We start from the raw sequence: 48911 nt of genomic DNA, 5'->3' as shown, positions 1-48911 counted from the left end.
AATGCTTCGTGTTCTTCCGTCCACGGAAGTGATTTTTTAGGTGAATTTTCTGGCATAATACTATTAGTGATTTCTCAAGGAGCCACCACGATCGCAAAATCTTCTGGTGGCTTTTTGGTTTTTTAGTGGTGGTTTTTAAGCTTTAGGGTTGCCGCTATCTCTTTTATCCGATCTACTAGCGTTGGGTTTTGCTGGAATACTTTCGGCAAGTCGCTCAACAGGTATGCTGTTAATACGATCGCTTGGTCGTGTTCTAGTTCTGGGTCAACGGTGCGGACATAGTTGATAAACCGGTCTAACTCGTAAATAGCTAGACCCCTGGCTCGAACTACTTTTGATGAGATTTTTGATTTAGCCATTGGTCATAAGTTATTAGTCATTAGTCATTAGTCATTAGTCGTTTGCGATCGCACTTGTAGAGGTTGAGTGCGATCGCACTTGGTTATCGCCTGTCGCGCTCTAGGTCATAGATAACTTTCTCTAAATACCAGTTATCTGACTGTCCTGGGTTATTTCGCCTCTGCTGCGCCAAAAGTCTTTTGGCGGATGCCACGTCACCTTTGAGCAGGATGAGTAAATCACTTTGCAGGTATCTGTTTCTGGGGTCGTTGCGGTATGAGTGGGATTTGTTGCCTTGTGGCTGGCTGAATTTAGATACAAGGATTTGCCACTGGTGGCGAACCTGCTGCAACGCTGCTATCAAGGCGATTATGCCGTAATAGAGAATGCAAAGGTTGAGCAGAAGGCTGATTAGAATGTACACGGGGATTGAAAGTAGATGTTCAGTTCCACGATGCGGGAAATAACCTGATTGAGACATCGGGAAATCCCGCATTTGTAAACTTCACGCCCTCCTCACAAAATAAAACCGTCCATACCTTTGCAGGCAGGACGGTTTTATTCAGGTTCTTCAGTATTATCTGATTCGTCTTTAGTTTGCTGGATAGTAAGTGCTTTTCTAAGCCTTAGTTCAAGCCCTTCAGCGTTAGCTAAAAATTTCTGTTCTTGTTTCTTGCTTTCGTCGAGCCTTGCCTCTAGCCTGCCTTGATGTGATTTCACATAGTCGAGAAATTGCTGTTTTAGAAGCAAAACCTCCTCTAAGATTTTCCCAGCATCGCTGCGTCCATCCCAGGTGACGCTTGTCCTAATGATATTTTCTCCTGAGCTATCAGCCGAAGTAGCTCCGATCTGTTTAGTCCCATTGACTGAGCTATCTTGTCCATATTCTCCCAGTCGCCCTGACTCATCCTCACGTTTACTGTTTTTGCGTCGTCCGCCAACGTCTTGGGTCGTGCCATTGCTTGCTTTCATAGAATTATCTCCATTTTATCTTTACAAAACTTTTTTGTATAGACATAACGTTGACACGTTATGTCTTTGCGTAATAGTATGTTATTGCAAAGACAAAACTTTTGCAACACAAATCGCTCCCCCACGCCACCTTGCGTGTTCGCCGGAGCAAGCACCCGCGCCACTGCGTAAGCCCCGGCGCGGAAACAACCTTAATCACCAGAGAAGCGATCGCGGTAACGAGTTTACCGAGCGGTGATAGTTTCATGTCTGCAACACACACTTACTCTAGAAACAACATGACAACCACAGTTTTAGAACTGCTTGAAAACCTGAAGCACTACCCTGGTGCGACAAAGCTAAACGTTAGGGATGTTGACGATGAGGAATTTGCGATCGTTGATTTCCAGTCTGGAGACGACGGCGTGACTATAGTCATCGGCGAAAAAGTAGAGTCTGAGCCAGATGAGGAGGAAATCTAATTATTGAAAAGGCGACCGATACCGTCTTATGGAGCGATCGCCAAACAACAAATAATTCGTAATAGCAATCTTACCAATGAGCAAGCCAATAGGATTTTTCACCAGCTACACCATAAACGACGGCTCTTTACTGGAATCACTCCAAGAGGAGTACGGTAGTACTTTTGAACAGATGAGCAGACGCGAGAAGCTGTTTTTAATTTCGGCTCTTGCCATTCAACTTTGCGATCAATCTCCAGGAAGCTGCCGCAATGAAATATATATAGTCGGGCATCAAGCTAATAGCTCCTTACCCGTGGGCGATCGAGAGGGATTAATCGAAGCGCTGATTAATCAAGTCCGCTGGGGCCGCAGCCTTTTAGATACGGAGGCATCGCCTATGGATCAAGCCCACTAGCTAACGCCCTGGATATATATGGTTGCACCAGCGCAGGCTGGAAAGCTTGTGCTGGTCTTTTTTGCACAATTAAGAATTAGGAATTTTGAATTTATGAATTACAGTGACGGACTTAGACCGTGGGCGATTTTCCAACATTTGCCCAGTGGTAGGAGTACTTGTGTTTATCGATTTCGCACCCAGTCTGACGCAGATGCTTACACGAGCATCCTGCGTCAGGGAGGGGGAATCTTTGAGGTAGTTTTCGATTTACCCCAGCACCAGGAAGTTAAAGCATAGCTCAAAATCAAATTGCGATCGCAGTACCGGGAGGAGTGCGATCGCAACTGAAAATCGATTCAAACAAGTAAAAAATATCACAAACTTCATGCGAATTAAAACCATTTCTTACAAACGGGTACTCAATCTCGGAAATTACGAAAACAAACATCTAGAACTGTTTGCCGAAGTTGAGGAAGGAGAAGACCCAGAAGTTGCTATCTTGCGACTTGCGGACACAGTAGAGCGCACAATCCGAGAATCAGTAACCAAGGAATACAGCAGGCAAATGTTGCAAGCTGAAGCGCAGAAAGAAAAATTGCTTGATGAGATTGCCGAACTCAAGTATGAACTTAAACAGCTTGGAAAAATTAAGGATGAACCACCAAAAGAGGACAATCCCGATATCCCTTTTGACCAAACGCCTCAAGCCCAAAAAAACGATCCTAACGAGAATTTTTAATCAGTAATTAAGAAAATGGAGCAAACCAATTCAGACCAAATACAAATAACTGAAGTTCACAACGTCGTAACTGTTTATGGCTTAGAACAAGACGGTTCTATTTCCGAAACAGGATTTATGGCATTTGCGCGTCCTCAAGATTGGGGAAATAAAGACCGCTGGCATTATGAATTCTTCAAGCTGGAATGGATCTATAAAGGCACAAAATACATCAATAATTGCCACTGCTGGACTGACTTAAAAGACCCTGAGCAAGGATATCCCCCACTATTCGCTCAAGGTATCGCAATGATATTAATGCCTGGTAAACCACCAGAATTATGCGGACGCGAATATTTGCATGGTGATGATTTTTGGCGCAAGTCCTGGGGCGAGATGCCTCCCTACTACGATCCAGATGAGGAGGATGAATTCTGGGATGAAGATGAGCAGAGGGCTAGATTTTCATGAAAGATTCAGACACCGCTAAAAGAATTCAGGCTCTAAAAAGAACAGTTGATATTTTGACAAGACACTTGCTATCCACTTGTAAAACTTTTGAGGAATTAGTAGATAGACTTCCAGATGGTGAATTATCCCCAGTTAAATTTGGAATCGCCAAAAATATTGAGTTACTTGAACAAGTCAAACGTTTAAGCAAGCAGTGATTATGAATGAGTTAAACGATATACCACAACCAGATCCAGCATGGGATTACTACATCACTTGGCACAAGCTTTTTAAAGCCAAATCTCATTTAGACAAACTAATTAAATATGTTGGTCAATTTGAGGAGGGGGAGTCAGCAATAGATGAACAAATTGAATCGGATTTAATTCTGGTTATTCGACATCTAGAAGATGTGCTGCCAAAAATTGAGACTGAGTAACCGCCTGATGAATCGTAATTGCGATCGCGCTCTCCCCAAGCGCGGGCTACCTGACACAGTAGCCGAAACGGTGGAATCAACCACCGTCGCGGGTTGTGTCCAAAGCACCCGCCCCACTGTTTCTAGGGAGTGGGGCGTTAGGCATGAATCGCACACCTAATTGGGGTGTTACTTCATTCAAGCGCACCTTCTCTAGAGCTACCGGGCTAAACCCAGCGTTAAGAGTGAATCGCGCCCCTCTTTTGGTGGGGTGTTAGGAGGATTCGAGCGTCAAAACTGGGTTTCAAAATTGATTCGTGTGCCACCACGAATACTAAAAAATCCCAATTCTCGGCAGAACCATGACAATTAAATTAGTTACATCCTTGGGAGTTGATGTTAGCAAGTCATCAGTCACTTGTCATATTTTAACCCAATACCCAGTAGGAGGTTTGAAAAACTATTGGCAGAAAACTAGAGTTAAAGCATCGAGTTTATTTCCTACTTTCTACTCTAATCCCAAACCAAAAAGTAATCAGAAATCAGTTTTTGATTTCGTTGATTATATCAAAGACAATAAGCCTGATATCGCGATTATCGAACCAACAGGCAATCATTACTCAAGGCTTTGGGCGCAAATTCTAGAAAGCTTAGGAATAAATATACTTTGGGTAGGTCATATCGAACTGCGGCGTTATCGTGGCGGGAAAAATCTGCCTAACAAATCTGACGCTGCTGATGCTTTGGCTATGGCTGCCTACGCTGTGGATCAAGAAAATTATCTAGAATCTGGCGAACTTAACCCCCAATCATTTCTAATGCACCGTCCCCAACCGATTAACCAATTGCGGGAACTGGTACAGCAACTCGAACACCTAAACCGCGTCCAGTCACCTATTATCAACTACACCCGTCAAGCGCTGGCGTGGCAATTCCCAGAAAAAGCACACAGTAAAACTGACAGTACCAAAGTGGGAAATGTACCGCCGCTATGGGGTTGGTTAGCTCAAAGGGAAACGGAAGTACACCCACAAAGCTACAAATCCATAACCAAAATATATCAACAATCAATAGCGGTACAACTTGGGCTAGAAATAGATCCGATTATCCGACTTCATGCTGATTGGTTATGCGACATTAACTTGGAGGAGCAACGCTTAGAAGCTTTGCTCAAGCCATTGGTCAACCACGAGCAATTCAAAACCTACAACCAGGTCTTTGACGGGTTTAATTTTGGACTGAGAATTCGGGCCCGGCTGCTTAGTCGAATTTATCCATTTGAAGCGTTTTTGACCAATGGTAAACAGTTAATTGAGCGAGAGGTCAGGGAAGTTAAGAAGAAAGAAGTCACTCGTGAAAATGGTAAATCTGTAGTGAAATTCTTACCTGGGGACATCAAACGGGTTAAACGTAACCGTTCGCGCGATGCTTTCAAGTTGAGGTTAGGCATGGGAACCGTCCTAGAGCAGTCCGGCGACAAGTTAGTTGAGAAAGGTAGTGGTAGTGCCTTGTGCCGAATGAACTTTTGGCAATATGTGATTACCAAAATCGAAATCAATGGTCGATTGCCCAATAATGCCATTGGTGAGGAGATTGCACTTTATAAAGAAGCCCTCAAAAGTAATGTTGATGCTTCCGGTAAGCAGCTGCTTAATGGCAAGCACTTGCAGGCTAAACTCAGTTCCAAGGTTGCCAATATGTTGTTTCGGGAGTTGTCGAGAGCGATCGCGCAGCCAACACCGGAGGTGAACACAAAATGAGCGATCAAGATTATGCAGTTTATGACCCTGACGACGATGACGAGTATGACAATCAAGGGAACTTAGATTTTTACGGTGAGTGCCCTAGATGTGCTGATGGTCAAATGTTTATAGACCCGGAGGATGCTGAAGAACTAATTGCTTTTTGCATTGAGTGCGGGTATGTGAAGGATTTGGAAGAAATTCATTAATTTGCTAAACCCCTACAGTAATGCAGGGGTTTTAAAATCCCTCAATAGTTTAGAGTGAATGAAGAGAGAATCTATCAGTCAAGTCAAACTAACTCTCCAAAACGCAATAGTGGATGTTACCGAATTAGTCAAAGTTTCAATTATTCTCTTGGTTCTGGCTACAGGAGTAGCTTTGCTATCCCGGCGGTTGGGAATCCCTTATGTTACGGGTTTAGTATTAGCAGGTTTGCCCATCACTGAGTTATTGTCTCGTCGGATTGGTTTAAGTCCAACCCTTGTTTTGGATCTTTTCCTGCCAATTCTGATCTTTGAAGCTGGTATTAATACAGATGTTAGCCGCCTACGCAGCACCTTTAAACCAATTGCCCTACTAGCTGGGCCAGGGGCTTTGGTTTCCAGTGCGATTATTGCCGTCCTGTTGAAATTTGGGCTAGGACTGAGTTGGATACCTGCGTTATTTGTCGGAGTAATTCTGGCAAACACTGATACTGTTTCCATGATTGCTGTATTTAAGGATATACCAGTACCCTCGCGGCTTTCCACCATCGTTGAAGGGGAAACTCTATTCAATGATGCCGCTGCCCTAGTTTCCTTCAACTTGATTGTGCAAGTATATTCAACAGGCTCACTCACATTTATAGAGGGAATCCAACAACTGCTATTTATCTCTCTAGGAGGCTGCGTTGTGGGGTTAGTCTTGGGCTACTTGAGTATACCTGTATTCGCCCGTTTAGATGATGCTCTTAGCAGTCTTTTGCTGACAGTCGCAGTTGCATTAGGAACTTTTCAGGTTGGGCAATTTCTCGGTGTATCAGGCCCTGTGGCCGTAGTTGTCGCTGGATTAATTTTCGGGAATTTTGGGCTTTCTCGCAATACTTCTGCTTCTAGCCGCATTACCTTGTTGAGTTTCTGGGAATATGCCAGTTTTACTGTCAACACCTTTATTTTTCTGTTGATTGGTGTAGAAATAAATTTGGTAACGCTCTGGAAAACTTTACCTGCAATTCTACTTGCAGTTTTGGCTTATCAAATCGGGCGAGTTCTTACGGTGTATCCACTGCTAGCAGGGATTCGTTGGATTGACCGCCCAATTCCGCTACGCTGGCAACATTTACTATTTTTAGGCAACATCAAAGGTTCACTCTCAATGGCTCTGGCATTGAGTTTACCTACAACACTGCCAGGGCGAGAAGTCTTGATAGCTATAGTCTTCGGCTGTGTGTTGGTTTCGTTAGTGGGACAGGGTTTAAGTTTGCCTTGGGTAGTAAAACGCTTAAAGTTATCTAAATTTTCTGAAGTTCAACAACAGGTTGAAGAGTTGCAAGCTCAGTTGATAACGGGTAAGGCAGCACAAGATGAATTAGATAGCTTATTGAAATCGGGGGTATTACCAAAAGCCGTTTATGAAGAGATGCGTTCAGCTTATCAGGTACGAATTGCCGGTGCAGAAAAGACACTGCGGGAATTATATAATCGTCGCCCTGATGAGGTGGAAGCTAGAAATGGCAAGAGCAGTAAACTGGAAGCTATTCGCCGACGTTTACTGCTGGCAGAAAAAGGAGCGCTCAATGAGGCAATGCGGAAGCGAATTCTTTCAGAAGAAATTGTGCGCGGGCGGATACAAACTCTCGATGAACAATTACTGAAATTAGAAGATGATTAAGAATATGGGGATTGGGCATGGGGCATAGTCTGGGCTTTATTAATGAACCTTTGAGCTTCGTTATTCTGAAGGGGTGACAAAGAAGGTGAAGCAGAGAGAATAGAGGATTGTGACCGTTTTCAGGTAAAAAAAAGACCGGTCAGAGTAAGAACTTTAGTCGTTACTTTCTAAGCACTAAAATTCTTACTACAAACCTCAAAACTAGCTTATACCAATTAAATTAATGATTGCAACACATCCTTGGGTAAAGACGCGATGAATCGCGTCTCTACAAAGGGTCTATTTGTTGTATTCTTTTTTCAAGTTGGTATTAACAAAGTGCTAGGTGATTACAGTTGGCTGTTCCCGTCCTGTCAGTTTGCGAATCTGGACTATCTCCTGAGCAATAGTGATTAAAGAAGCAAGTGCTTGCTGTGGATCGAGGTCATGTTTGGCGGGATCTGGCTCGTAGCTTTCTAGATAAACTCTTAGGGTTGCACCTTGAGTCCCCGTACCAGAAAGTCGCACCACAATGCGGGAGCCATCAGTAAAGCCAATGCGAACACCTTGTTGCTCGCTAATGCTACCATCAACAGGGTCGGTATAACTAAAGTCATCACTGTATTCAACTTGATAGTTACCGAATTGCTTACCTTTAAGGTTTGGCAATAAAGAACGCAGTCTTTCTATTAAAGTGTTGCCTTGCTCTGTCTGTATCTCTTCATAGTCATGGCGAGAGTAATAATTGCGTCCATAGGTTTGCCAATGTTCCCGGACAATCTGCTCAACAGATTGTTGCCGGGCTGCTAGGATATTCAGCCAAAACAGCACAGCCCATAGCCCATCTTTTTCGCGGATATGGTTAGAGCCGGTACCAAAACTTTCTTCACCGCAGAGAGTCGCTTTACCTGCGTCTAAGAGATTGCCGAAAAACTTCCAGCCTGTGGGTGTTTCATAAGATTCAATCCCAATCTGAGCAGCAACTCGATCTACTGCTTGGCTAGTAGGCATCGATCGCGCTACCCCGGCTAAACCTGCACTATAACCAGGGACTAGCTTGGCGTTTGCGGCTAACACTGCGAGGCTATCGCTAGGAGTGACAAAGAACTTACGCCCTAAGATCATATTGCGATCGCCATCTCCATCAAAAGCTGCCCCAAAGTCGGGCGCATTCTCTCCGTACAAAATATCCACCAAATCATGGGCATAAACCAGATTTGGGTCGGGGTGGCCGCCGCCAAAGTCTTCTAGGGGTGTACCATTTTGCACAGTTCCCACTGGTGCGCCTAAACGTTGCTCAAAAATAGCATGGGCATAAGGGCCAGCCACCGCATGTAAGGCATCGATACTGAACCGAAAATTTCCTTTTGTCAACAGTTGGTGAATCTGTTCAAAATCAAACAGGGACTCCATTAACTCTTGATAATCATGTACGGAGTCAATCACCTCAACTACCGTTTCTCCTAAATGTGACTCACCCAAAGTTTCTAAATCTACATCTGATGCTTCCAGAATTTGGTAGCTATCAATCACTTTACTGCGATCGTACATAGCCTCTGTCACCTTTTCCGGCGCTGGGCCACCGTTGTTAATGTTATATTTCACGCCAAAGTCACCATTTGGCCCGCCCGGATTATGGCTAGCAGACAAGATGATGCCACCAATAGCCTCGTACTTGCGAATAATCGCGGAAGTTGCAGGAGTAGACAAAATCCCCCGTTGGCCAACTTTAATCCGCCCAATTCCATTGGCCGCAGCCATTTTCAAAATGATTTGAATGGCTTGGCGATTGTAATAACGACCATCACCACCCAGGACTATGGTTTGTCCCTGCAAGTCCCCTACAGAATCGAAGATGGATTGGACAAAATTTTCCAGGTAGTGGGGCTGCTGAAAAACCTTAACTGCTTTCCGCAGCCCAGAAGTACCAGGCTTTTGGTCGCTGAAGGGAGTAGTAGAGACTTTATGGATGTTCATAGATTTAACAAGGCATTTTTCTTTTACAGCTTTACATAAGTTCGTTACAAAAAAAAATTGCTAAGTATTATCTATCTATTGGCTACTAACTCCCTTGTTCTCCAATTCCCGATCGCGCCCATACTGAGTGCTGAGTGATGAGTGCTGAGTGCTGAGTGCTGAGTGCTGAGTGATGAGTGATGAGTGCTGAATTCTGTTCGATAAATTAGCTTTTGAAAATTTCTATTTTAAAGGCGATCGCTTATCGTTATTTTGACTTTTAATTACTCTACCAGGACTGATAAAAGAAATTCCTTGTTGAAAGTCAGTACCAATCATGACTGCCTCCACTATCGGTTCGGATATTTCTGTTTGGGCTACCCACTCGACAATAAAGTTTGCGCCTAAACCTCCACTGGTGTCATTTCTATTGATAAAAAAATCTGTCGAAGCTAGGGCATCAAGTTGAATAGGGCGCTCCAAATACTGTTTAACTAGTTTCCCTTCTGAGTTGTAGTAGCGCACAGAAGTAATAATAATCGGATTGGTCAAATCTGTATTCCGAATACTAAGCGTAGCTGCTAACTCAAAAATCTCTTGGCGATTGTGATGATAGATATGAGAGTAGACTGGAACATAAAGAGTTTGACCGCTGGCTATCTTAAAATTCTGATCCAGCGTCACTGTTTTTTGCAATGGGGTTGCTGGAATGGCATTGGGTTGTGACTTGGGTGTTGATTCACAAGATGCAAGAATAATAACAGCGATCGCTAAATAAATATATCTATACAGCTTCATCAAAACTCACCAATTTTTTATATGTGTAGCCAACCCTACCTAATAAACAGTTTAGGTAGGAACTGCGCTCAACATCTTTGTTCAATAAAATCAATGACTTGATGTAAGCATCTTGGTTTAGTCACAATCAGCACAGTTGAATGAGGTTCCAGTATTGTACTGCCGTTAGGAATCATCAAATCTTCGTGGGGATGAGATTGATAGCCAATAATTAGCGAACCAGTGGGGAATTGGGGATCTTGAGCAATTTCGGCGACGCTACGACCGGCAACATAGCAATTGTTGGGGATGGAAAGTTTCAGAACTTCAATCTGTCCCTGCTCAAAATGCATCATTGATTCCACTTGTGGATACTCAATGGCGTTCACCATTGTTGAAACTGATAGTTCCACAGTACTGATAATATGGTTAGCTCCAGCTATCCGCAATGGTTCGGCAAAATCGGGGTGGCGCATTCGACTCAAAATATGGGGGGCACCGTAGTGTTTAGCAAGAGTTACCATTGCTAAGTTTAAGGCATCACTTCTCAGAACTGCTGCCAAGGAACCGGCTTTGCGAATCCCCGCTTCTAACAATACTTCTGTACTTACAGCACTGCCTTCAAAAGCCATTGCTCCTACTTGTTCGCGGGCGTAGCGGCAAGCGATAGGGTCAATGTCAATTACGGCAACAGTATGTCCTAGTTCTACCAGCTTTTGCGCTAAACTTAGCCCCACTAAGCCTGCTCCACCAATGAGTACGTACATGATTCCTGATATTCTTTGAATTTTTACTTCAGTTTACAGGTTAACAAATAGTCATTTGTCATTTGTCATTGGTCATTGGTCATTTGTCATTTGTCATTGGTCATTTGTCATTGGGCATTAGTTATTGGGCATTGGGCATTAATTCTACTTCTACGGCGATTGGAGGTTTTTTAATTGTAATTTTTGAATTGGTATTTTTCGAGTAACTCTTTAACTTGAGCGGACACTAAAGGATGTGGATCTTTTTGTAACTGGGGGAGGATTTGCAGGAGAACGCGATATGAAACCATATTTAAATATGCGATCGCAGCTTCTCTGACAAAGCCGGTGGGATGACGCAAACTCACTAATATCTCAGAACTGGTTAGTCGGGTGCGTGTAACTTGAGCATAATGAAAGCAGCAAGCTAGACACCAGTCAGAAAGGAAGTTACCCAACATCAGCAATCTGTGGAGGCGATCGCTAACTATCATGTTCTCATATTCTACGATCTTAGCTTCGACAAGATATTGTAATTTTTCTGTCTGTGGTCGGTTATCTAAAATATTCAGCAATAAAGACTTTGAAGACAAAGTTACGGTATGCTCTAAGATTTCTAACCCCCGCGCTAAGTTTACCACTGAGAGCGATCGCAGATTAAATGCTGCTGCCTGCATCTTTTCTGGCGAGTAAAGCAGTTTCAGTAATAGTAGCAGCCGCTCTTTAACATCCAATTCCAATTCTATAAGGGCGCGTTGCAGTAACTCAGAGACAATCACAATCCTCTCATTGGATTGATGATTTTCTTTTTGGTCTAGTGTTTGGAAGTCAATGTATGCGGCGTAAATTTCACCTAAAAACTTTAATTCCTGCTTAATTAAATTTTCTACCCGACTTTCATAAAATCGATCTACTAAACCCTTAATTCCTGGTTGTTTGTGGATTTTTAATAAGCTGCGGAGAATATGATCCCTAGTAGTACCCCAGGATATTTCCAAGTTTTCCCATAAACTCTCTAATGCTTCCTGAGTACCGACTTGAGCAATGGTACGCCAAGCATACATCCGCACTACTTCTGGTTTGTAAATATTGGTCGCCAACCGCAACAGCATTTCTAAAGCTTCATTTTCTAGTCGCACTAGGGCTGACATGGCTGTGCTGCGAGTTGATTTGTAATAAAGTGCTGCAATCAGTGCCGAATAGTACTCTTCTAAATGGGTGGCTGAAATCATTTCTAATACGGCACAGCGCACCCGTAACGACTCATCTTGTAATAAATTCGGGATATGAATCCGCAACGCCTGCAAATAAACTGCTTCTCTCAGCGCTCTAACTCCATTCACCCGTTCCCGTTCTTGCTTATGAGTCAGCATCCGGCGCATGGTTTGGGTAGCTACTACCTTTTGCATGGGCGTTCCCTGGCGTAAGACTAAAGCGGCGGCGGTGGCGCGGATGAGTGAGTTTTGCCGGGGGTTTAGGTATTCTTCTAGGAGGCTTAAATTGGGATTTGGTTCCGCCAGCCAAACGTAACGCAACGCTAAAGCAAAAACTTCGGGGTTAGTTTCTTGAGATTCTTCTAACAAAGGACGGATGGCGGGTAAATAAATCGGATTGACACCTCCCATCAGCATCACTTCCAAACTTTGGCGCTGCAAATCTGGGGTTAACTTCACTAGTAGCGGGGCTAAAACTTCCGCCGCGCCTTGGGAGTCAATTTGGGCTAAAAGTTCAATACAAGAGCGTTTATCAGCCTCACTGCCTTTTTCTGCTAAAGCTTTGACTACACCCTGTTTGAAAAATCGTAAGCCGACATTGGTTGCACTCAAGTGACCCCGCGCCACACTCAAGACTAACAGTTCCACATAGCGCGATCGCAATTCCCAAACTACTGTTAAACAAGTGCCAGTTATCAGCATGGTTTCTGCTACTAACACCCATTTTTGCAGTGGTTCGGGTACAAATCGCCCACAAAACAAGATAGTCACAAAAATTAGCGCTCCTGTCAAACCTGTAGCGATCGCTTCGGCGGTTCCACCAGATAAAGTCTGCATCCGGCTGCGAATTGCCTCTGGAATCGGTTGGTACAGGATGGGGCCACTACTCATGACAAAGGTGTAGCGCAGAAGTTCATCAAAGAATTTGACAATTATCAAACCCCAGAAAAAGCTTTGCGATTGCATGGCTGGAATTAAATGCAGTAATACCAGCACTCCTGGGAGTGAAAAGCCGACGGTAATTGGTAAAAGCGTGGCAGTGAAAAATACTCCCATTCGTTCGATGAGTCGGCTGGAAATAAACCACTGCAACAACAACTCACACAGTCCCAACATTCCACCAAAAAGACCCAAAAAGCTCGCAAGTTCTCGGTCGCTCAAATTGGATTGGAGTTCGCGCAGATACTGAAAATCTATTAACAATCCAATAACTTGCAACAGTCCCACAAAAGCAAACAACTGCCAGACATACCGCTTCAGCGGACTTTTAATGAAACGCTCTCGTGAAGCTTGTTGTTCGGGAACTAGTCTTTGTGGGGTTTCAGGGAAAGCGGCTCGATAGTGATGAGTTAAATAGAATAGAATCCCTGATCCTAATAAAATCACCATACAGGCGATGAGGATGATCTTATTCAGCGTGGTGTATTGCACTAGCCAAGGTAAACTAAAGCCACTGATCACATCTGCTACCAAAAGACCACTACTCACCAGTGGGTAAGTCCGTTTAATCTCCCGAATATTAAATATTTGGTTAGCGACGATGGAAGTATTCAGGTCATTGACCACATAAAGTGCATCTACCCACAGCCGCAGCAGAAATGCCGAAATCACTGCCAGGTAGGAAAATTGATATCCCCAACGTAATACAACTAATAAAATTAATGGCATCAACATGCAAGGTGCGATCGCCACAATTACCCGACGTAAGGGAAAAATCTTTTGCAGCCAAGAGTATAAAAAAACCAGTCCGGCACTCATTATCGCACTAGCAATATACATCCACGGCAGTAGATGAGTTCCATATTCATCCAAAAACAGCGCCACCGTACTGTCTTCCGCCCACCGCAATCCTACACATACAATTGTGTAAAAAAGAAACATTATCTGGGTTCGTTCGCTCTCCTCTGGTCGGAGATTCACCCACTGTAGTAGTCGTGGTAAAGCAACTTTATGTGCAGCCAACCAGTGATTTTTCAGTTCCATGCAGTTTTATTTTCTGGTAGTATCACCGATGGGGGAGGCAGGGGAGCAGGGGGGCAGAGGGGTAGGGGGGAAAGAAATATACCTTCTTGTCGCCTTGTCCTCCTAGCTCCCTTGTCTCTCCATGCCCTGGAAATAGCAAAAGTCCTGAGCAACTGAGTATTATGTTTCCCATTCAGCGTTCAGGACTATCGATTTTAGATAAAATTAAATGCTTTCGTAGGAGTGCATAGCTAACTGTGCGCTCAAAGCGTATATTGCATTCAAATGAAAGATGAAAAAATCCCCTGACTTCTAGCCAGAGGATTTTCAAACTTGGTCTATTAAACAGTTAGAGAATTATTTTTTAGGCGAAATGAGCATCATCATGTTTCGTCCTTCTTTTTTAGGCGCTTGTTGAAGCTCACCAAAAGGCTCCAAATCCGTTGCCATTCGCTTGAGCAAATCTTCTGCTAGGTCGCTGTGTTGAATTTCTCGACCCCGGAACATCACAGTCGCTTTGACTTTATCGCCATCTTTCAAAAAGCGCTCTGCTTGCTTAACACGCACGTTGTAGTCGTGTTCTTCTATTTTGTAGCGCATCTTAACTTCTTTGACATCAGCCGTGTGCTGTTTTTTCCGGGCTTCCCGCGCCTTTTTTTCCTGTTCAAACTTGTATTTCCCGTAGTCCATAATCCGACAAACCGGCGGGTCAGCTTTATCGCTGATTAGCACCAAATCTAGCTCTTTTTCTTCTGCTAGTTGTAGTGCTTCCTGTGGGGGCATAATTCCCAGTTGGGCACCGTCAGTGTCAATGACCCGAATTTTCGGGAAGCGAATTCGTTCGTTAATTTGGGGCAGATCGCGAGTTCTTTTCTTCTCAATCACAGCCATTATGATTAGTGGGAGCTCTTAAATGAAGGATTTGGTGTAGTCTAAATTGGTATGCCTCAGAGGCAAAATACAGAAGTAACTCAGGACTGAAAACATAGTTTCCAGTTCTAGGGTAACTAATCCATAAAATAGTTGCCTCGTTGTACTTGTCATTTTACTCAGTCTGAGAGAATTTCTCTGCAATAGTTAATCTAAATTAGACAACCTAGACTCATATTAAATATTATTACAATTATTTTGCAAGACTTTTTGCGATCGCGTAACCGCCCACCGTAGGCGATCGCATTGAGCAACATCATCAGGACTAGCCCTTTCAAGGTGTTGTGTGATGGACTGATTTGTAGTTTGGTAACTACAGCTGATAAGAAGCCGTCAAAGCCACTGCCAAAGCATCCGCAGCATCATCTGGCTTAGGAATTTCCTCTAAATCCAACTCCCGCGCCACCGCTTCTTGCACTTCTGACTTATCAGCATTGCCATAGCCTGTTAAAGCTTGTTTAATTTGAGCCGGAGTAAACTCTACATAAGGAAGACGACGCTGGCCTAACACTAAAATGACTATACCCCGCGCCTGTGCAACCAGGATAGTACTTGACATACGATAGAAGAATAGTTTCTCGATCGCCACTAAATCTGGTTGAAATTCCTCCATCACGGTGTGTAAATCATCAAACAAGGTACATAAGCGCTGTCCCATTTCTACATCTGCTGACGTTTTAATGACTCCAAAATCCAGCATATTTACTGTAGTCTCTGGTACTTTGTTGAGATTTTGTGTACAGCTAATTACCCCAAATCCTAAAATTGCCAGTCCTGGATCTAATCCTAAAATTCGTTTTTCCATTAAATTCACTTTTACCAAGCCAGGGTTATTGTTTAACTAGAAATACTGGCAATGTTCACGACTTGCTCTTAGTCTAATAGGATTGATAAATATAATAGTTTCACGCCTGGTCTTTTAAACCAAGCGGTGTAAATTTTCTGTTAATTATTGTTTGTAGCATTGCTCCAAATCAGGTATGTCAATTGGTTTTCTCAGACAAGCCCTCAACGCCCTGCAAAAGCAGTCGCGCTCTCGTACTTCCTATCGGGTTAACCAGTGGTTCAAATGGTTATCTCCTGGACTATCGGTAAAACGTTGGTTGTTAATTAGTGTTGGGGGTGTACTGCTGGCAAGTTTGGGGTTAGCCATTTGGATTAAGCTAACCCCAATTTTTTGGATGATTGAGTTGGTTAGAGGTTTCTTGGGAGTCATCGCCAACCTCTTACCGAACTATATCAGTGGGCCTTTGGTGCTGCTTGGCGGCTTGCTGTTAGTGCTTTGGGGGCAAACTCGCACCGTAGGCTCAATTACTAAGGTACTAAGAGCAGAAGGTGGAGAGGAACTCATTGATGTCTTGATGGCTCATCGTCGATTGTACCGAGGCCCAAAAATCGTGGTAATTGGTGGTGGTACGGGACTTTCTACGTTGTTGAGGGGACTGAAAACCTACAGCGCTAATATTACTGCAATTGTCACTGTCGCCGATGATGGTGGATCTTCTGGGCGTTTGCGTCAAGAGTTCGGAGTGCTACCACCAGGAGATATTCGCAATTGTTTGGCTGCACTAGCTGATGAAGAAAAGTTATTAACAGAATTGTTTCAATACCGTTTTCGGGCTGGAGATGGGTTAACTGGTCACAGTTTTGGCAATTTGTTTTTAACGGCAATGAGTGATATTACTGGAGATTTAGAACAAGCAGTTGCAGCTAGTTCTAAAGTTCTAGCGGTGCGAGGACAAGTACTACCAGCAACTCTCAGTGATGTTCGCCTCTGGGCAGAATTAGCCGATGGTCGTCGTATTGAGGGGGAGTCTAGTATTCCTAAAGCTGGCGGTAAAATTGTCAAAATTGGCTGCATTCCAGCTAATCCTCCGGCAGTGCCAGCAGCGATTAAGGCAATTAAAGAAGCTGATTACATTATTATTGGCCCAGGTAGCCTTTATACAAGCCTAATTCCTAATTTATTAGTACCAGAAATTGCCGATGCGATCGCTCAATCAGATGCCCCCCGTATTTATATCTGCAATATCATGACTCAACCAGGAGAAACTGAAGGCTACACTGTTGCCGATCACATCAGAGCAATTGATGCTGCTTGTGGACAAAGACGACTATTCGATGCTGTATTAATACATAAAAAATCTCCTTCGGAGCAATCACTTATCCGCTACGCTCAACAAAACTCCCATCCCGTTTTCCTCGATAGAGAAGCCGTAACTCAACTAGGGCGACGGATTGTTCTAGCTAATGTTTTGTATGAAGATGAAACAGGTTTTGTACGTCACAATCCGCAGAAACTAGCACAAGTGTTATTGCGGTGGTACGGTAGAAGTCAGTCCATTCTCCTGCGGAGACGCTATGCGAACGGGGAATTCAAAATTAAGGAAGATAAAAATTAGTCATTTGTCATTTGTTTAGACTAATCAGTAATACCCAATACCTCAATCATGAAAATTTTTCTTGCAGATACAGAAGCGACGCTGCGCTTAGGTATTACTCTTGGCGAATCCCTGACACTAGGGAGTGTAATTTTACTAGAAGGTGATTTAGGCGCTGGGAAAACGACTTTAGTTCAAGGCATTGGTAAAGGTTTAGGAATTACTGAACCCATTGTCAGTCCTACTTTCACGTTGATTAATGAGTATACGGAAGGGCGCTTTCCCCTTTACCATCTGGATTTATATCGTTTAGAACCGCAAGAAGTCGCAACCCTAAATTTAGAAAGTTACTGGGAAGGTATTGAAGTGATACCAGGAATTGTGGCAGTTGAATGGGCGGAACGATTGCCCTACAAACCAGATAGTTATCTGAGCGTGAGTTTGACTTATGGACATGAAGGCACTCGTCAAGTCGAACTCACACCATTCAATTGTGCCATTAGCAAAGTCATTGCCGCGATTTAAGCTTATATCCCGACTATAAGCATGAGGGATTTCAGTTTTTTGATCGCAACACTCAAAAATTCCTACAAATAATCAAGAGAGAACTTTACACTCTTCCTATCTGCCACTACCACGTTCGCCACTGTCAGTTCCTAACATTGTTATCTCAACCAAAACAAAAATATTTAATCAGCTTTTCTTCAATAGAAAACTGGTAGTCAGCTTTGCTGACACCTGCCCCTATAACTTTAGGAAAGTTCGCAATACACTAGCTTTCTTGAAAAGGGAGACTATTTTTTCCTTCACTCCCTTAAATCCAGGCGGGGTTATCTTATGCGAATAGTATTGAACCTAAAGTGATTCTTAACTAAACGGGATATACGAATCAAGCAAGTGTAAATAAACTGTTGTTGGGGTCAATGAGAGTTTTGAGAGAACTAATCAGCTTCGATTGAACCCGATTAGTTCCCTACTGTGGTTCAAAAAAGGAATCTAGATTATTTAGCAGCGAATGCTAGTAAAAAAAGTTAAGCAATCATCAGTTTATGTATAATTTTAACTTTTATTACACTTAGTATTCCCAAGTTAAGTTCACAATCTATACAAAAAAATAAACTATTTTATAAATTTACAAAATTAGTTTTAATAATTTTAACTAGCAATAAATTCTTATATTCACATCTGTAATTAGCACCGATCTCAAGAAAAAATTAACTAAAATCTCTCGTATTTATACATATTTAATCTAAAAAGACAAGATGTATTAAGTAAGTTGGCACGAAAAAACCAAACCATGCAAAAATACAGGGTTTTATCTGTGGAGTAACCTCTTTGTGACACCTATTACTTCAGAGTTAAGCAAAAATGCTTAATCTACAATTAAACACCGTAGATTAAGCATCTTTGCAATGGTAGAGTCTTTTGTCGAACAAGCGCAGACTCCTAGCTAGTCGAAGCTGCTTTCGTTACAAATCTTCATCAAAATTCTATTCCGATATATCGCGATATATTCCGATATATCGTATATTAGAGAAAGTTGATTTGAGATTCACTTATGTTTAGACATTTTCGGTCACGTTTTGGCGCACCTGCATGGGCAGGAGTTAGCGAAGAAGATTCATTGCTTGTCAAGTCTTGGTTTGGACATGGCAACCATCATGACAAGCATCATGGTAGACATCATGACAAACGCTTTGATAATGAAATGTTTGGTCGTGGTTGGGGAGATGAGCACCGGACTCGTCGGGGTGACATCAAGTTCATTCTGCTGGAATTGTTATCCGAGCATCCTAGTCATGGTTACGACCTGATTAAAGAGATGGAAACTCGCTATGGTGGTTTCCGTCGCCTCAGTCCTGGCTCAGTGTATCCAACACTCCAATTGTTGGAAGAAGGTGGTTATCTCAAGAGCGCACAGGAAGGGGGCAAGCGGATTTATACGATTACGGATGAGGGTAAACAATTATTGGCAGAACGTGCCCAACAAGAACCTTCAGACACTCCTTGGGATACCTTCAAAAGTTTTGTTACAGGTAAGCCCCAAGAGTTTATTGAGTTGCGGAATGCCGCCACAGAGTTAGCTGCTGCGGTGGTGCAGGTTGCTCGTAGTGGCAATATGGAGCGGATAAATCGGGTACGAGAGCTTTTAGAGCAAGTTAAACGGGAAATTTACGCGATTCTGGCTGAAAAATAAGTAGAGGCTCGTAGTAAGGACTTTAGTCCTTATTTTCTAAGCACCAAACTGCTTACTACAAACCCTCTAGTAGTTTGCTTTACGCTGTCGATCGCATTAGCGTTCGCTGTCCAACATTTGATGTTCATCATAACGAGTGCCTGCGATCGCAGAGGCGGGAATTGCTGCTTCAATGCGGGTTAAGTCTTCCCTGTCTACCTTGTCTCTTCTCCATTCCCCATGTCCTCAAAAATTAGAAGCGATCGCACTTAAATCTGGCTCGGTGAGTGAGTTTAGGAATGTCCACAACTGCAAATCAGTAAAGTCTGGAATTGCCATAAATGCACCGACTGACTGCAAAATTTGCGGATCGTGGGTGGAGGCGATGCCAATGGTGCGGATATCTGCGCCCACTGCTGAACGAATACCAGAGGGAGAGTCTTCTAAAGCGATCGCTTCTTCTGCTGTAATCCCCAATTTATTCAGGGCAACTTGGTAGGGCACAGGATCGGGTTTACCTGCAATACAATCATCCGCTAAAACAATTGTATGGAAAGCTTCTTTTATCCCCAAAACTTCTAGCATAAATTCTGCATTTAATCTAGGAGCATTAGTTACTAAGGCACGTTTTAATTGATGTGTTTCTGTCCATGCTAGTAGTTCAGAAAATCCATTTAGCGGTTTGAGATGTGGGGCGAGTTTGCGGAACATCGCCTCTTTTTCGTCTGCAAATTTTTGCCCTTCTGCTACTGATAATTGTGGCAGAATGTCTTTAACAATTTCTGGATTTAGCCTTCCACTAATTCGGGATTTATAAAATGTTTCGTCTATTTCTATGCTGTAATTTAACAGCATTTCCCGCCAAGCTCGGTAGTGTATGGGGTCAGTGTTGACAATAGTGCCGTCTAGGTCAAAGAGAATTGCAGCCAGCATGATTTTTTGGTAGAATGTAAATAATTGTTAACTTAATTTAAATAGTTTACATTGTTTTTTGTCTTTAGTGATTGTTCCTTTGTTAATACGGGGATTGAGGACTGGAGAAGAAAATTTCAAGAGTCACAAATTAATCTGCTAAATCCTAAAATCTATACTGGATAGGGCATATAAGGGCAGACAGGTAAAACCTCTGGGCAAACTGCCGTATAATTGATAACCTTCTTTGTAAGCAAATGGTAGCCGCCACAAACTTTTTTCGCGTTGATGATTTATTAGTGCAGATTTACAACTCTGAAGTCGAAATGGCCGAGGATGTTGCCGAAATCGTGCAAAAATATTTACAGCAAGTTCTTAATCTTCAGGATACAGCTGCTGTATTGTTAGCTACAGGTAACTCCCAACTCAAATTTCTTGATGCTTTGATTGCATTGGGTGGTGTAGATTGGTCACGAATTATTCTGTTCCATCTAGATGAATATTTGGGAATTAATGCTGACCATTCTGCTAGTTTTCGGCGTTATATGCGAGAACGTGTAGAGAAAAGGGTTAATCCTAAGAAATTTCACTATATAGAAGGTGATACATTACAACCACTGACAGAGTGCGATCGCTACACTAAATTATTGCAAGCACAACCGATTGACTTATGCTGTCTTGGTGTTGGCGAAAATGGACATTTAGCCTTTAACGATCCAGCTGTAGCAAATTTCCAAGATTCTTACAGCGTGAAACTGGTAAAACTGGATACTGTGAACCGTCACCAACAAGTAAGTACAGGTCACTTTCCGAATTTAGAAACTGTTCCACAGTATGCTTTTACTGTCACCATCCCAACAATTTGTTCAGCTAAGAAAATTATCTGTCTTGCTCCAGAAAAACGTAAAGCGAATGTTGTAAAAGAAATGTTGCAAAGCTATATCGGTACAGACTGTCCGGCTTCTATTCTCCGTCAACAACCCCAAGCGACGTTGTTTTTAGATGTTAATTCTGCTAGCAGACTAGAATAAACTTAAACTTATTAACACCTCAATCTTTCAAGCTAATTATTGCAGCGATCGCTATAATTGCATGAAGTAGTTGCAGTATACAATAACCCTAGAACTGTCGAGCGATATTCTATATCCAAATTCGCAAAATTTGATGTTTATAGAAGTAATAAACATCTCAAAGTAATGAAATAAAAGTTTCTAAATACGCCAGCCATCAAAATTTGATTTTATATTAAGTGACTGGCGAATCTAGCAAGCTTTAAAAGAAGGGTATAAATAACTTAATAGATACCCTTAACCATCCTCCAAAGTTCAAAAGTGCTAAATTCCAGCACCTGATTTTGCTTCAGCACCCATTGGCGAAACATAATCGCGGAAAAGAGTCATCTGCTGTTCAAACTCTAATCCTTGAATTTTGCCAAACAACGCTTTAGCTTCGGAAGGAAGTTGATAATCATCAGGTACAGGAATGATAGTACCATTATCCATCCCTTGAGATAATCGATACCAAAACAAGAGTTTTGTAGTATCACCCAAAGAGCCATACTCACGAGAAATTTGGGTATCTACTTTATTAATCAAATCACGTTGAACTTGTAATTGTTGTTCGTGAGATAATTCCTTAACTTGATTAAATAAACCTTCAGCTATTTCTGGAGAAACAGTACTGGCTCCAGGAGCTGCGGGAGTAATTGAACCCCCCATTTCTTTGTAGATAAACCAAAACAAAGCAAGTTGTTGATCTACATTTAAATTTTGCCAAGCTTGAACGTGTTCGCGAATAGTTGGATCGTTAGTTTGTGTGTATGTCATGATTAAGTCCGATTGCAATTACTTATTTATTCTTAAGCAATGTTATCAAATGTACATTTAGAGTTTTACCCTACTGAAGACAGATGTCTTAAAATCATAAAGAAGATCGTTCAAAGCCAAAATAATGCCTGACAAGTGCCAAATGAAAGAGTTAGCAAATTATAAGTCTATTGCTAAATTGAATGATTGTTAAAAAGTATTTCCCTGGATAGATGTTAGCTTAATTATAATAGTGGACAAAAAAGCACTACTTGTTAATCTTTGAAAGGACTAAATGTAGGACTTAGGCATTGACAGAAGCAACCAACTGTGGATTAAATCTCATTACAAGGCTTTGCATATAGGATTTTTCACAATGTCTTCCAATAATGGAAAATTTTATATCGATGATTATCAGCTTTATTGGTCAAATAATTAATTATTTTTCGTTGGAAACCTTGTTTATAATCCCTAGAGAATAGCCAAATAGGGGATTAAAGGGAATCGTTACTGTGAGCGTCAGAAAAAGAGTCTGTGATAGTTTTTTCTCAAGCACGTTTTTGCAATGATTCATATTCAAATTCAGCAACACCCAGTTGTTTTCTAAAGTAAGTACGGTAGAGTTCACAACGCGGTAGGATGCGATCGCTTTCATAAGCGATCAAACCCAAGCTTTCGAGCTTATGAGCGTCAATGGGATTGAGAGAAATACTTTGCTTTGCCGCTACAACGTCAACATACGCCTTTACTAAACTAGGATTTTCTTGTAAGATTGCCCAGTGTCGCCAGAGATGATAGCGATAGATACCGCCGTTAGCGATCGCATCTTGTATCAGTTCTTCTAAAGTCAGTCCTTGACAGCATAGATAATATAGAGCAATCCGAATCAGTGCTGGATGTCCCCCCACCAGAGACATCAGTTGATCGACTTCGTTATTAGAAGTCCAATCTAAACCATGTCGTAGGGCTAAGTATTTTACTTGGTATTCAGTAAATTCTGGCAAACGGATCGGTAGTCCAATATTAAATGGAGAACGGTTGATATCCAGTGATACATATACTTCTGTGGAGTAAACTACCACTAACCTTAGTTTCTGCAAGTTTTGATCTTGTCGTGCTTCTTCATACCAAGAGCGTAACAAACCAAAGAACTCTGGAGCAATTTCTGGATATTCAACAAAGCGGTCAACCTCATTTAACACTAAAACTACTGGACTTTTGCATTGCTTGAGCAAATAAGATTGCAAATATAAACTGCAACTCAACTTACAACCTATTTCCTCATCCCAGTTGTCATCTAGCTTAGGGTCAATATCTAATTCTGTTGCAATTTGCCAACAAAGAGAACGCAACAGTTTATTTAAGTTTGTCAGACAGCTTGAATCGATTTGGTTGCAATTCACGTTCACCGAGCGATAACTTTGCATTTTAGCAAAGGCTAACAGCCGCAGCACAAGAGAACTTTTTCCCATTTCTCTTGGTGCTCGAATCCGAATTACACAGCCTGGTTGAATTACTTCTCGATAAACTAGTTCCTCGATGGGGGGACGATCGACATAGAAGGGAGAATCTACAGGTACGGGGCCATCTGGGTATGACCAAAGATTTTCGAGTTGGTTATGGTGTTGAGTTGCCAGATAATCTAAGGATAAAGACGGAAAGAATTTTCTTTCTCCTGTGTCTAAACTCACTGAGACAGCTTGAGAGCCTTCAGTATGATTAGGCTCACTCAGGATTCCATAGTCTTCCCTGCATAATTCTAGGTTAAAGGCGCTAAAGCACAATTTCAAGGTTTTTTGATCCACGCCTGTATTCAACGACCATAATCGGTTTAGAGTTTTGGTAGATACCTTCATGCGATCGCCTAAATCTTCTAGAGTGAAGCGATGTCCATTGTTTTCTAACTTTTCTATAGCCAGAATCGCCCCTTGTAAACGCTTCAGCCCAGCGATCGTTAGAACAAGTCCCCGTCTTCGCGTGCTCTTAGATTGCTTCATATCACTAATTATCAATCTGCTTTCTTTATTTACTGTCTTAGCTATTTCCTCATTGTTTCACGTTTTAAAACAGTTATTCAACAGTTACTTACCCGTTCTCAAAATCCTATAAAACTTGTAAAAAAATATACATATATTATTTAGGATAGTTAGATAAATGGGTATAAACAAACACAACTATATTGATTGTCATTTTTTCTCCCCTCCAGAAAGACGCTGATGCTTCTGCATCAAGTATCTTTAACTACTTGTAAATAACAAATGACAAGCCTTAATAGTTGACTTTATTTCTACCAATTTACTCAGTATTACTGAAAAATATTTTTTATCTGGTATTAACATGAATTTTGCAGTGCAGACCCATCCAACAAGGAGTAAGCAATGTATGCGAAGGGCTGTGATGCTGGCGGCTGTAGTAGGATGCCCGTAGGGCTGTAGGGAAAATACCGCACTGGCTTCACTTAATTTCTTACCAAAGTTGGGTCTTTGGGCTTCTTTCGATTTTAATAGCGATCAAACAGACACAAAATTATAGCACGCAGTAAGGGTGGTACAGCTAGCTGTACCACCCCTATTAAAAACCTAATTACTTATTGCCAAGTCAAAATTGTAACACTTCAGCGTCGAACTAGTTAAGGATCTTTTTGCCAGTACGTGCTGCACTGTCCCCTACATCACCAGCAGTTTTTTGAGCACCTTCTACATATCCAGATCCAAATTGTTTAAAGGCTTCTGCTGACTCTTCTCCAATCTTTTTAAGTCGTTCACCAGGAGAACCTTCCGTTTCACGAGCTTCTTTATTCCACTCCCCGATTGTTCTCGGTCTTTGAGAATCATCTTGCTGTATCTGTTCGCGAACTCTTTCCTTTAAGCCTGTGTTATTTTGCCCAGGAGCAACATTCGTCGTCAGCACTAAAAAACCAACTATGACAACAGCCAAAAAACTTTTTATTTGAAGTCCTTTAAGCAGGGAACTGATGTGACTAATAGTCCTAGAAATCAAATTTATCATGCCAATGAGCTTGTTTTTTGGAGTACAAATAAAGACTAACTATAAAAAAATAATTATCCTTCTAACAAAAGGCATATCTCAGTTATGAAAAATCTGGGATGAGACTATACCAATCATCCGCAAGCAAATCAACTAAATCAAACCATTTATAGAAGTGAAAAAGAATGTAAAGATGTAGCAATGCTAGGTCTCTACAAGGGTTCTGGATAACGCATATTTGATTTCACTAGATATGTCTTAACTGCAATATTTAGTAAACTACGATTTTTTTCATATATTGCTTGATTTTGACATCACCTAAGCGGTATAAATTGGTGTACTCGCTTTTGCTTCTACACAAAATAAGAGCAAAGCACTCAAAATTGGTTTGTGCTTGGCTAGAGCAAAAGGTCGATAATTAGGCAAAAAAGCTGATTTTGTGTGGGAATAACACTTTGAAGACCATTGAGAACAATTGAAAATGTGAAAAAACGGTCGAGATTAGCATAAATTTCCAAAATTCATCCTAAAAAAGCATTTAAATGCCCAATAACAGCTTTCTTATAAGTCTTACTCTTTATTTATAAATCATGCTTGAGATTCCTTCGGCTGCCAAATGTAGCACTAAATACATTTTTAATGCTACATTTGGTTTTTAATACAGATAGAAGTAAAAAAAACATATATCTTTGGTTGTAGAAATTATCAACTTTAAAAGATAGATGCTTAATGGATAATTCCTAAATAGTTACTAATAACAATCAACAGTCACATGACTTTTAGGCTAGTACACTGTGGCGGAAGTTTGCCTACCTTTAGTAAGTTGCTTGAACAATTTGTCTAGTTAATTGAGATGGTAGCTGGATTTTGCTGCGCTGTACTAGAGGCATTGTTTATCTGACTGAGTAGATTTATATCGTAATCTTTAGATATTTGAAGGGTTTACAGACGAAAAACTACTCGACATTTTTCCTTAACACGAGAACTGCTTCAGGTGGAAAGCCAAAGGATGAAATACTGGATAACGAAATTAGCAGTCTGTATAGTATTACTGTATAGCTTGTTGCTATCAAATGATTATGCAGCAGCAAACCAACTTTCAAATACTTCTAATATTGATGTGCAGCAATTAAATGCACTGCCAGTAGTTGAAAATGTAGGAAGTGTTGACAAGAATATTGCTGAGATTAAAAAAGAAGATTTTTGCCGATTTAATGGAATTGTTAATCGGGTAGATAAACTAGAGGGACTCTTCACACTTTATTGCAGCGAGGATTCGGGAAAAGTTTTCTTAGAACTTAAGCCAGAGCAGCTAAATAAAGATTACCTAGCTATAGTGACGTTAGAATCAGGGGTTGGGGAAAGTGGGATTTATAGTGGATTACCTCTCTCTGATTTTATCTTTTACTTTCGACGAGTAAATAATAGATTGCTTTTTGTTGTGCGGAATGTAAAATTCCGTACAGAAAGTATACCAGAACAGCGATCGCTTGCTCGCTCATTTAGCGATTCAGTTCTTTATTCACTCGAAATAGCCACTATCGAACCAAAGAATAAAAATATTCTGATCGACCTGAATGGACTACTAATGCAGGATTTTCCTGGATTAACTCCTCTATTAAAATACTCTTTACAGGCTGATTACCGCTTAGATGCACGCAAGTCATATTTTGGTGATGTTAATAGTTTCCCAGAAAATATAGAGATTGATTCTATTTACGGTTTTTCATCACTAGAAGGCTCAAATTTAATCGCTGTACCCGATAGTAGGGCACTCACTCTGAAGGTACACTATAGCTTTTCTAAACTGAGAGAAAACAATGGTTATATTCCCAGACTTGCCGATGATAGAGTTGGATATTTTACTACTACTTTCCAAGATTTCTCTAACAATAATGCTCACGAATCATTTGTACGTTACATTAATCGCTGGCATCTAGAACCATCCGATCCTAACGCCCCCTTATCTCCACCCAAAAAACCAATTGTGTATTGGATTGAAAATGCTGTACCACTAGAATACCGCGATGCGATTCGTGAAGGCGTTTTGATGTGGAACAAAGCATTTGAAAAAGCCGGATTTCAAAATGCCATTGAAGTGCAGCAAATGCCAGATGATGCTAATTGGAAACCAGCAGATGTACATTACAACACTATTCGCTGGTTCAATTCTTTAGATGCAGGTTTTGCCAAAGGGCCGATGCGCGTCAACCCATTCACCGGGGAAATATTGGATGCAGATATCATTGTGGATGCCAATATGGTGCGTTTAGTTCAGCAAGAATATCACGCACTGATGGAGGCAAATTCATGTCAAGAAAATACGAAAGGACGTGAAGACGCGGGGAAATTCCTGGATAAATTTGCGTCATCTTCCTCTGCTCACTTTTTCTCCTCAGAGTCCTGCTATGATATGGAATCTTCAAATCAAGCAGCTATGGGGGCGCTGGCGTTGTCAATGTTGCCAGAGACTACACCTAGTAGTGAAACGATTAAGCAGTATGTGCATCAATATTTGCGTTCTCTCATCGCTCACGAAGTCGGACACACTCTGGGTTTGCGCCACAACTTTTATGGCAGCACCATGTTAGCGCCAGAAGAATTAAATAATACTGAAATCACTCACACCAAAGGTTTAGTGGGTTCGGTGATGGACTATGTACCTGTGAACATAGCACCACAGGGAGTACAGCAAGGTGACTATTTTCCAGGAGTTATTGGGCCTTATGACGAATGGGCAATTGAGTATGGTTATAAAAAATGTCCATCAACAACACTTGAGGTAACTATTCCAGAATCAGAAAAAAGTTTTTTAGACCAGATTGCCCTAGAGTCACCTCAACCAGAATTATCTTACGCAAGCGATGAAGATATCTGGGACATCAATCCTTTGGCAAATGTCTGGGATATGAGTAGTGATGTGTTACTTTATTCGCAGTGGCAAATGGATAATGCTCGTTTTATGTGGCAGCGTCTTGATAAGGGTTATCTATCGAAAGGAGAAAGCTATAGTAACCTGCGCCTAAAGTTTAATAAAGTACTTAAATATTATTTTCGGAACGCCACTTTGCTTTCTAAATACATTGGTGGACAATCGTTTCGGCGTCTCCATACCAGTAATAATACTGCTTGGGCATTTGTACCAGTTTCACTTTTAAAACAACGCCAAGCATTGACAAAGTTGCAAGAGTATGTGTTTGCAGATAATGCTTTCAGCTTTTCACCACAATTGCTCAATCAACTGGCACCATCGCGTTGGGAACACTGGGGCAATTCTGTACCTAATAACCGCCTTGATTATCCAATTCACGATCGCATTTCGAGTTTTCAAAGTACGATATTGCGATCGCTATTAGCCAGCGATCGCCTAAATCGGTTACAAGATATAGAATTAAAAACTCTGCCTGGAGAAGCGCTTTCCATGCCAGAACTGTTCGACACCCTGCAAACAGGCATCTGGACAGAAGTTTTCGCCCCAGGAGAACCAAAGCCAATTTCGAGCATCCGCCGTTCATTGCAACGGGAACATCTGAATATTTTGTTACAGATGATGTTGGGTACTACTAATACACCTGAAGATGGTCGGACATTGGCTTGGTATAAATTGCGCCAACTGCAAAAAGCCATTGATGTTAGGCTTAAACAACTTGGTGAAAGCCTTGATATTTACACCTTAGCTCACTTAGAAGCTTCTGGCGATCGCATCACTAAAGCATTAAACGCACAGTTACTTTCTAAATAGTCATTTGTCATTTGTCATTTGTCATTGGTCATTTGTCATTAGTTATTCTCCCCTGCCTCCCCTGCCTCCCCTGCCCCTCTGTTCCCCCACTCCCCACTTCCCCAAGATACCGCTGCAATAGACCAATGAAAACTTCTGGTATTTCCAAATGAGGTAATATTCCGGCATCTGCGATCGCATAAAAATCTTGAATTGCTGTTGGATTTAGATTTGCCAAACGTTGTCCTAATTTGATGTTGGTAAATTGTGCTTTTTCTCCCCAAAAAATGACAGTGGGAACTGTCAGTTGTTGAATATATAAACTCAAGTCAAAGTAAAGATCGCCCCGCAAAAATGCTAAAGCAGCAAACTTGGCATTAGGTTGTTGTGCCGAGGTTAAATAAGCTTCCACCATCTCTTGAGATACTCGTTGTGACTTAGCAAAGAGAAAACTTTGTAAAAAATTTCGGACTGCAATTTCATTTTCAGCACCAAGCATATAAATAAAATTGTCCAACAGAGGCGCATTGATTACCGAAAGCGGAAGTCTGCGTCCAGCACCCTGCCCAAAATCATCAAATCCAGAAGGGGAAACCAAAAACAATGCTTTGAATAAATTGGGTTGAACAATAGCTAGGCGAATAGCAAAAGCGGCTGTGAGAGATGAGGCTACCACTGTCACCGGCTGGCGACAAGTTTGGATGATAAACTCTGCGATCGTGCTGAGATAATCCCTAATTTTATAATCCCGCACTGGATGGGCCGATTCTCCCCAACCGATTAAATCGGGGGCTAAAATGCGGTAATTAGAAGCAAAAGCCGGATAAACTTTAGACCATTCATAAGCAGACGCTCCCCCACCAAAATTATGGAGAAATAGTAGTGGGGGTAAATCTTCAGTGTCAGCAATCGTCCAAGGTGCATTCGTTTGGGTATAGTAAACCATTGCTCCCAAGGATGTATGGATAACTTTATGTCCAAAGCCAGGAGGTTGAAACTGAAGCATAAAATTAAAAAGTTTAGTTTATTTGAATTTACATACAGTCAAACTAATTCAGGATTCAAAATACATCAGTCTGAATAGTTATACAGCAGAATTCAGAATTCAGAATTCAGGAGTCAGAATTCAGAAGTAAAACAGGCTTTCTAGATTCCTGATAAATTCTGACTCCTGACTCCTGGGTGCTGAATTCTTGCAATTCATAATTCATAATTTACCCTTGCTTTTTCTCGGCATCTCCTGTGATTTGAACAAGTTTATGAAGGTTATCACCACTAATATGATATGCTCCCCCAAACCCAACTACAAAACGACCTTCACTTGGAGTTAGCCGGAAAATGCGAAAGTCAGACAAGCCGCGTAAAACCTCGATAATTTCACCAAACCGTCTTTGAAATTGCTCAACAATTTGATTCCACTTATCAGTTTCACGCTCTATCAAAGTTGCCGTACAATCAAAACTCAAACGACGACGGGCAAAAATTAGATTACTTTTAGCTTCATCCTCAATAAACAAGACACTAACATGAGGATTGGCATAGAGATTTTTGGTATGAATCGAAAGACCACTGACGTAAATGTAGATATTCTTGGAATCATCGATTACGAAAGGAGCATAACTAGCATTGGGTATTGCCTGTGCGCTCACAGTGCTAATAATTACACTCTCCAATGCTTCAGGAAACTTTTCATACTCAGCTTGAATGTTTTCAAGTTGACTCATAAGTAGATTACCACGCTTATTAGGAACACCTAATTAAGTATCTTAACGTGATTGAGCGATGTCTACGATGGGCTACAGCTACGCATGGAATGCCCAAAAAATAAAAGCGATCGCTCCCTTTAACTCAAGAGCGATCGCTAATTTTAGGATTACAGAATCCAGCTTAAGCAGCAACAGGTTCCAACAATTTAATGTCAGAGAAGATAAATTCCTGAGTAGAAAATTGTCCTGCTGTTTCGGTGCGAATCTCCCGACGATTTAGGATGAAATAGTCACCAACTTTTTCATACTCATCAATAAATTCGCTTCTACCGCCTTTTTGTTCCCCAGTTTTGGGGTCATGGTACACAGAGTCATAGCTGTGGGACAAATAGCCTTCCCCAGTGTCGTGACTGCTGAAGGTGTCGATGGTCACGTAAGTACCGTGGATTAGACGGTGAACATGACATACTTCATTATTGCGGACTTTGTATTTATCACCCTCAGCCTTACCACCCATTAAAAGCTCAACCGCACCAGTTTCGTCAGTTTTACCATAACTAAACGTATTGGCGCTGTGGGTGTCTTCAAAGCTGCGGCGGACGCGGTGAATTGCTATCTCCCAGGCTTGACCATGAATTGCTTTCTGGGCTGACTCATCATCTACATCCAAAACTTCGGCTTTGAGATTGGCAGTGATGATAACTTTGCCTGTAAACACTTTATCATCATGCTTAAAGGTAATATTTGCGGTATAACCGGGAAAATTCTTGTCCCAAGTATAGCGGTTTTCATAAGCAGCCCGGAAAAGTTCCTGAGCAGAGAGTTGTGTAACTGTCATGTGCTTCTCCTAGTCGCTACTGTAATTAGCGTTTTAGTTTCCTTGGTATTAGCATAGAAGTAATTGTTGAGGCTTGGATAGTCCCCAACTGGGTACACTTATGGCTAATTCTCTACACGCTGTATTTCATGCGATCGCTAATGTCCAGAATGAGCAAGAGTTAAGACTCGCTCTCACGGATAAAATTAGCGAGCATTTTGGCGTGCAAAATTGGGGTATTTATCTCCTTGATGAGCAGCCAACCACTGAGATTAATGTTCCAGGCATTCCGGCAGTATGCTTAGAGAGCAATCCAGTGGGGCGCTACGTGGTTGAGCGTCATGCTCCCGCCCACGAACAGTTATTATTATCGCCAGGAGACTGGAAGCATTTTTGTTCGCGTTCTGACCACGAACACGTGATGACTGGGCCAATTGTTTGCGATGGTCGTCTTGTCGGAACCCTTAACTTGGCACGTGACAAGGGAAATCCTGCCTTTAATGGCAACGATTTAGCTGACTTGAGCGCTTTATGCATTCATTTGTCATCAAAAATGGCAACCCTACGGACAAAACCCAAAATATCCAATTCCCTGTTAGTTAGTCCTTTAACAGCGCGTGAGTTAGAAATTGCCGATTTGGTGGCGCAGGGGTTAACGAATGCCGAAATTGGAGAAAAACTTTGGATTACGCAAAATTCCGTCAAACAAGCTTTGAAAAGGATGTTTCGGAAATTGAAGGTTTCGGCGCGTGCAGAAATGGTGGCAAAGCTACAAGATATACAAGTTTCTTGAAGGGGCAGGGGGCAGGAGGCAGGAGGCAGGAGGCAGGAGGCAGGAGGCAGGAAGCAGTGTTTCGACTACGCTCAACAACCAGGGATGGGTTTTGGGCTTTCTGCGTAGATTTGGGAATGAGAACTATCAGCCGTACATGATATGAAAACTTTAATTCTGGGTATAAAACCCAGTTTTCAAACAAGAATTGTATTGAGTAGAGTGTAGCGAGATACAATTCTTCTTACTTTAATCTCATGCTTTTAAAGGTGGGTTACTCCTGCCTTCTGCCTCACTTCGACTACGCTCAGTGACCACCTGCCCCCTGCCTCCTGCCTCCTACCTTCTGTTATAAAGACTCTAACTGATGGTAATCTAAGATTGTAGAACGAAATCCAATAAAAACTTTTGTTTTTGACAGTTTTCTTTTTTGGACAATAGTAATATAAGTCGTAAATAAAGTCTTTGACAATTAAGACTTAGTTATCATTTAAGCAAGTTCTAGAGAACTTAGTTAGTTTTTTAACAGGAGAAGTAGGGTGCTTAACAACCTTCATCAGTTATTATCTCCCCGAAAGTGGGGAATTCCCCTCGCGGGCTTAGGCTTACTTCTCGGTTTGGGCTTTATAGCCAAGCAGACTCAAGTAATATCATTTACAGATTCTCGATTATCATCGGCTCGGATTCACAAAACCTCCGAAAACTCTCTTTTGTCGCAGCTAAGAAAAGTTCGAGATCAAAGAAGTCAACTTAATGCGGCTTCTGGAGGTGGAAACACAGTACCTACAATCACAGCGCTGGTTCCAGGCGATGGGGGAACTACAAAAAGCGCAGGAGTTTTACCAAAAGCAAGTTTTCCTGTCAAAGATGGGATTTACCTCTATGGTCAATCCCCAAAACCAAATCAGCTTGGTCAAGGTTATATCATATTTCAAAAGCAGCAGGACAAGGTAAGGGGTGCGTTGTATATGCCCCAATCAGAGTTGAATTGTTTTCAGGGTACAATCAACCCATCAGGAGAGTTGGCGATGACGGTTAATAGTTCGTCAAATGAAGCCAGTTCTGAACAATCGAATCAGGTAGCTACAAGCAATAGACTGCCCAAGGTTGGTGAGGATGAGTCCAATTCTTATGCTTACTCTCTGGCTCTGCAAGACTTTTATCGGTTAAATTCGATCGCAGCGAGCGATCGCCGCACGTTAGAAATGTGCAAGTAATCTCTAATGTCTTAAATTATGTCCTTTTGGACTAGACACACTCAAATAGCCCTGAGTGTGTTATTAAGGAATCCTCAAGTAGTTTTCTAGAGCTTTTTTGCCACCCGTTAAAATCGCTGACCTGTAGTCACTTCAAATCTAAGTTCTCCTCGATCGCTAATTCCTAAATCACCTCGAATCAGCCCAAAGGATGACTTGACGCGCAATCCTAAGCCGTAACCAAAGCCACTTCCGGGTTTATCTCGTAGCACTCCTGGTTCTCCTAGCACGGTTTCGCTAGACCCGAAATCTGAGGCGAAGTCAGTAAAAAGAACTCCTCCGATTGAGTAAGAAATTGGGAAACGATATTCCACAGAAGCTAAACCATAACTCCGACCACTGGCAACTTTTCCATAACCGTAACCTCTGACAGAATCTAGTCCACCAATATTAAAAGCATCAGCTGGTGGAAAGTTTCCAATAGTCGTACCAATTTGGAAATTAATCGCCAACATTTCTGGATTGTCAGTTGGTCTACCATTACCGATCCAACTGACTGGTAAATACTGAATATAATCTCCCTGTAGGCGGTTGCTAGAAATATTACCCAATCCAATCGGAATTGCTTGTTCTGTGCTGAGAGTCAGAATCGATCCTTGAGTCGGATTTTCTCGGCGATCGCGTTGATCTTTGGATACAGAAAATAATACTGTAAATAAGTCATCAATACCAGTACCGCTGACAGATAAAGGATTCCCTAAACTATCGACCTGTACAACTTTATAGTCGCGATCGCGTAGGCTAATTCTGGTATAGTTCAAACTTATAGCTGCATCCCACTCATCAAAAGATCGTAAAACTCCTACAGAACCGCCAAACCTTCCCTCGCGTACTTTGTCACCGTTAGACAATTTGATATCTTCGTTGAAGGTTCCTGATATATTACGATTACGAAAAGCTCTGATGCTGTAGCCTAAGCGGTTTGGTTCTTGAGGACGATAACGACTAGTAAACTGACCATTAAATTGGACATCTTTACCGCTGATTTGCACAGTTGTATCTAATTTATCGTTAAGACCGCTGATATTTTCATCTTTATAACCCACCCGACCAAATAATCCAACATCTTCGTTACTACCGCCTCCTAATATTAGAGAAGGGAAGTTACGCTCTTTAATTTCATAGATGAGATTAACGCTGTTGGCATCTTCTTGTCGATAAACATTGACTTCATTAAATGACTCTAATCTCCGCAATCGTTGCAAGTCTGCTTCTAGTAAATCTTGACGGAATACCTCACCAGGTTTGAGTTTCAGCAGACCAATGATAAACTCTTTTTGAGTGCGTCCTTTGATGGGCTGACCTTTGTCATCGATCAATTGATCTTTGTTATTAACAAAACGAATCTGGATATCTTTGACAATTCTCTGAGAAAACTCAGTAGACTGGTTATCTACTGGAGTTAATCCGATATAGTCACCATATTTTGCATATCCTCCTTCTATCTGTAATGTAGGTTTGGTTGTCACAATACTACTAGTGCTATCTTCAGTAGAAGATTGCGAGTCTGCAACGGCCTCTAGATTTTCTCCAGCTATTAAGATGACTGCGATCGCAACTACAGCTATTTGAATACGCATTTCGATTTATTCTTAGTTAAAAACAACCTCCAGCCAAAAACTTATTGAAACAGGTTTATACTAAAAGCAAAACTTTGCTAATTATCGGCAATATTTTAGTACATGCCTCTGCAAGTTTTGCTGCTTCAGGTAAGCTAGAAACAGTACCTTTTAAAATCTTCATGGCTGTTTTTGCAGCCTTTTGAAGCGCACCATCTTCAGGCTTTTGCCCTGCATCAGCTAAAGTTTTTACTTGCTCTAAAGCTTCTACTTTATCTTCGTCAGGTAAATCTGATTCGGCTTCAATAGCTGCTTGTAGTTCAGTTAACAACTCTTTGATGCCAACTTTGCCTGATTCAGAAGAGTCGGGTAATTGACTAATAGTATTGGTGACTGAGCCGCTAATTGCTCCAATTGCAACTCCTGTCATAGTTTGGTTTTCACCTGCTACTGCAACACCACTAACACTTCCTTGAACTCCGCTAATATTAACATTACCTTTACTTTCTGACATGATAAATTCTCCTTGATTTTGATAAGTCTCGACATAAAACTTGGGCTGATGAATGGCACTCTCTAGGAGTTTTTCTAAACTCCTAATTCTTTCATCTTTTTCTTGGACTCCTAACAAAAGTGCTTGTAAATCACTATAAGGCAAAGATTGAATTTCACTATATTTTTGAAAATATTCTTTGTATAATTCAGAGCGATTTGCATTACCAGCAACTTTAGCTTGGAGTCGAACTTTTTCTTGACCTCTACCTTCCAGCGCTACTATTTCTAACTCAGCTTCTGGGTGATTCTCTGCTAACTGTGTAATGGCAATAGCGGCAGCACTTGGATCAATCCCTTCATAGTGAAATAGGTCAAGAGTTTTGAACTTCTTGCCTATGTCGCGCAAATCAACATTTTGAGTTTGGTACAGGTCTAGAGTTTTAAGAATCGGGGCAATAAAATCAGCAAAGTCTCCTTCATTAAAGGTTTCCTGTCGATTATCAGGTTTACGACAAGGATCTGGGTCGTCCTTAGTCGGTAGTTGCATATAAATGTACTCGCACTTGACCCCATCTAGTTGAGTGTCAGTGGAAATACCCCAATTTTCAATATAGGCTCCAGTTAAACAAGCTTGCGTTAAGTTAGTATCATATAGCTGTGCTTGGGCAAGTTTTGCCCCTAATAAATTAGCATTCTGTAAAGTGGCTGCGCTGAGATCAGTACGTATTAAGCTAGCATCTTGTAGATTAGCATCTTTAAGGTTGAGTTCTCGCAAATCAAGGCGATCAAACTTTTGCTCTCGGCCATCTTTAGTGATTAGCAACTGTTGCACCTTTGGATGTTCCAAATATGTGCCTTCAACACGAGCTTGTTCTAGTTTTTGTACACCAAACCAACAGGTACGGGTAAGGGTAGCTTTTCTCAAGTCCACACTTTTGAGGGTAGCTTGGGTAAAGTCAGCATCTGTTAAATCTGCACCACGAAAATTGGTTCCTTTTTGAGCAACCATACCAATTGCCAGCACTCGAATTAGAGAATATTTTTTTTCTCCAGCTATGGCTTGCCAACCAATATAAATACCAGATGCGATCGCAGCTAAACCAATCAACCCCGCTGTAAGGTAAGCTGACTCCTGTGACCTAACTCCTAGTAAAACGCCAAGTACAGCACCAATAAAAGCCATTACTCCTGCTAAAGTTCTAGCTTTTGGTAAAGTCATTACTCTTGCTACAGCTACTGCTACAGCCATATTGCCAATTCCGGCAAGCACACCAGTTAAAGCTAGGGTAGTAAATACTGCGCCAATTACTAAATTTCTTCCCACTTCATTCTCTGGCAGAAAAGCCAGTGCTGCGATTAAGCAAGCAGCTACTACTTCAGCTAGTATTGTTAGTATTGCTCCTAATCCTTGCCAGAAAATAATAATCAAAAATATTGCTAAGGTAATTAAAGAGATAATCCCAAAAAATAAATTTTCATAAATATTATTACTTAATAAATCAGCGATAAAAGCACCAGCATAAGCTGAGATTAATCCTGCAAATAATGATAAAATTAGTGACAATGCAACTAAGCCAATCGCCCACAAAATTGGTAAACCTGCTTTGGTATTGCGGAAGTTAGCACCAATTAAAATAGCATCACGGAAGTCTGCACCTCGGATATCCGCGTGGCTAAAGTTCGCTGCTGCGAGGTTTTTTCCCCGGAAGTCTGCACCCTGTAAACTAGCACGGTGAAATTCATCTACCATTATTGTTTACCCGTTGCACTCTAGGGCATTTCCATTTGAATACAGTCTGTATTACTGGTATTCGGCACATTACAAGGGAGTTAGTCCTGTTATGCCTTTTTAGTGTTTGTGATATATCGTTAGGATTATCACAATTGTGGCATGAGCCATTATATCTATATGGATCTTGTTCGTAATTTTTTATAGCTATATTGATTTCTCTTATAGCTGTGTTAATCTTTCTTAGAGCATTAGAAGCCGCATAACTTACTATGGGACTTGTATCTTTGAGAGCAGTTTCCAAATCTGGAACACTATCTTTGGCTGCTATGCCAAATTTTCCTAGAGTTTGAGCAGCCTTGTAACGAACGGTCAAATTTTTACTTTTAAGAGCTTGAATAAGAGTAGGAATTGGGTCTTGACCAATTTGCCTCAGAGCATGGAGAGCAATGATCTGAACATCTATACTTGCATCTTCTAATAATTTGGTTAATATAGGTACAGATGGTGCTGCTTTCGTACCAATTTCACCGAGAGCAGTAATTGTAATAATCCGAAATTTTTCATCCTGATTTTCTAGGGCTTTGATAAGAGCGGGAACTGCTTTTGAGTTGCAAGCAACTAAGGCATTAAAATTAACATTAGTAGCATCAAATTCATTTAATTGCTGAATATACTGTTTAATGTCTGTTTCAGTACATAGAGGTTCCACTGATGGAGTTTGAGCGATCGCTTTTGTATTCGCTAACTGAGGTAAGTTTGTAGCTCCTAATGCAGCCAAAGCGATAATTACAGATGCTGTTCTAGATTTCCATTGCTTCTGAGTCAAGTATAACCTCCATCAACAAATAGTTTGAAGCAGAAATAAGTAGTAATTACAACTTAATTTATTCTAAGTGCGTAAGTATCGCTATAAAATTAAGCCTTATTACTACAGGTTATTTGCAAAACAAACTAATTGTCAAACAATATACACATTTACTAAATGTAATCAGTAAAAATACTTTTTTCTTCGGTAACTAACGTTAGACTAACCCATTCGCCTTTCTCGTTGTAGCTGCGAATCATCCGTTGGCGCAGGTTTGGCTGGATTAACCAACCCACTTCCAGAAAAAATGGTTGACGTAACTGCACTTTGAGAGGTGAAGTTGCAGAAGCACCATCTGGTAAAAATAATACTTGCACCTGCTTTTGTGGGTCTTGGTCAAAGAGAACAATGGGGCCTTTGATGGTAGCAGTTGAGGTAATTGTGCGTAGACGCGAAGCGGCTTGTCGCGAGACATCGCCAAAAGATGTATTTTGAATTAATCGCCCAGTATCATCTAGTTGTAATTTTAAGGTTGTAGAGTAAGTATCAGGCGATCGCAAATCTGGATACATTGTCACTGCTTGACCTTGCCATTCTCCCAACAAATCATTTATCTGTAAAGTTGAACGTTCTGTTGCTGGGGTTCCAGCTAGATGTTCTCGAATTAAAATTAATTCCTTTAGTTGACCAGTATTATCAAATAGTTGCACCAGACGCAAGCGGCGATTTTCATGAACCAAAGCGAGTTCTCCACCAAATTCGGAAAATGGCCCTAGCTGAATTAAACCTTCTGAAAAGGAACCATTTTCAAAAAATAGTAGACTCCGCCCCAGAGAACTATATTCTTTAACTAAATCATCTCGTCCAGAACGGCATAGAGTTAAACGCACTGTCTGGTTATTGTTCAAACCTTCTAAAGAAAGACGACTAGGAGTATGATTCAAAAGTGTTCCTTGGGGAGAAAAATTAGTAAATGAACCTTCCCAAATACCAAGATTCTGCAAAAAACATTCCCATTGTGATTTTGTCATTAGTCATTAGTCCTTTGTCATTAGTCATTAGTCCTTTGTCATTAGTCATTGGTCATTGGTTATTGGTCATTTGATTAGCCCTGATAAGTTGATATGTAGGTTTAATTTCATATTCGTTCAAGCAAAATTTCAGTTATTAGACCTCTTGCAAAAGTCCCTAACACCCCACCCCCAACTCCTCCCCGCTCTTCAGGAGGGGAGACAAAGCGTAGCTTTGGCGGGGTGGGGTTCTTTCTTATTTTTGATTTATGCAAGAGGTCTATTCTTTTAAAATTTTGAAAATTTCGAGTTCAGAGGTCAAAGTTCCGAGTTCAGAAGTCGAAGTTCAGAGGTCGAAGTTCCGAGTTCAGAGGTCAAAGTTCTGAGTTCAGAAGTCGAAGTTCCGAGTTCAGAGGTCGAAGTTCCAAGTTCAGAGGTCAAAGTTCCAAGCTCAGAGGTCAAATTTCCAATGACAAAGGACAAATGACCAATGACAAAGGACTAATGACTATCCTTTAGCAAAACTTCGGACAGCAAATAAGCTCCCCATTAATCCTACACCTGCACCGAAACTCAAAAGAATCAGGGGCAATAATAAAATTTCTGCTGGAGTGAGTTGCACTCTGTTGGTGATGACTTGGATAAACTCAGGTTGATTGACTAGCAACTTACCGAGAAACTGTTGAATCACAGAAATGAAACTCCAAGCGATCGCACCACCAACCAAACCAAAGGCAATTCCTTGTAAAATAAACGGCAGGTAAATCCAAACAGAAGTTGCTCCCACTAGTTGCATAATTTCAATTTCCTGGCGACGCGCCATGACAATCAGCCTAATTGTGGTGGTAGTCACTGCGATCGCTGTTAAAGTCAGAATCATCGTAATTGTTAAAGTAATCCAGTTCAGACCCCGATGCAACTGGGCAATGCGTTTAACGGCTTCATCGACATACTGCACCGTCTCAACTCCTCGTAATTTAGCCAACTGTGTTGCTAAGGTTGGTACAACTTGAGAATTACGTGCTTTTACCTTCATCTCATCAACCAGAGGATTCTCACCTAACTGCTGGGTAGCACCCTCAATATCAGAAATTCTCATTTCCTTAACTAACTTAGTCCAAGCTTGTTCTTTAGTAATGGTTTTTATCGCCGCCACCTCTGGCATTTTTGCGATTAGTGGCTCAATACTTTCGATTTGCGTATCTGGTTCGAGATAAACTGATACTTCTAGCTGGCTACCAAACTGATAGAGAAGTTTTTCAACTTGCCAAGAGGTTTGCAAACTCAAGCCGAATAAAAACAGTAACACCGTCACAGTACTGACAGCAGCCCAATTCATCCAACCTCCCCGCAGTAAACCGAGGAAAGTTTCTTTCAGCAGATAGTCAAGTTTCGTGAAAGATTTAAACACACATCACCTCAAAATTTGAACTTAACGCCAAAGCACTAAGTTCAGCTTTTGCGTCTTTGCATCAATAACACCACTATTTATAGTCAATGGTGCAAAGTTTGCCAATATATCAGCTTTTATCTATTGCTACTTTCTTCTTCTGTCCTTCTGCTGCCTTGACCATTTACTCGATCTTTATGCCATTTGCCATCTAACAGTTATTGATAATAATTGACTAGCTGTTCTGGTTTCTCAGCAATTCTACTGTTCTTTAAACTGACCTCAAAAAAGTGGGAAAATAGTTTGGTATTTATACGATGTTTTTCTCTGGAGATCGTAGTAATTTGATAGGGAGAAACAGATTGATTGAAGGAAAGTTAAACCATGAACTTCTTGAATAAAGCCAATTTGGACAATAGCTTATTAAACCAGATCCGCTATCAGCTTGAGTCCGTAGAAATACATAATTCTAATCTGGCCAGACTATTGTGCAAAATCATTCCTTCTAATTGCCCTTTTGAAAGAACTGTTAAAATTTTCGGTCGGACTCTGCTTCGCATTCCACCTTTATGTAAATTGAACCCTCTTTACGAACAGATAGTTACTCTTCGTTTTAAGTGTTTATTATATTTAGTCAATGAATGTGGTGAAGATGCTAGAAAATATTGTTAAACATAGGTTTACATCAACAAAGAATAGATTGATAAAATCTTTTTACTAAGAAAAATTGTAGAGAAATTATAGTTGCAATCAGATGTCAATCAGAAATAGACTGGTGAACGACTGACAATCAATTTCACCTTTAAAAGTACTGTTTAATGATGTCAGCCTCGATAAAAGGATCGCTCCAAGTATGGTGCAACGTGACTTCACAATAATTATTTTGGAGATTGGTACTACGTCTAAGGGGATGTTTAAAAAGTATTATTGCTAACAATACAACCTCGGAGAACTAACCCCCTAGCAAACCTTAATGACTATAAAATAAGGGTTTCACAGCCTCTCACTCTTGGCATCAGTCTGCCGTTAGGCAAGCAAAAAGAGGAATGGCAGATGGGTTTTTGGTATACTCCAGGACTTTTTAAACATCCTCTAACTGAGATTGATAGAATGAAAATAGTAGGAATTTTCACCATCTAGCCATCGAGACTCATGCCCTCTGAAATTGCTGTCGAGAAAAAAAAGTTAAAAAATCCACCTTTGGAACTTCATTATTTAGGCGATCGCGTGCTGCGTCAAGCTGCAAAGCGGATTTCTAAAGTTGATGACGAACTTCGCCAAATAGTGCGCGAAATGCTGCAAACTATGTACAGCAATGATGGCATTGGTTTGGCTGCGCCCCAAGTAGGAATTCACAAACAATTAATTGTCATCGACCTGGAACCAGAGAACGCAGCTAATCAGCCTTTGGTGTTGATTAACCCCACCATTAAACAAGTCAGCCGCGACCTCTCGGTTGCCCAAGAAGGATGCTTGAGCATTCCCAACGTATTCCTAGACGTGAAGCGCCCCGAAGTCGTAGAAATTGCCTATAAAGACGAGTACGGTCGTCCTCGGACATTAAAGGCTAATGACCTCCTGGGACGCTGCATTCAGCACGAGATGGATCACCTTAACGGCGTGGTATTTGTAGACCGTGTGGAAAACTCCTTGACTTTAGCCCAGGAGCTATCTAAGAATGGCTTCTCGTATCAAGCGGTGAAACCAATAGCATAGGGGGGGCAATAGTGTATTTAACTCCAAAAAGCAGTTTATTTCTGGGTGGTTCTTGTGTAAGTGCGATCGCCGCCGTTGGTTCGATTTTTGAACTCGGTTACGGACAACCAGATTTTGGTGTCACAGCCACGGCAATTATCCTGGTATTAAGCATTCCACTCACAGGATTATTTTTCTTTGCCGCAGTTAAGGACGCAAGGGCTAACATGAAATAAGCATCAGGTACATAAAAAAGGTAAAAGGATGAAGGAAAAAGGCAAAATTCATTCTTTTACCTTTTATTTTTGCTCTCCATTTTCCACTGCCCCTAAAGCTTTTAGCGTTACTAGCTGCGCTGCGGTTAATCCTGTAACCCCGGTAATATTCATTTTTTCATAGGGTCGTGGCGATCGCAGTGTTCTTACACACTCACCTGTCGATACATCCCAAAGCTTAATTGTCTCATCTTGGCTACCACAAATCAGGGTTTGACCATCGGGACTAAAGGCAACTGACTTTACCCAATTAGCCCCATGCAAGGTTTTCAGGCACTTGCCATTAGAGACATCCCATAATTTTATCGTTTGGTCTTCACTGGCACTAGCTAAAATTTGACCATCGGGACTAAAGGCAACTGACCAGATTCGATTAGTATGTTCTTGCAAAGTTGTGAAGCACTTGCCCATGAAAACATCCCATAACTTCACAGTTTGGTCATCACTACCACTAGCTAAAGTCTGACCATCTGGGCTGAAAGTAACTGACCTGATGCGATTGCTATGCCCCTCCAAAATTTGGAGACATTTTCCTGTATAAATATCCCATAACCTCACTCTTTGGTTTTCACTGCCACTAGCTAAAGTTTGGCCATCGGGACTAAAGGCAACCGATCTTACCCAACTGGTATGCCCTTTCAAGGTTTGGAGACACTTTCCGGTGTAGATATCCCATAATTTCACCGTTTGGTCGTCACTGCCGCTAGCTAAAATTTCACCATTTGGACTAAAAGCAACTGACCTAATTCGATTGGTATGTTCCTGCAATTTTTTCAGGCATTGCCCCGTCTGAACATCCCATAATTTAATTGTTTGCTTTTCACTGCCGCTAGCTAAAATTTGACCATCAGGACTGAAGGCAATTGACCGTACCCAACTGTTATGCCCTTCCAAAATTTTGAGAAACTTATCGTTACGGACATCCCATAATTTCACTGTTTGCTTTTCACTGCCACTAGCTAAAATTTGACCATCGGGACTGAAGGCAACTGACCTGACTCGATTGCTATGCCCCTGCAAGGTTGTCAAAGACTTACCATCCTGGACATTCCATAACTTCACTGTTTGGTTTTCACTACCACTAGCTAAAGTTTGACCATCGGGACTGAAAGCAACTGACCTGACCCGATTGGTATGCCCCTGGAAGGTTTTCAGACATTTACCATCACGAACATCCCATAATTTCACGGTTTGGTCGTCACCACCGCTAGCTAAAGTTTGACCATCGGGACTAAAGGCAACCGACCAAACCCGATTGGTATGTCCCTGGAAGGTTTTCAGACATTTACCATCACGAACATCCCATAATTTCACGGTTTGGTCGTCACTGCCAGTAGCTAAAATTTCACCATCGGGACTAAAAGCAACTGACCTTACCCAACTGCTATGTCCCTGCAAAATTTTCAGATATTTACCATCACGAACATCCCATAACTTCACTGTTTGCTTTTCACTGCAACTAGCTAAAGTTTCACCATCGGGACTGAAGGCAACTGACATAATTCGATTGGTATTTTCCTGCAAAGTTATCAGACATTTGCCGATGTGGACATTCCATAACTTGATTGTTTGGTCTTCACTGCCACTAGCTAAAGTTTGACCATCGGGACTAAAGGCAACTGACCTGACCCAATTGCTATGTCCGTGCAAGGTTTTCAGACATTTACCATCACGAAGATCCCATAATTTCACTGTTTGGTCATCACTGCCACTAGCTAAAGTTTGACCATCGGGACTGAAGGCAACTGATTTTACCCAACTGCTATGTCCAATACAGGTAAAAAGTAGCTTTCCATCGTCAACTTGCCACAAGTAAGTCTTACCATCAGCATCACCCGTAGCCAAAAGTTTTCCATCCGGGCTAAATGCAACTGACGAAATACTAACTAATGTTTCTGCAAAAACGCATTTAGCTAAATCGGTATTGGCAAAATTTACCCGATGCAAATTTACACTTTGTAAATATGCTTGCCAAATAGTCAGATTTGAAAAGTCATAGCCGCTAAAATCAGTTTGCAATTGACAAAGAATATTTAACAGATTTCCACCCGCATATCCTGCTGTTTGGGGAGTTTGTCGCAGGGATAATAAAATTTGATATAGATGATGTTCAATATTTTTAGCATATCTAAAAATAGTTGATAGCCTATCTATAATTGGTTTAATAATCAGGGTAATCTGAGTATTTCTAATATAATCTTTGGCCGTAGCTTCCATTAAAGCATGGCTGATAAATAGTCTAATATTAAGAGTGGTAATTTCGTGACAAACCTGTTCAATAAGTTGGTCGGTCATGTATTCCATCACCACAGACTGGAGGGTGAAAAGTGCTGTTCTTTGTTCAATTAGCGATCGCCTCCGTAGAGATTCTAGCGCTTCCATCACTTCCCTTTTGGTCAAGGGACGCACAATATCATTGAGCAATTCGTCTAGAGAAACTAACTCGCGCTTGATTGCTAGCCAATAAATTATTTCTTTTTCGATCTCTGACAAGCGCTCAAATTGCTGGTCTAGTAAATTTCGGGTATCACCAAAAATGATCTCTCCTTCAGCCAGAAAAGCAGCAATATTACCACCAAATAACTCCCGAATTGGCTCAGAAACCAGCTTTAAAGCCAAAGGATTACCTGAGTACTTCTCAACTAGCTTGGCCCATTCTTGTGGTGAACCAAATAATCCTTTATCTTGGAGAATTTTTTGCCCTTCAGTTTCTCCTAAGCCGATTAACGATAATGTTCTAACTGGTGATGCTTCTCCCTCTAAAGGAGCAAATTCTTTTGGTTTTTCGCGAGATGTCAGCACCAAACAGCTTTGATGCGGTTCTTCCCCTACTCGACTAAGTAGTTGACCATAATCTTCATATTCTTGTCTATAGTGTCCGGCGCGATCGCCTTCTTGTAAAATTGTCTCTGTGTTATCAAATACCACAAGACAACGATGCTCTCGTAAATAATTAATCAGCAGCGTTACTCTACCATCTACGCTTTCTGGCAAATCTGTTTCTCTCTGATCAGATAAAAACCCGATCAGGTTTGCCAACATCTCTGCAATCGGTGGCGCATTGCGGAGACTCCGCCAAATCAAATACTCAAAATTCTCCTGAACTTCCTTTGCCAATTTCACAGATAAAGCAGTTTTGCCGATTCCGCCCATTCCCAATATTGCCACTAATTGGCAGTTATCCTTAATGAGCCACTGCGTTAGCTGAGACAATTCTGCTATGCGTCCATGAAAAAAGCAGACACCAGGCGCTTCACCCCAATCTTGACGGTTTTGGGTAATGGATTTCTCATTGTGTGAAGATGCTTGATACTCAGATTCTATAACTTGCTGTAACTTAGTGAGCTTACCTGGGCCGCTACCAGTAACATTAAATTTCTTGTAAACTTCACTTAATCTTTTGCGTACTGCCTCGGCGCTGATTGACAATTTTTTAGCGATCGCATTTGGCGATTGTCCCTCAACAGCATATAAAAACACCTCGATCTCGCTGCTAGACAAGCACCGTTTTTCGGCAAAAGCCAAAAGAACGTTTTCGGGAATCACACTCATACTCACACAAAGACAAACTACAAACCAATGTTATCTCACATAGTGAGATAACATTACAGACATTTATTGCTCTGGGAATGCTTTCTTGGGCTTTATCGTTCTTTTTCTGACGAGGTACGCGATCGCGCCAATGAGTTTAGTGTACCTCACATAAACAGTGCTGAGTGCTGAGTTTAGGAGTTAGGAGTTAGGAGTTACTATTATTCCCCCTGCTCCCCTGCTCCCCTGCTCCCCTGCTCCCCTGCTCCCCTGCTCCCTCCCTTATCCCAACCATAATTAGCCGACCTACTTTGTTGGTGCAACTGGCTGCACGCGCAAACCCTCTGTCTCATCAACCGTAGGAGTGGCAATCAGCAATTCATTTCCTGTCAGACCTGATGTAATTTCTACTTCAGTACCATAATCTCGCCCAACAGCAACTTTTTGATAATGCACTGTTTTATCTTTGGTTACAGTTGCTACCTGCGTACCTCCGCCATTAACGACTAAAACACTATCTGGCACAACAAAGGGAGGGTTGGTGCGGTTAATGGCAAATCTGACATTGGCATACATCCCAGGCCGCAGCGTCGCGTCCGAATTATGTACTTCTAATTGTGTCAGTAAAGTGCGAGTAGTTGGATCTATGGCGTTGCTAGTACGCACTACTTTACCCGTAAACACTCGTTGGGGTAACTCTCTAACTGTAATTTGTGCTGTTTGTCCAGTTTGAAGTGACTGCGATAAACTCTGTGGAACACTCACGTTTACTTTTAGATTGTCATAAGCGGCAATAGTATAAAGGCTGCTATTGCTAGTGTTAGTGTTGCTGGTACTGGTGTTGCCATTACCTGCTGAAATTAAAACACCTGTATTGACATTACGTGCAGTAATTACTCCTGCGAAAGGAGCAGTGACTTTCTTATAAGACTGCAATACGGTATTACGCTGGAAGTTTGCTTGACTGGCGTAGGCGTTAGCTTGTGCTGCTTTGATGTTGGCAGAATCAGAATTAATAGTGTTTTGTGCTGCCTCAACGCTGGCAAGATTAGCTTGATATGTAGCATATTTTGTATCTGCATCTTGTTGAGGTACTGCACCTTCCTTGACAAGAACTTGCCAGCGCTGCCAACTCTGACGCGCTATCAACAGATTAGCGCGGGCTTGCTTCAAATCAGAAATACTTTTAGCTAAATTAGCACGAGTTTGAGATACATTGGCTTGTGCTTGCACTACCTCTGCCTTCGCTTGCAGAACTTGCTGATCGGTGTCTGGTGAATCAATCTCCGCCAACAACTGACCGGCTCGGACGCGATCGCCAATATCTGCATACCACCGCCGTAAATACCCAGTACTGCGAGCGTAGATGGTCGTTTGATTCAGGGCTACAACATTCCCAGGTAGTTCCACTTTCGTAGCACCAGTAGCGCGGCGGGGAACGATCACATTTACTGAGGGTACTGTGCTTGCTTCCTTGACTGCTGCTTGTAATTCTGACTTTTGGCCCAATCGGGGTAGAATGCCGATAGCCAGTAAGCTACCAAAAAAAACAACACCAATTACAGCCCAACCAATTCCACCGATGCCGCGTTTTTGTTTTCTAGAAGTCGTTTGTTGTTCAGAATCAGGAGATGGACGATGCTGAGAATCCATAAGTAAACTGTCCTGTATTATCTAAAAAAGCAGAAATTTAGCAGCTAGAGTCATTACCTTATTAGACTTCTTGCAGAAGTGGGATAAGGGGTAGGGAGTAAAGGGGAAAGCGGCTCAGAATAAAACCTTTCCCCTACGGTGTACACACAAGTTGTTGACCTGCACCTTAATTGCATTGACCTGCACCTTTGTTGCATTGACCTGCACCTTTGTTGCATTGACCTGCACCTTTGTTGCATCGACCTGCATCTTAATTGCATTGACCTGCATCTTAATTGCATCAACTTGCAAAAATGAATTTACCCTACGTTACGTAGTAACTTTAAAAGATTTATGTGTACACCGTAGCTCCTAAAATATATCTATGACTTGCCTTGAGATGATGACAACGAGTAGGCTGTCTTTGGATCTGAGAAATTTAAATCGTCATCATCTTCATCAATAGGACGAGGTGGTTGACGCCGCATAATGCTATATACAACAGGTACAAAGATCAGAGTCGCCACTGTTGCCGCTGACAAGCCACCGATTACAGCGCGACCCAAGGGCGCATTCTGTTCACCACCTTCACCAAGACCAAGAGACATTGGCACCATCCCAATCAGCATGGCTAAGGCAGTCATCAACACTGGACGCAACCTTGTATAGCCTGCCGCTAGGGCTGCTTTATAGGCATTTTCCCCTTCTACACGTTGCTCGTTAGCAAAAGTAATCATTAAAATACTGTTTGATGTCGCTACACCGATACTCATAATTGCACCCATTAACGAAGGGACGCTTAGAGTGGTGCGGGTGACAAACAGCATCCAAATGATCCCTGCTAAGGCACTTGGCAGCGCCATCATAATAATCAGGGGATCGAGCCAAGATTGGAAGTTCACTACCATTAAGCAGTAAACCAACACAATTGCAAACACAAGTCCTAAACCAAGTCCTAAAAAGGAAGAGTTCATCGTTTGCACTTGTCCTCGGATATTAATCTGACTTCCCTTAGGCAATTTTTTCTGATAATCAGCGATGATGCGATTGACATCGCCGGCAACTCCCCCCAGGTCGCGACCAGAGGAGTTAGCGTAGATATCGAAAACTGGCTGAATGTTGTAGTGATTCACAACTTGCATCACTGTGTCGCGTTTGACACTAGCCAAATTACCTAAAAGTTGCGGTGCAGTTTGACCGTTGCCAACTGGCGTATTTTTCAGGCTGTCAATAGAGTCAAGTTTATATTGGGGAACTTGTACAGCCAGGGTGTAACTCACGCCTTTTTTGGGATCGAGCCATTGGTTGATTGCAGCTTGACCGCTTGAACTTAAGGAA

45 protein-coding genes (1 of these 45 only partly in view) are annotated in these 48911 nt (G+C 41.6%); 21 read left to right on the top strand and 24 right to left on the bottom strand.

Annotated elements, in window-relative coordinates:
* Positions 1-122 precede the first annotated feature (122 nt).
* From V7K61_RS13765 to V7K61_RS13755, 3 genes are all read right to left on the bottom strand, one after another.
* On the bottom strand, positions 123-359 hold the full coding sequence (locus V7K61_RS13765) for a hypothetical protein (RefSeq protein WP_335053826.1): 237 nt from the start codon (positions 357-359) through the stop codon (positions 123-125).
* Between the two features lie 83 nt (positions 360-442).
* The gene (locus V7K61_RS13760) at positions 443-820 is read right to left on the bottom strand and encodes a hypothetical protein (protein ID WP_335053825.1); all 378 of its coding nucleotides are present in this window, start codon (positions 818-820) and stop codon (positions 443-445) included.
* Positions 821-897: 77 nt separating this feature from the next.
* Positions 898-1311, bottom strand: a complete 414-nt coding sequence (locus V7K61_RS13755) for a hypothetical protein (RefSeq protein ID WP_335053824.1) — start codon at positions 1309-1311, stop codon at positions 898-900.
* Positions 1312-1412: 101 nt separating this feature from the next.
* Here V7K61_RS13755 and V7K61_RS13750 point away from each other — a divergent pair, with 101 nt between their 5' ends.
* From V7K61_RS13750 to V7K61_RS13700, 11 genes are all read left to right on the top strand, one after another.
* Positions 1413-1772, top strand: coding sequence for a hypothetical protein (locus V7K61_RS13750; RefSeq protein ID WP_335053823.1), 360 nt, complete (start codon positions 1413-1415; stop codon positions 1770-1772).
* A gap of 76 nt (positions 1773-1848) precedes the next feature.
* Entirely contained in the window at positions 1849-2169 is a 321-nt protein-coding gene (locus V7K61_RS13745) for a hypothetical protein (RefSeq protein WP_335053822.1), read from the top strand.
* A 93-nt stretch (positions 2170-2262) separates the two neighbouring features.
* On the top strand, positions 2263-2448 hold the full coding sequence (locus V7K61_RS13740) for a hypothetical protein (RefSeq protein WP_335053821.1): 186 nt from the start codon (positions 2263-2265) through the stop codon (positions 2446-2448).
* A gap of 88 nt (positions 2449-2536) precedes the next feature.
* Positions 2537-2890, top strand: a complete 354-nt coding sequence (locus tag V7K61_RS13735; RefSeq protein ID WP_335053820.1) for a hypothetical protein — start codon at positions 2537-2539, stop codon at positions 2888-2890.
* A gap of 15 nt (positions 2891-2905) precedes the next feature.
* Positions 2906-3340, top strand: coding sequence for a hypothetical protein (locus V7K61_RS13730; protein ID WP_335053819.1), 435 nt, complete (start codon positions 2906-2908; stop codon positions 3338-3340).
* On the top strand, positions 3337-3537 hold the full coding sequence (locus V7K61_RS13725) for a hypothetical protein (protein ID WP_335053818.1): 201 nt from the start codon (positions 3337-3339) through the stop codon (positions 3535-3537). The genes V7K61_RS13730 and V7K61_RS13725 overlap by 4 nt, the downstream gene beginning before the upstream one ends.
* Before the next feature lie 2 nt (positions 3538-3539).
* Positions 3540-3758 carry a hypothetical protein gene (locus V7K61_RS13720; RefSeq protein ID WP_335053817.1) on the top strand — a complete coding sequence of 73 codons (219 nt, stop codon included), beginning with the start codon at positions 3540-3542 and terminating at the stop codon, positions 3756-3758.
* Positions 3759-3765: 7 nt separating this feature from the next.
* Positions 3766-3918 (top strand): hypothetical protein, encoded by a 153-nt coding sequence (locus tag V7K61_RS13715; protein WP_335053816.1) that lies wholly within the window; start codon positions 3766-3768, stop codon positions 3916-3918.
* Between the two features lie 181 nt (positions 3919-4099).
* Positions 4100-5497, top strand: coding sequence for an IS110 family transposase (locus V7K61_RS13710; protein WP_335053815.1), 1398 nt, complete (start codon positions 4100-4102; stop codon positions 5495-5497).
* On the top strand, positions 5494-5688 hold the full coding sequence (locus tag V7K61_RS13705; protein WP_335053814.1) for a hypothetical protein: 195 nt from the start codon (positions 5494-5496) through the stop codon (positions 5686-5688). Before V7K61_RS13710 ends, V7K61_RS13705 begins: the two co-directional genes overlap by 4 nt.
* Positions 5689-5797: 109 nt before the next feature.
* On the top strand, positions 5798-7351 hold the full coding sequence (locus tag V7K61_RS13700) for a cation:proton antiporter (protein ID WP_335053830.1): 1554 nt from the start codon (positions 5798-5800) through the stop codon (positions 7349-7351).
* Between the two features lie 321 nt (positions 7352-7672).
* Here the strand turns inward: V7K61_RS13700 and V7K61_RS13695 are convergent, their stop codons facing one another.
* The 6 genes from V7K61_RS13695 to ruvC form a co-directional block, all read right to left on the bottom strand.
* Positions 7673-9307 (bottom strand): alpha-D-glucose phosphate-specific phosphoglucomutase, encoded by a 1635-nt coding sequence (locus tag V7K61_RS13695; RefSeq protein ID WP_335053813.1) that lies wholly within the window; start codon positions 9305-9307, stop codon positions 7673-7675.
* Positions 9308-9529: 222 nt separating this feature from the next.
* The gene (locus tag V7K61_RS13690) at positions 9530-10084 is read right to left on the bottom strand and encodes a DUF3124 domain-containing protein (RefSeq protein WP_335053812.1); all 555 of its coding nucleotides are present in this window, start codon (positions 10082-10084) and stop codon (positions 9530-9532) included.
* A gap of 68 nt (positions 10085-10152) precedes the next feature.
* Complete coding sequence (locus tag V7K61_RS13685) at positions 10153-10830, bottom strand: potassium channel family protein (protein WP_335053811.1); 678 nt, start codon at positions 10828-10830, stop codon at positions 10153-10155.
* Positions 10831-11000: 170 nt separating this feature from the next.
* Positions 11001-14006, bottom strand: coding sequence for an MFS transporter (locus tag V7K61_RS13680; protein WP_335053810.1), 3006 nt, complete (start codon positions 14004-14006; stop codon positions 11001-11003).
* A 336-nt stretch (positions 14007-14342) separates the two neighbouring features.
* The gene (gene infC, locus V7K61_RS13675; protein ID WP_104908867.1) at positions 14343-14876 is read right to left on the bottom strand and encodes a translation initiation factor IF-3; all 534 of its coding nucleotides are present in this window, start codon (positions 14874-14876) and stop codon (positions 14343-14345) included.
* Positions 14877-15228: 352 nt separating this feature from the next.
* Positions 15229-15720: a crossover junction endodeoxyribonuclease RuvC gene (gene ruvC, locus V7K61_RS13670; protein ID WP_335053809.1), complete on the bottom strand. Its 492-nt coding sequence runs from the start codon at positions 15718-15720 to the stop codon at positions 15229-15231.
* Positions 15721-15895: 175 nt separating this feature from the next.
* Between ruvC and V7K61_RS13665 the strand changes: the two genes are divergently transcribed.
* From V7K61_RS13665 to V7K61_RS13655, 3 genes are all read left to right on the top strand, one after another.
* Positions 15896-17317 carry a gluconeogenesis factor YvcK family protein gene (locus V7K61_RS13665; RefSeq protein ID WP_335053808.1) on the top strand — a complete coding sequence of 474 codons (1422 nt, stop codon included), beginning with the start codon at positions 15896-15898 and terminating at the stop codon, positions 17315-17317.
* Between the two features lie 48 nt (positions 17318-17365).
* Positions 17366-17821, top strand: coding sequence for a tRNA (adenosine(37)-N6)-threonylcarbamoyltransferase complex ATPase subunit type 1 TsaE (gene tsaE / locus V7K61_RS13660; RefSeq protein WP_335053807.1), 456 nt, complete (start codon positions 17366-17368; stop codon positions 17819-17821).
* Positions 17822-18854: 1033 nt separating this feature from the next.
* Positions 18855-19493 (top strand): PadR family transcriptional regulator, encoded by a 639-nt coding sequence (locus V7K61_RS13655; protein WP_335053806.1) that lies wholly within the window; start codon positions 18855-18857, stop codon positions 19491-19493.
* Between the two features lie 225 nt (positions 19494-19718).
* Here V7K61_RS13655 and V7K61_RS13650 read toward each other — a convergent pair whose 3' ends face one another.
* The gene (locus tag V7K61_RS13650) at positions 19719-20405 is read right to left on the bottom strand and encodes an HAD family hydrolase (protein ID WP_335053805.1); all 687 of its coding nucleotides are present in this window, start codon (positions 20403-20405) and stop codon (positions 19719-19721) included.
* Positions 20406-20641: 236 nt separating this feature from the next.
* Between V7K61_RS13650 and V7K61_RS13645 the strand changes: the two genes are divergently transcribed.
* Positions 20642-21415 (top strand): glucosamine-6-phosphate deaminase, encoded by a 774-nt coding sequence (locus tag V7K61_RS13645; RefSeq protein ID WP_335053804.1) that lies wholly within the window; start codon positions 20642-20644, stop codon positions 21413-21415.
* A gap of 303 nt (positions 21416-21718) precedes the next feature.
* Here V7K61_RS13645 and V7K61_RS13640 read toward each other — a convergent pair whose 3' ends face one another.
* The 3 genes from V7K61_RS13640 to V7K61_RS13630 all read right to left on the bottom strand — a co-directional run bounded on the left by V7K61_RS13640 (position 21719) and on the right by V7K61_RS13630 (position 25198).
* Positions 21719-22210 (bottom strand): orange carotenoid protein N-terminal domain-containing protein, encoded by a 492-nt coding sequence (locus V7K61_RS13640; protein ID WP_335053803.1) that lies wholly within the window; start codon positions 22208-22210, stop codon positions 21719-21721.
* 527 nt (positions 22211-22737) lie between these two features.
* The gene (locus V7K61_RS13635; protein WP_335053802.1) at positions 22738-24186 is read right to left on the bottom strand and encodes an AAA-like domain-containing protein; all 1449 of its coding nucleotides are present in this window, start codon (positions 24184-24186) and stop codon (positions 22738-22740) included.
* Between the two features lie 628 nt (positions 24187-24814).
* Positions 24815-25198 (bottom strand): hypothetical protein, encoded by a 384-nt coding sequence (locus V7K61_RS13630; RefSeq protein ID WP_335053801.1) that lies wholly within the window; start codon positions 25196-25198, stop codon positions 24815-24817.
* A 988-nt stretch (positions 25199-26186) separates the two neighbouring features.
* Here V7K61_RS13630 and V7K61_RS13625 point away from each other — a divergent pair.
* Positions 26187-28919, top strand: a complete 2733-nt coding sequence (locus V7K61_RS13625) for a zinc-dependent metalloprotease (protein WP_335053800.1) — start codon at positions 26187-26189, stop codon at positions 28917-28919.
* A gap of 28 nt (positions 28920-28947) precedes the next feature.
* Here the strand turns inward: V7K61_RS13625 and V7K61_RS13620 are convergent, their stop codons facing one another.
* The 3 genes from V7K61_RS13620 to V7K61_RS13610 all read right to left on the bottom strand — a co-directional run bounded on the left by V7K61_RS13620 (position 28948) and on the right by V7K61_RS13610 (position 31442).
* Complete coding sequence (locus V7K61_RS13620) at positions 28948-29904, bottom strand: alpha/beta fold hydrolase (protein ID WP_335053799.1); 957 nt, start codon at positions 29902-29904, stop codon at positions 28948-28950.
* Between the two features lie 208 nt (positions 29905-30112).
* Entirely contained in the window at positions 30113-30622 is a 510-nt protein-coding gene (locus tag V7K61_RS13615; protein ID WP_335053798.1) for a HugZ family pyridoxamine 5'-phosphate oxidase, read from the bottom strand.
* A 163-nt stretch (positions 30623-30785) separates the two neighbouring features.
* Positions 30786-31442, bottom strand: a complete 657-nt coding sequence (locus V7K61_RS13610; RefSeq protein WP_335053797.1) for a DUF3386 domain-containing protein — start codon at positions 31440-31442, stop codon at positions 30786-30788.
* Positions 31443-31542: 100 nt separating this feature from the next.
* On the opposite strand from V7K61_RS13610, the gene V7K61_RS13605 reads away from it, so the two are divergent.
* Positions 31543-32214, top strand: coding sequence for a LuxR C-terminal-related transcriptional regulator (locus V7K61_RS13605; RefSeq protein ID WP_292817059.1), 672 nt, complete (start codon positions 31543-31545; stop codon positions 32212-32214).
* 518 nt (positions 32215-32732) lie between these two features.
* Positions 32733-33410: a hypothetical protein gene (locus V7K61_RS13600; RefSeq protein WP_335053796.1), complete on the top strand. Its 678-nt coding sequence runs from the start codon at positions 32733-32735 to the stop codon at positions 33408-33410.
* Between the two features lie 107 nt (positions 33411-33517).
* Here V7K61_RS13600 and V7K61_RS13595 read toward each other — a convergent pair whose 3' ends face one another.
* The 5 genes from V7K61_RS13595 to V7K61_RS13575 form a co-directional block, all read right to left on the bottom strand.
* Positions 33518-35029, bottom strand: coding sequence for a BamA/TamA family outer membrane protein (locus tag V7K61_RS13595; protein ID WP_335053795.1), 1512 nt, complete (start codon positions 35027-35029; stop codon positions 33518-33520).
* Between the two features lie 55 nt (positions 35030-35084).
* Complete coding sequence (locus V7K61_RS13590) at positions 35085-37253, bottom strand: pentapeptide repeat-containing protein (RefSeq protein WP_335053794.1); 2169 nt, start codon at positions 37251-37253, stop codon at positions 35085-35087.
* Positions 37243-38061, bottom strand: coding sequence for a HEAT repeat domain-containing protein (locus tag V7K61_RS13585; RefSeq protein ID WP_335053793.1), 819 nt, complete (start codon positions 38059-38061; stop codon positions 37243-37245). Before V7K61_RS13585 ends, V7K61_RS13590 begins: the two co-directional genes overlap by 11 nt.
* 152 nt (positions 38062-38213) lie before the next feature.
* On the bottom strand, positions 38214-39071 hold the full coding sequence (locus V7K61_RS13580; protein ID WP_335053792.1) for a DUF3598 family protein: 858 nt from the start codon (positions 39069-39071) through the stop codon (positions 38214-38216).
* 487 nt (positions 39072-39558) lie between these two features.
* On the bottom strand, positions 39559-40461 hold the full coding sequence (locus V7K61_RS13575) for a cell division protein FtsX (RefSeq protein WP_335053791.1): 903 nt from the start codon (positions 40459-40461) through the stop codon (positions 39559-39561).
* Positions 40462-40824: 363 nt separating this feature from the next.
* Between V7K61_RS13575 and V7K61_RS13570 the strand changes: the two genes are divergently transcribed.
* The 3 genes from V7K61_RS13570 to V7K61_RS13560 all read left to right on the top strand — a co-directional run bounded on the left by V7K61_RS13570 (position 40825) and on the right by V7K61_RS13560 (position 42371).
* Entirely contained in the window at positions 40825-41112 is a 288-nt protein-coding gene (locus tag V7K61_RS13570) for a Mo-dependent nitrogenase C-terminal domain-containing protein (protein ID WP_335053790.1), read from the top strand.
* A gap of 480 nt (positions 41113-41592) precedes the next feature.
* A complete protein-coding gene (gene def / locus V7K61_RS13565; protein ID WP_335053789.1) occupies positions 41593-42156 on the top strand; it encodes a peptide deformylase in 564 nt (187 codons plus the stop codon).
* Positions 42157-42167: 11 nt separating this feature from the next.
* Positions 42168-42371 (top strand): hypothetical protein, encoded by a 204-nt coding sequence (locus V7K61_RS13560; RefSeq protein ID WP_289798204.1) that lies wholly within the window; start codon positions 42168-42170, stop codon positions 42369-42371.
* 63 nt (positions 42372-42434) lie between these two features.
* On the opposite strand, the gene V7K61_RS13555 is transcribed toward V7K61_RS13560, so the two are convergent.
* The 3 genes from V7K61_RS13555 to V7K61_RS13545 all read right to left on the bottom strand — a co-directional run.
* Positions 42435-45962, bottom strand: a complete 3528-nt coding sequence (locus tag V7K61_RS13555; protein ID WP_335053788.1) for an NB-ARC domain-containing protein — start codon at positions 45960-45962, stop codon at positions 42435-42437.
* Positions 45963-46247: 285 nt separating this feature from the next.
* Entirely contained in the window at positions 46248-47594 is a 1347-nt protein-coding gene (locus tag V7K61_RS13550; RefSeq protein ID WP_335053787.1) for an efflux RND transporter periplasmic adaptor subunit, read from the bottom strand.
* A 362-nt stretch (positions 47595-47956) separates the two neighbouring features.
* Positions 47957-48911, bottom strand: partial view of an efflux RND transporter permease subunit gene (locus tag V7K61_RS13545; RefSeq protein WP_335053786.1) — the final stretch only. Its footprint extends 2456 nt past the window's final position; only the last 955 of its 3411 coding nucleotides appear in the window; the start codon falls outside the window, past its right edge — the gene reads right to left on this strand; its stop codon occupies positions 47957-47959.

It is taken from the genome of Nostoc sp. (assembly GCF_036918015.1).
Classification (GTDB): Bacteria; Cyanobacteriota; Cyanobacteriia; order Cyanobacteriales; family Nostocaceae; genus Nostoc.
Note: the sequence above shows the minus strand (reverse complement) of the source record. Positions and strands in the feature narration are given on the sequence as shown.

Bases quoted from the DNA above. Each gene is read 5' to 3' on its own strand.
- V7K61_RS13765 (WP_335053826.1), bottom strand. From the start codon at position 359: ATGGCTAAATCAAAAATCTCATCAAAAGTAGTTCGAGCCAGGGGTCTA.
- V7K61_RS13760 (WP_335053825.1), bottom strand. From the start codon at position 820: ATGTCTCAATCAGGTTATTTCCCGCATCGTGGAACTGAACATCTACTT.
- V7K61_RS13755 (WP_335053824.1), bottom strand. From the start codon at position 1,311: ATGAAAGCAAGCAATGGCACGACCCAAGACGTTGGCGGACGACGCAAA.
- V7K61_RS13745 (WP_335053822.1), top strand. From the start codon at position 1,849: ATGAGCAAGCCAATAGGATTTTTCACCAGCTACACCATAAACGACGGC.
- V7K61_RS13740 (WP_335053821.1), top strand. From the start codon at position 2,263: ATGAATTACAGTGACGGACTTAGACCGTGGGCGATTTTCCAACATTTG.
- V7K61_RS13735 (WP_335053820.1), top strand. From the start codon at position 2,537: ATGCGAATTAAAACCATTTCTTACAAACGGGTACTCAATCTCGGAAAT.
- V7K61_RS13730 (WP_335053819.1), top strand. From the start codon at position 2,906: ATGGAGCAAACCAATTCAGACCAAATACAAATAACTGAAGTTCACAAC.
- V7K61_RS13725 (WP_335053818.1), top strand. From the start codon at position 3,337: ATGAAAGATTCAGACACCGCTAAAAGAATTCAGGCTCTAAAAAGAACA.
- V7K61_RS13720 (WP_335053817.1), top strand. From the start codon at position 3,540: ATGAATGAGTTAAACGATATACCACAACCAGATCCAGCATGGGATTAC.
- V7K61_RS13715 (WP_335053816.1), top strand. From the start codon at position 3,766: ATGAATCGTAATTGCGATCGCGCTCTCCCCAAGCGCGGGCTACCTGAC.
- V7K61_RS13710 (WP_335053815.1), top strand. From the start codon at position 4,100: ATGACAATTAAATTAGTTACATCCTTGGGAGTTGATGTTAGCAAGTCA.
- V7K61_RS13705 (WP_335053814.1), top strand. From the start codon at position 5,494: ATGAGCGATCAAGATTATGCAGTTTATGACCCTGACGACGATGACGAG.
- V7K61_RS13695 (WP_335053813.1), bottom strand. From the start codon at position 9,307: ATGAACATCCATAAAGTCTCTACTACTCCCTTCAGCGACCAAAAGCCT.
- V7K61_RS13690 (WP_335053812.1), bottom strand. From the start codon at position 10,084: ATGAAGCTGTATAGATATATTTATTTAGCGATCGCTGTTATTATTCTT.
- V7K61_RS13685 (WP_335053811.1), bottom strand. From the start codon at position 10,830: ATGTACGTACTCATTGGTGGAGCAGGCTTAGTGGGGCTAAGTTTAGCG.
- V7K61_RS13680 (WP_335053810.1), bottom strand. From the start codon at position 14,006: ATGGAACTGAAAAATCACTGGTTGGCTGCACATAAAGTTGCTTTACCA.
- infC (WP_104908867.1), bottom strand. From the start codon at position 14,876: ATGGCTGTGATTGAGAAGAAAAGAACTCGCGATCTGCCCCAAATTAAC.
- ruvC (WP_335053809.1), bottom strand. From the start codon at position 15,720: ATGGAAAAACGAATTTTAGGATTAGATCCAGGACTGGCAATTTTAGGA.
- V7K61_RS13665 (WP_335053808.1), top strand. From the start codon at position 15,896: ATGTCAATTGGTTTTCTCAGACAAGCCCTCAACGCCCTGCAAAAGCAG.
- tsaE (WP_335053807.1), top strand. From the start codon at position 17,366: ATGAAAATTTTTCTTGCAGATACAGAAGCGACGCTGCGCTTAGGTATT.
- V7K61_RS13655 (WP_335053806.1), top strand. From the start codon at position 18,855: ATGTTTAGACATTTTCGGTCACGTTTTGGCGCACCTGCATGGGCAGGA.
- V7K61_RS13650 (WP_335053805.1), bottom strand. From the start codon at position 20,405: ATGCTGGCTGCAATTCTCTTTGACCTAGACGGCACTATTGTCAACACT.
- V7K61_RS13645 (WP_335053804.1), top strand. From the start codon at position 20,642: ATGGTAGCCGCCACAAACTTTTTTCGCGTTGATGATTTATTAGTGCAG.
- V7K61_RS13640 (WP_335053803.1), bottom strand. From the start codon at position 22,210: ATGACATACACACAAACTAACGATCCAACTATTCGCGAACACGTTCAA.
- V7K61_RS13635 (WP_335053802.1), bottom strand. From the start codon at position 24,186: ATGAAGCAATCTAAGAGCACGCGAAGACGGGGACTTGTTCTAACGATC.
- V7K61_RS13630 (WP_335053801.1), bottom strand. From the start codon at position 25,198: ATGATAAATTTGATTTCTAGGACTATTAGTCACATCAGTTCCCTGCTT.
- V7K61_RS13625 (WP_335053800.1), top strand. From the start codon at position 26,187: ATGAAATACTGGATAACGAAATTAGCAGTCTGTATAGTATTACTGTAT.
- V7K61_RS13620 (WP_335053799.1), bottom strand. From the start codon at position 29,904: ATGCTTCAGTTTCAACCTCCTGGCTTTGGACATAAAGTTATCCATACA.
- V7K61_RS13615 (WP_335053798.1), bottom strand. From the start codon at position 30,622: ATGAGTCAACTTGAAAACATTCAAGCTGAGTATGAAAAGTTTCCTGAA.
- V7K61_RS13610 (WP_335053797.1), bottom strand. From the start codon at position 31,442: ATGACAGTTACACAACTCTCTGCTCAGGAACTTTTCCGGGCTGCTTAT.
- V7K61_RS13605 (WP_292817059.1), top strand. From the start codon at position 31,543: ATGGCTAATTCTCTACACGCTGTATTTCATGCGATCGCTAATGTCCAG.
- V7K61_RS13595 (WP_335053795.1), bottom strand. From the start codon at position 35,029: ATGCGTATTCAAATAGCTGTAGTTGCGATCGCAGTCATCTTAATAGCT.
- V7K61_RS13590 (WP_335053794.1), bottom strand. From the start codon at position 37,253: ATGGTAGATGAATTTCACCGTGCTAGTTTACAGGGTGCAGACTTCCGG.
- V7K61_RS13580 (WP_335053792.1), bottom strand. From the start codon at position 39,071: ATGACAAAATCACAATGGGAATGTTTTTTGCAGAATCTTGGTATTTGG.
- V7K61_RS13570 (WP_335053790.1), top strand. From the start codon at position 40,825: ATGAACTTCTTGAATAAAGCCAATTTGGACAATAGCTTATTAAACCAG.
- def (WP_335053789.1), top strand. From the start codon at position 41,593: ATGCCCTCTGAAATTGCTGTCGAGAAAAAAAAGTTAAAAAATCCACCT.
- V7K61_RS13555 (WP_335053788.1), bottom strand. From the start codon at position 45,962: ATGAGTGTGATTCCCGAAAACGTTCTTTTGGCTTTTGCCGAAAAACGG.
- V7K61_RS13550 (WP_335053787.1), bottom strand. From the start codon at position 47,594: ATGGATTCTCAGCATCGTCCATCTCCTGATTCTGAACAACAAACGACT.